Source organism: Nocardia caishijiensis NBRC 108228 (assembly GCF_001612825.1).
GTDB classification, from domain to species: domain Bacteria; phylum Actinomycetota; class Actinomycetes; order Mycobacteriales; family Mycobacteriaceae; genus Nocardia; species Nocardia caishijiensis.
Genome location: NZ_BDBE01000008.1, coordinates 1 through 57671, shown reverse-complemented (window position 1 = coordinate 57671; position 57671 = coordinate 1). Strand labels below are relative to the sequence as shown.

The following is a 57671-nucleotide window of genomic DNA, read 5'->3' as shown; positions in this document are numbered from 1 at the left end:
CCCGTTGCTGCTGGTCGCCCGCAACGATCTGCCGGTGGCCATCCGGGTGAACTTCCGTATCTCCGCACCGGCCGAGACGAACATCACCGATATCGGCGAACAGCTCCTTCCGCCGAACGGAACCCGGTCGTTTCAGATACCGACCGAGGTGAGCGACAGCCGCAAGCTGGTCATTCCCATCGCCCTTACCACCCCCGACGGGATCACGCTAGGGGAGCCGACCTCGGTCTCGGTACGTTCGAACGCCTACGGTCAGGCCTTGGCCATAATTACGGCATGTGCCGCGATACTGCTGTTGCTGTTGGCCGGGCGCCGACTGTGGCGGCGCTTCCGCGGCCGACCCGACCCCGCCGACGAGGGCTTCGCCCCCGAAACGGTGGAACGGGCCGGACGGCTGCGACGCGCCCGGCAACGACTGCGTCGGCAGTGAACACCCACGCCTGACCGGCGCGCGGGGGACCATGACAGGCAAGAACGAGGCGGGATTCGCGGGTTGCGCCGGGTACAGGAGGCATGATGGGCGACGATGATTCCGCTCATCGGCACAACCACGACGAACGCGACGAGCCGACCCACCGCTGGTCACCCGCCGCGCCGTGGGAGCGTGGGATGAGCGACCGCGACACCGACGAGCCGATGCCGCAGAATCCGCCCGCTCGCCCGGTACCGCCGCGCCTCGGCCCCCTCGACCCGGGTGGGACGCACTCCGCCGAGCCCGGGTGGCGCCCGCAGCAGGGTGCGCGGCCCGTCCCGCCACCGCGCACCGAACACGATGTCGGCGCCGTCGGTGGACGACCGGATCCCGGCGGCTCTGGTGAAATCCCGCGGGTCCAGCCCGCTCGCCCGACGGAGCCCGGTCGTTCCGGTGAGCCCGGTCGTATCGGTGAGCCCGGTCGTATCGGTGAGCCGCCTTACCCACCAGCGTCACGGCTCGGTGAATCGCACTTCGGTCCAGCACCAGGCGAACCCGCGCCTTATCCGCGTGATGACGAGCCGCGTCATCGCCCCGGCGCACCTCGTCCCGACGAGTCGAACTACGCCGGGACACCGGGTGCTCCGCGCCAGCCGCACGTACCGCCCGTCGAGTCGAATCGCCGCCCGGGGCCCGCGGACCCGTCGCGACCGGGCTACCCGAACGGCGCCACGGCGGGCGATGCGATGCGCGCACCGGGACGTACCGGCGACAGCAACCGTCGACCCGCCCCGTCCGGCGAATTTCCGATCCAGCAGCGACCGGGCGGCCCTGGTCCGCAACGACCCCAGCCGTATCCAGCGGACGGGCGCTCCGGTGAATTGCCTCGGCAGCAACGACCGGGCGGCCCACAGCCCTACCAAGCGGACGGGCGTTCCGGGGAGTTGCCTCAGCAGCCGCGACCGGGTGTTCCACTGCCTGCTCAGCCCTATCCGGCGGACGGGCGTTCGGGGGAGTTCCCCCGCCAGCCGCGACCGGGTGGTCCCGGTTCGCAGCGATCCGCACCCCCGGATCCGCGATCGGCCGCTCCCTACGGCGAGTCGTCGCAACCACCGCCGGGTGATCCCCGAGTGCCCGGCGCCGGGGCGCCGCGGCGCCCCGAACCCGGCCGCCCCGGTGAATCCCGACCACAGGGACCCGAAGGGCGGCCGGGCGGATTCGGCTCGCCGCCCGGTGGTCAGCGGGGCGAGTTCCCGCCTGCGCCGGGTCAGCGGCCCGGTCCCTCGGGTGTCGAGCCGGGCGATCGGCCTGGTCAGCAGCGAGGCGCGGGGAACCCGGCCGGACCTTCGATCAGGGGTGGTCGCGGTGGCGTCGAGCACCCCGGTGCGGGCGAGCAACTGAGTCGCGATGGTCAGCCTGGGATCGGCCGACTCGGCGGCGGCCAGCCCAGCGCCAGTCAGTTCGACCCCAATCGGCCCGGCGGCGGCCAGCCCAGCGCCAGTCAGTTCGACCCCGGTCAGTCGGGCGGCGGCCAGCCCAGCGCCGGTCAAGTTGACCCCCGTCAGTCCGGCGGCGGCCAGCCTGGCCTCAGTCAGCCTGGCGACGGTCGGACCGGCGGCGACGGACAACTTGGCTTCAGTGGTCGGCCTGGCGTCGACGGTCAGCTTCGCGGCGGACGGCTTGGCGCAGGTGGCCAGCCTGGCGGCGATGGTCATCCCGGCGCCGCCGGACAACGGCACGGCCGTCGAACGGGCGATGATGCGCAGCAGGGGCTTGCGCAGCGGCCGGTCGGTCCTCGACGGCAAGGGCCAGGGTCGGGAGAGTTTCCGCAGCAGCGGGCCGCCGGGGCGTCCGGTGCGATTCCTCGGCAGGTGCGTCCTGAGGTGGATCCTGGGCGGCGCCCGCAGGCCGGGCCGCCGCGTGGAGCCGGGCGGCCGGGGCCTCGCGACAACTTCCCCGGGATGCCCGCGGCATCGAGTCGGCCCGGGGGTGACGCGGTGCGGGCCGCCGAGCAGACGCAGGTGATCGCGCGTCCGGAGCGGGTTCGCACCGAGAAGCCGGTGCCGCGTGACACGAATCCGCAGTCGGCCAACGCGAAACTGCTCAAGGATTCCGGGTCGATCGCCGTGGCGACGCTCGTCAGCCGGATCACCGGATTCGCCAAGCAGCTGCTGCTGCTCACCGTGCTCGGTCCGGCCATCGCCAGTGCGTTCATCTCGGCGAACCTGATTCCGAACATGGTGGCCGAACTCGTGCTCGGCGCGGTGCTCACGGCCATCGTCGTGCCGACCCTGGTGCGCGCCGAACAGGAAGACGACGACAACGGCGCAGCGTTCATCCGAAGATTGGTGACCGCCGCCTTCACCGTGCTGTTCGTGGCCACGGTGCTGACGCTGGCCGCGACGCCGATCCTGGCCAGCCATGTGCTCGTCGATTCCGACGGCAAGGTCGACACCTCGCTGACCACCGCGCTCACCTACCTGCTCGCACCGGCGATCCTGTTCTACGGCATGTCGGCCCTGTTCACGGCCATTCTCAACACCAGGCAGGCATTCAAACCGGGTGCGTGGGCGCCGGTCATGAACAACATCGTCGCGCTGGTGGTGCTGGCGGTGTACGCGCTCACGCCCGGCGAGATCACCCTCGACCCGGTGCGGATGAGCGACCCGAAACTGCTGGTCCTCGGACTCGGCATCACCGCGGGTGTGGCGACGCAGGCGCTGAGCCTGCTGCCCGCCATCCGCAGGCACGGCATCAACCTGCGCCCGCTGTGGGGCATCGACGCGCGCCTCAAGCAGTTCGGCAAGATGGGCGCGGCGATCATCCTGTACGTGCTGATCAGCCAGGTCGGCCTGGTGGTGGCGAACAACATCGCCTCCGCGGCCGACGAAGCGGGCCCGGCGATCTTCGCCAACGCCTGGGCGCTGCTGCAGCTGCCCTACGGCGTCATCGGCGTCACGCTGCTCACCGCGATCATGCCGAGGCTCAGCCGCAACGCCGCCGCCGACGACACGCCCGCCGTGGTCGACGATCTCTCCGCCGCCACCCGGCTCACCATGATCGCGCTGATCCCCATCGTCGCCTTCATGACCCTGGCCGGTCCGGCGATCGGTGAGGCCCTCTACGGCTACGCCCGGTTCTCCGGCGACGCCGCCCGCCTCGGCAGCGCGGTGAGCTGGTCGGCCTTCACGCTGATCCCGTATTCGCTGGTGCTGATCCACCTGCGCGTCTTCTACGCCCGCGAACAGGCGTGGACGCCGACCTGGATCATCCTCGGCATCACCGCCGTCAAGATCGCCTGCTCGGCGCTGGCACCGGTACTCGCGCGCGACAGCGACGATGTCGTCATCATCCTCGGCGTCGCCACCGGGATCAGCTTCACCGTCGGCGCGGTGATCGGCGGGGTGTTGCTGCACCGCAGTCTCGGCGATCTGCGCATGTCCAATGTCGGGCGCACCATCACCCGGGTGGTCCTCGCCTCCATCGCGGGTGGCGCGGTGATGCTCATCGTCGACACCGTGACCGGGCTGGCGAACGTCTCCGGCGGCCTCGCCTCGCTGCTTCGGGTCGCCGTCGACGCGATCGTGCTGTTCACGGTGGCCTTCGGCCTGATGCGCCTGGTCGGCATCCCCGAGGTGGTGGCGATCACCGTCGCCATCTCGCGCAAGCTCGGCATCACCCCGCCCGCGCCGGAACTCGACCTCGACGAGGACGCCTCGGCCGAGGACATCTACGCGACCACCGTGTTGCGCAGGCCCGACACCTACGCCTTCCCGGCGTACGGGCAGTCGATGGACACCCAGACCATGGTGTTGCCGGTGATCCGGCCCGGTGCTGTTGACATCACCGGTCAAGCACAGTTCCCGTACGCTGTTCGGCAGACCGATACGGGAGATCAGGCCGAAGGAGGACCGAGGGTGAGCGATGACGCGGTGGGCGGCGTCCCAGCCGCTGATTCTGCGGCGCGCGCCGCAGGAGGAAGGTCCACCGATGTCCGGCCCGACGGGGCAGACACGGCGGGGCCCGAACACACCGACGCGCCCGACGACAGCACCGATCCGCAGGCGGACGGGCCTTCGGACGAGAAGGCCGAGGACCGTCGTGCGACCGCGCCGCCGCACGATCCGACCCACGACACCGGCATGTTGCCGATCCCCGTCCCGCCGCAGGACGTGGCACGCCCGCAACGCGGACCGAAACTGATCCCCGGCGCGTCGGTCGCCGGTGGCCGCTATCGCCTGCTCGCGAGCCACGGCGGCGCGCGCGGGCTGAAGTTCTGGCAGGCCCTCGACATCAAACTCGACCGCGAGGTCGCGCTGACCTTCGTCGACGCCGACCAGAAGTCGGGCGAGAACGCGGGTCACGACGGCCCGCAGGCGATTCTGTCGCGCACGCTGCGGCTGGGCCGGATCAACTCGCCCGGTTTGGCAAGGGTCCTGGACGTGGTACGCGGTAGTTCCGGCGGCATCGTCGTCGCGGAGTGGACCCCCGGCCGGTCGCTGCGCGAGATGGCCGAGACCGTGCCGTCGCCGATCGGCGCGGCCCGGGCCATCCGAGTGCTCGCCTCGGCGGCCGAACTGGCCCATCGCGGCGGCGGCTCACTCTCGATCGACCACCCCGACCGGATCCGCATCAGCGCCTCCGGCGACGCCGTGCTCGCCTTCCCCGGCACGCTCGGCGATTCCGACGCCCAGTCCGACGTGCGCGGTCTCGGCGCCATGCTGTACGCGCTCATCACCGCGCGCTGGCCGATTCGCGTCGGCGGCGTCACCGGAACGGCCGCGACGATCGGTGGGCTGCGCCTGGCCGACTTCGGGCCCGACGGGACGCCGGTTGAACCCAGGCAGATCCGGCCCGAGGTGCCGTTCGAGATCTCGGCCGTCGCCGTGCGGTCGCTGGAATCGAACAAGGGTGTGCGCACCGCCGCCACCGTGCAGCACGTGCTCGAGCAGGCCTCGGTCGTCGACCAGAAGACCGACTTCATCCCGGTGCTGCGGCTGGGACAGCGGGCGGTCGCGGCCGGACCCGACTCGCTGGCCGACCCGGAACTGCTCGCGGCCGAGCGGGAACGCTCCAAGCGGATGATGTGGATCATGGTCGGCCTCGGCGTGCTCGCCGCGCTGGTTGTCGGCATCTTGATCTGGTGGATGGTGAGTATCTTCGCGCCCGGCGCGTCGGACAAGCCGCTCGATCAGCAGGTCAACATCGGGCTCACGTCGAGTGTGGCGCCGCCGAGCGCGGCGGCCGCGCCGACGGCCGATGTGCCCGCGCAGCCGTCGAGTGTGCCGGTGGCCGTCACCGGGGCGCGGGTGTTCTCCCCGGAGGGCACCCCCGACGGTGCCGCGACGGCGAGCGCGGTGCTCGACCAGAATCCCGAGACGGTGTGGCGCACCGACCAGTACTTCCAGCAGTTCCCCGCCCTCAAGAAGGGCGTGGGACTGCTGGCCACGCTGCCCGCCCCGGCCAAGCTCACCAATGTCTCGATCACCTCGCCCGCCGAGGGCAGCACCGTCGAGATCCGCACCTCGCCCACCGAGACGCCGACGCTCGACCAGACGCAGCTGATCGGCACCGCACGCCTGGGTGACGGGGTCACCGAGGTCCCGGTGCAGACCGATCAGGCTGCTCGCTTCGTGCTCGTCTGGATCACCGGGCTCGCGAATTCGGGCGGTCAATTCCAGACCGCCATCGCCGACGTCCGCTTCGACGCCGCTCCCTAATTTCCGCGCGGTAGTCCTGCCCACCCACTGTTTGTGCAGGTGGATGCCTATTTCGCGCTCGAACATCGCCGTTCATCGAACCGCGGTCCGGTTGGTGCGCAATTGTTATCAGCGATATGATCACCCCGCGCTCTCGGCTGGGAGCTACCCAGGATCTGTCGACGTCGGTCCTGGACGCCGCATTGTAGTCAGGTGATGGATCGGCCTCGTTCGCCGACGTGAAGTCGCCGTAATGAGCGCTGTCCAAGGGGTCAGGTGTTGTCGCCGGAAGTCAACGAGCAGGTACGCGGGGGGACAACGCGCCAATCGACGCTCCGCGATCGCTCGTTCCTGGAGAACGGCAGCGACAAGGAACTCCTCGCCGCCCACGTGCGCGGCGAACCGCACGCCTTCGCCGAACTGCTGCGCAGGCACAAGGATCACCTCTGGCAGACCGCGCTGCGCACGTCCTACAGCCGCGAGGACGCCGCCGACTGCCTGCAGGACGCCCTGTTCTCCGCCCATCGCACCGCCGAGACGTTCCGCGCCGAGTCCGAGGTGCGCAGCTGGCTGCACGCCATCGTCGTCAACGCCTGCCTCGACCGGATCCGGCGCAACAAGACCCGCCGCGCCATCTCCGTGACCCCCGAGACGATGCCCGAGGCGGTCGAACCACGCGACGCCTACGCCGACTACGAGCTGAACCACGTCGTCAGCGAGGCGTTGTTCACCCTCCCTGACGAACAGCGCCTCGCCCTGGTGATGACCGAGATGGAGGGGCGGAGTGTGGCCGAAACCGCGGTGGCGCTCGGCGTGGCGGAAGGCACGATCAAGAGCAGATGCGCCCGAGCGCGCGTACGTTTGCAAGAACGTTTGGAATTTTTCCGGGATCCAGGGAACCGGAGCTAGCCCGGATGCGTCATTAACAGTGACGGACAAACCAGCGATGTACATGCTGCGATCCGAAACTCGACAGAACAGGGGAGGTGCGAGGTGGCTCGATCCGTGCCGCAGCCTCCGTTCCCGTCGGAACTGCTGGCCGATCTGCACGCCGACAATCTCGCACCGGAACTCCGCGAGCAACTGTGGCCCATGGTCCGCACCGACCCGGACGCGCTGCGCTATCTGAACGATCTCGACGAGGTGAACACCCACCTCCGTACGCTGGCCGACGACGACGTGGTCGTGCACCGCATGCCCGACGACGTGGCCGACCGCATGTTCCGCTTCGTCGCCGAACTGGACGCGAGCGAGGGTCCGACCGAACGAGTCGCCCCGGTATCAGCCATCGCCGACGGCCCGACCGAACGAACCACTTCCGTGCCGGCCGACGCCGAACTCGAGTCGGGCGACCGAATCACGTCGGTGCCGACCATCGACGCGGCGCAGCCCGGGCCGATCTCGTTGGCGCAGTACCGGTCCCGGCGCCGAATGGGTTTCTTGGCAGCCGCCGCGGCCACGATCGCCGTCCTCGCGGGCGCGGGCTACGTCGTCAAGTCCCTCGACACCACCGACGGCACACCGACCGCGGCCCCACTCACCGAACCCGCATCCCCCGGCGACGACATCACCACGGCCGCCGCCCTCAGCGCCCTCGGCAAACGCGACGTTCGCGGCCCTCTCGCCGACGAAGCCGCCCTCACCCGCTGCGTGCGGGCCAACGGCATCGACCGCGCCGTCCTCGGTGCGTCGAGCATCACCTTCCGCGGCGACGACGCCGTCCTCGTCCTGCTCACCGGCCCCCAGACCCCGACCATCACCGCCCTGGTCGTCGGCACCGGTTGCACCACCGGCGCCCCGAGCCGATTGGCCCTACGCGACATCGGCTGACCTGCCCCTTCAAAGAGCAAAACCACCTGTTCTCGCGCGCTCCGCACCTCTGACCTGCCCCTTCCAAGGCAAACCCACCAGTTCTCGGCGGGGCCCCACCTCTGACCTGCCCCTTCAAAGACGAACCCCCACCGTTCTCGGCGCGTCCCCGCCTCTGGACTGACCGGAGGGTGCGACGAAGGAGTGCCCGGAGGGAGGGAAGAGGCGGGGTTCAGCGCCGAGAACCGCGGCGCCAGCCGCAAAATAAGCACAGGGAACAACACCGTTTACGCTGTTGTTGACCGACACGTCCCAGCATTGCTTTTCGGAAGGGCACCATGAGCACGCCAGTTCGCGACCTGATCATCGTCGGCTCAGGACCCGCCGGGTACACGGCGGCCGTCTACGCCGCTCGCGCCGAGTTGGCGCCCTTGGTCTTCGAGGGCACCCAGTTCGGTGGTGCCCTGATGACCACCACCGAGGTGGAGAACTTCCCCGGCTTCCGCGAGGGCATCATGGGCCCCGACCTGATGGAGCAGATGCGCGAGCAGGCCAAGCGTTTCGGCGCCGACCTGCGCACCGAGGACGTCGACGCGATCGACCTGTCCGGGCCGGTGAAGAAGGTCACTGTCGGCGACGAGACCTTCGAGGCCTACGCCGTCATCCTCGCCATGGGTTCGGCCGCCCGCTACCTGCACGTCCCCGGTGAGCAGGAACTGCTCGGCCGCGGCGTGAGCGCGTGCGCCACCTGCGACGGCTTCTTCTTCAAGGGCCAGGACATCGTGGTCGTCGGTGGTGGCGACTCGGCGATGGAGGAAGCGACCTTCCTCACCAAGTTCGCCAATTCGGTCACCATCGTGCACCGCCGCGAGGAGTTCCGTGCCTCGCGCATCATGCTCGAGCGCGCCAAGGCCAACGAGAAGATCGCTTTCCGGCTCAATGCCGAGGTCGTGAAGGTCAACGGCGACAACAGCGTCAGCAGCCTGACCCTGCGCGACACCCGCACCGGCGAGGAATCCGAGCTGGCCGCGACCGGCCTGTTCGTCGCGATCGGCCACGACCCGCGCAGCGAGCTGGTCAAGGGCCAGGTCGCGCTCGACGGCGAAGGCTATGTGCGGGTGACCGATCCGGGCACCGCCACCGATGTGGCGGGCGTGTTCGCCGCGGGCGACCTCGTCGACCACACCTACCGCCAGGCGATCACCGCCGCTGGCACCGGTTGCCGCGCCGCGATCGATGCCGAGCGCTGGCTCGCCGAGCAGGGCGATATCACCGCCAACACACTCGACAACGCCGACGGCCCGGCCGCGGTCTCCGCCAACTGATTTCGCGTTCCACCCAGCGAGGAGAACACCCATGGCCGACAGTGCCAACACCATCACCGTGACCGACCAGTCCTTCGCCGACGACGTGCTGCTCAGCGAGAAGCCCGTGCTCGTCGACTTCTGGGCCGATTGGTGCGGCCCCTGCAAGATGGTCGCCCCCGTGCTGGAGGAGATCGCGGGCACTCACGCCGACAAGCTCACCATCGCCAAGCTCGACACCGAGGCCAATCCCGGCGCGGCCCGCGACTACCAGATCCTGTCGTTGCCGACCATGATCCTGTTCCGTGGCGGCAAGCCGGTGAAGCAGATCGTCGGAGCCAAGGGCAAGGCGGCGCTGCTGCGCGAGCTCGACGGGCTGATCTGAGACCCTCCTCGATCCGACAAAGACACCTCCCACCGGCCGACGCGCCGTAGGATGCCTGGACCCGGGATTCCCGTAATACCGCCCGGGTCTGAGACAATCGACGGACGCTCCGGCCGAAGGAAAGGGCTCTTACGCATGCACCGACTTCGTCACGGCGATTCAGGACCAGCCGTCGCAGAGGTTCGGAGCACCCTCGCAAGCCTCGGTTTCCTGCATCGCCAGCACGATTGGCAGGACACCGATGTGGTCTTCGACCGCCCGCTCGACTCGGCGGTCCGCGCGTTCCAGCAGCAGCGCGGCCTGCTCGTCGACGGCGTTGTCGGCCCGGCCACGTATCGCGCGTTGAAGGAAGCCTCCTACCGCCTGGGTGCCCGCACACTGATCTACCAGCTGTCCGCCCCGCTGTACGGCGACGACGTGGCAACCCTGCAGCGCAAACTGCAGGACCTCGGCTTCTACGTGCACCGGGTCGACGGCTACTTCGGCCCGCACACCCACGAGGGGCTCAGCGCTTTCCAGCGCGAGATCGGTCTCTCGGCCGACGGCATCTGCGGTCCCGACACGCTGCGCTCGCTGGATCTGCTCGGCGCGCGCGTCACCGGTGGCAACCCGCATCGCATCGCTGAGGAAGAGGTGGTGCACCGCGCCGGACCGCAGCTCACCGGCAAGCGCATCGTCATCGATCCCGGCTTCGGCGGCCCCGACAAGGGTTTCGCCGTGCCGACGGAGTTCGGTGACGTGTACGAGTCGGAGATCCTGTGGGATCTGGCGTCGCGGCTCGAGGGCCGGATGGCCGCCACCGGCATGGAGACGTTCCTGTCACGACCGTGGGGGGCCAATCCGACCGATGTCGAACGTGCCGAAACCTCCAACGCTTTCGACGCGGATCTGATGATCTCGTTGCGCTGCGCGATGAGTGACAACCCGTCGGCGCAGGGTGTCGCCGGGTTCTACTTCGGCAACTCGCACGGTTCGGTCTCGATGATCGGGCAGGTGCTCGCCGGGTTCATCCAGCGCGAGGTGGTCGCCCGCACGTCGCTGCAGGACTGCCGCACCCACCAGCGCACCTGGGACCTGCTGCGACTCACCAAGATGCCGACGGTGCAGGTGGATCTTGGTTACCTCACCAACGAATACGACGCCTCGGTGCTCACCAATCCGCGTATGCGGGACGTGATCGCCGAAGCGATCCTCATCTCGGTGAAGCGGCTGTACCTGCTCGGCCAGGACGACCAGCCCACCGGCACCTACACCTTCGCCGAACTGCTCGCCGAGGAGTTGGCGGCTCAGGACCGACTGCCCGAGAACTCCGGGCTCGTCCGCCTCCCCGGAGTTTCAGGCCGGACTCAGGTGCGGTGAGGCTCGCGTCGGCGGCGAGCCGACGGAGCGAGTCACGGTAAACACAGGAAAGCGGCCCCGCACAGGCGGGGCCGCTTTCGTTGTGCCGGTCAGCGCACGCCGATGCGGGCGGGCGGCGCCATCTCGGCTGCTGCGAGGAGTTGGTCGAGAGCGCGCTCGACGTCTTCCTTCCAGCCGTGGTCGGAGTCGAGTTCGAGGCGCAGGCGCGGGAAGCGGTGATGCTGCGCCACCACTTCGAAGCCGACGTCCTCGAGGAAATCCGCGTCGATCATGCAGGTTTCCGGAGTGCACTGGGTGGCCGAGGCCGGGTCGCGCAGGGGAGCGGCGATCCGTTCCATGAGCCGCATCGACGAACCCAGTCCGCGATCGGCCACCGAGCTGGACGGTGGGCCGTTGCGGATACCGAACGCCTCGAGCGCCCGCACACCACGACGCACCAGATCGGCCACCACCGCCTGGACCAGCCGGTGGGCCACATCGGACTCGTCATAGGGGAATTCGGCCTGCAGCGTGGTCAGCAGGATGGCATCCGGGCTCACCGGGGAGGTGGGAAACAGCGCCGAGCGCGGCACCGAACTCGGTGGCGAGTACAGCGCGCAACCGGCGATATTGTTGTCGACCTGCGCCACCTGCCCGCACGATCCCCATTCGAGCATGACGGTCGACAGCCATGCCTCCTTCTCGAAGACTGGGTCGCTGAAGGCCTGGGAGTCGGCGGCCACGGCCGGATCGAGCTCCCAGAAAACACACCGCCGGGTATGCGCCGGAAGACGTTCCAGCCCGTCGAGGGTCAATGCCGTGACGCTGGTCGACACTGCTCTGTTCAGCCTCCAGCTATCCGATTCGTCCACGCTCACGCCACATCACTATCCACAGTAATGCCGCCTTCTTTCCGAGATGTAGAAAGACTGGGAAGTCCCTGTCACAGTGACGTTTCAGGGCTGGCTTGCTCCATCAGCGCCACAATGCGCTCGAGATCTTCGACGGAACCGAATTCGACAACGATCTTGCCCTTGCGCTTGCCGAGACTCACCGTCACGCGGGTGTCGTAGGAACCCGACAGGCGCTCGGCCACTTCTTGAAGACCCGGCATGTGAATCGGCTTGCGCTTGGGCGCCGGGGGAGCGACCTCCGACGGATTGCGGTTGGCCAGCGTCACCGCTTCTTCGGTGGAGCGCACCGACAAACCCTCGGCGACAATCCGTTCCGCCAGCGCCTCCTGCGCCTCGGCGCCCGCGTCCAGCCCGAGCAGCGCCCGAGCATGTCCTGCCGAGAGCACACCGGCGGCCACGCGGCGTTGCACGGGAATCGGCAGTTTCAGCAGCCGGATCATATTCGTCACGACCGGACGCGAGCGGCCGATACGCGAGGCCAGTTCCTCGTGGGTGACATCGAACTCTTCGAGCAACTGCTGATACGCCGCCGCCTCTTCGAGCGGGTTCAGCTGCACGCGGTGGATGTTCTCCAGCAGCGCGTCGCGCAGCATCGAACCGTCGGCGGTGTCGCGGATGATCGCCGGGATCGCGGCGAGGCCCGCTTCCTGGCACGCCCGCCACCGGCGCTCGCCCATGACCAACTGGAACTTGTCGACGCCCGGTTCGAGCCGACGCACCACGATCGGCTGCATCAACCCGAACTCACGGATCGAGTGCACCAGCTCCGCCAGCGCCTCTTCCTCGAACACCGAACGCGGCTGCTTCGGGTTCGGTTCGATCTGATCCGCGGGGATCTCGCGGTACACCGCGTCGCCGGGGGAGACCAGCTCCTCCTTCGGCTCCTCGGGTTCGGCATCGGGAACGCGATGCAGGAACGCCTCGGCCGGTTGCGGGCCGATCGGGTTGATGCCGATCACGCTCGCCGCGGAACTGCTGAGCCCCGGCGCCACGGCGGGCCCCGTCGGGATCAACGCGGCCAACCCGCGACCGAGACCGCCCTTCTTCGCCTGACTCATCGGCTACCGATCCCTTCCTCGTTCCAACACACCACCACTAGGACGCGCCCTGAACAACCTGGGCGCGCCCGGCGAGCTCGCGCCCGGCGTCCATGTAGCTCATCGCGCCACGGGAGCCTGGATCATAATCGAGCACGGTCATCCCGTAGCCCGGCGCCTCCGAGACCTTCACGCTGCGCGGGATCATCGACTTGAGCACCACATCGCCGAAGTGATTGCGCACCTCCTCGGCCACCTGGTCGGCCAGCTTGGTGCGGCCGTCGTACATGGTGAGCAGAACCGTCGACACGTGCAGTTCGGGGTTCAGGTGCGACTGCACCAGCCCGATATTGCGCAGCAGCTGGCCGACGCCCTCCAACGCGTAGTACTCGCACTGGATCGGGATCAGCACCTCCTTCGCCGCGACGAGCGCGTTCACGGTGAGCAGTCCGAGCGAGGGCGGGCAGTCGATCAGCACGTAGTCGATGTCGTATCCGGCGACGGCGGCATCGCGGATCGCGGTCTTCAACCGGCCTTCGCGGGCGACCATCGAGACCAACTCGATCTCCGCACCGGCAAGGTCGATCGTGGCGGGAACACACAACAGACGTTCGCTGTGCGGGCTCTGCTGGATGGCGTCGGTCACCGACACCTCGCCGATCAACAGCTCGTAGCTCGACGGCACCCCGGAGTGGTGGGCGACGCCCAGCGCGGTACTCGCATTGCCCTGCGGGTCTAGATCGACGACGAGGACGGTCATCCCCTGATGCGCCAGGGCGGCGGCGAGATTGACCGTCGTGGTCGTCTTGCCGACGCCACCCTTCTGGTTGGCGATGGTGATGATCCGTTGCTCGCGGGGTTTCGGCACAGTGACCTTTCCTGGATGCAGAATCTGGCTGGCGCGTTGCGCTTCCGCCGCGATCGGGGTCTCGGCGGGGGAGATGTGCCCGAAAGGAGTATTCCCGAACGTCTCCGCGTCGAAGTTGCTGGAGTCCAGCATCCCCGGGACCCGCGACGTTGTTTCCCGTGAAACATTCGCCGGACCGCTCGACATAGATTGCTCCTAACCCGAGAACTTCAGATCACGTATCCCCGACGAGCGTCGGCGCCGTGTCATCACAAACAAACTGCGTCGGTGGAGAACTCGAAATTCGAGGAGTTGGACTCACTCGCGCCGACCCTCAATAGCTTGCCAGCACCGCGACCGTTAGGAAAGCTGAATCGCGGCACGCCGCCGAGGACACGCGCATTGCCATCCAGAATTCATTCCACCGACGCTTGTTTCACGGGAAACAACGTCCGGCCCGGTTCCACGTGAAACACGGCAGGATCCAGTCACCGTCGCCGCCACCGGATTCCAGCCCCCGACGGACCCGGCAATAATCCGCCACCAGACTTCACCGGTGTCGCCACCACACTCCAGCCGCCGGACCCCGCACAGCGTCAGCGAAACGAATCACCACGGACGCCGCTGCACCTTCTAGGCACACCTTCGACGACAACCTGCGTCTTGGTTCGACCGTGGAGTAGCTGACCGCCCCCGAGCAGATCTTCGGCACCAAGCGGGGACCATGCCTGCGGCCAACTTCCGCCCCGCTCAAAACAGTCCCGATTGGTCGATACGGAGGCCTACCTCCCGACATTCCAAACACTACGGCGAAAACCAATGAGTAGCCCGTGCATCCAATCACCCTCGACCCATTTCGTCACGGTACGAAACTCGTTGAGCGGTGAACAGATACACCCGACCGGTGAATCAGGAGTGGTTGCGCTTTCTCGTCTTCTTCTCCGCGCCAGCGGCTTTCCGTCCGACGCGGCGGTTCGGACGTTCGGCCCGGGGGAGGAGTTCGGCACTGATCACGAGCGTCGGGATTTCCACGATGCCCGCGCCGCAGCCGACGACCCGAAGATCGGTGGCGCCGTCGCGGATGAGCTCGGCGCCGTCACGCTCGAGTTCCTCGGCGGCGCTGGTGCCCTTGAGGGCGAGCATCCGGCCGTGGTCGCGAAGCAGGGGGAGCGACCAGTGCGCGAGCTTGGCGAGCGGAGCGACCGCGCGCGAGGTGACGACATCCGCGCCGCCCGCTTCCTTGATGACCCCCGACTGCTCGGCGCGTCCGCGCACCACCGTGACCTCGAGCCCGGCCTCCTCGATGAACTCGCTGAGGAACACCGTCCGGCGCAGCAGCGGCTCCACGAGCGTGATGCGGAGATCCGGCCGGGCGATGGCCAAGGGGATACCGGGCAGCCCGGCGCCACTGCCCACATCGACGACCGAGGCGCCTTCGTCGATCAGTTCGCCGACCACCGCACAGTTGAGGATGTGCCGTTCCCAGAGCCGGGGAACCTCGCGTGGTCCGATGAGTCCGCGTTCCACGCCCGCGGTGGCCAGCGCCGCGTAGTAGCGGCGGGCGAGGTCCAGGCGGTCACCGAACAGCCGGGCAGCGGCGGCGGGTGGTTCCAGTTCGGCGGACAGCGCACCCAGTTCTCGTTCCACGTGAAACATCCTTCGCCAGTGGTGGTGATCGGGGCATGAACAAGGCCCCCGGTCCGGGACCGGAGGCCTTGGTACTTCCTGCGTGGTCGCGGCGGTGTGAGCCTACTCCGGCACAACCACCACATGACGATTCGGCTCGACACCTTCGCTCTCGCTCGCCACTCCGTCGATGTCGGCGACGGCGTCGTGCACGATCTTGCGTTCGAACGGCGTCATCGCCGACAGCGCCTCGGGCTTGCCCGACTCGAGCACGCGCTTGGCGGCGGCCACCCCGAGCTCGCTCAGATCGGCGCGACGCTGGGCTCGCCAACCGGCCACGTCGAGCATCAGGCGGCTGCGGACGCCGGTCGCCTGCTGCACGGCCAGGCGGGTGAGCTCCTGGAGCGCGTCGAGAACTTCGCCATTGCGCCCGACGAGCTTGGTCAGGTCGCGACCACCGTCGATGCTCACGACCGCGCGGTCACCTTCCACATCGAGGTCGATGTCGCCGTCGAAGTCGAGCACATCCAGCAGCTGCTCGAGGTAGTCGCCCGCGATCTCGCCCTCTTCGATCAACGCCTCCTCGGCGTCGTTCACGACATCCACAGTCGTCGACACGGTGGCGTCCCCTCCGTCGGTCTGGGTCTCAACAGTCATTGGATTTCCCTCTATCCGGTCGCGTCTCAGCGCTTACGCTTCTGGTTCGCGCGGCCACGGTTACCCGGCCGCTGCTGCCCGCCGGGTCTGCGCTTTCCGCCGCCCTGCTTGGCCGACTGCTTCGGGGTGCCGTTGCTCGCCGCGGTCCCGTTCGCCGAGGACGACTCGTCGGCGGGTGCGTCCTGCTTCTTGCGGACGTCGACCGGCTTGGCACCGGGCTTGGGCGCGTTCTGCGCCCGCAGCTCGAGCTTCTTCTGCTTCTTGGCTTCTTCTTCCTTCTCCATCCGGCCGAACACCAGGTGCTGCTGTCCGTAGGTCCAGATGTTGTTGGCCACCCAGTAGAGCAGGATGCCGATCATCAGGAAGGGGCCACCGACCATCACGCCGAGCGGGAACACCCACAGCGACAGCTTGTTCATGATGGCGGCCTGCGGGTTGGCCGCGGCCTCAGGGGTCTGGCGGGCGACCGACGCGCGCGCGTTGAAGTGGGTCGCCACACCGGCGATCACCATCAGTGGAATCGCGACGAGGGCGATGCTCATCCGGCTCGGCGTACCACCCCAGTCGGCGAACGCCTGCAGCTCACTCACCGGAGCGGTGATGAACGCGGCGATCGGAGCGCCGAAGATACGGGCGCTGAGGAAGGACTGAACGTCGGTGGCGCTGAAGATGTAGTTGCCGATGTTGGCGTTTTCCTCGGCGCTCAAACCGAGCTGGCCCCAGCCGTGACCGGTCCGGTTGAACGAGCGAAGCACATGGAACAGACCGAGGAACACCGGCACCTGAACCAGCACCGGCAGACAGCCCATGAGCGGATTGAAGCCGTGTTCCTTCTGCAGCTTCTGCATCTCCCGCGCCATGGTCTCGCGGTCGTTCTTGTACTTCTTCTGCAGCTCCTTGATCTGGGGCTGCAACTCCTGCATCTGCCGCGTGGTGCGGACCTGCTTCACGAACGGCTTGTACAGCACGAGCCGCAGGGTGAAGACCAGGAACACCACGGCGAGGCTCCAGGTGAGCCCGCTGTCGGGCCCGAACACGAAGCCGAAGGCTTTGTGCCAGAACCAGAGGATGGCGGATACCGGCCAGTAGATGATGTCGAGCACGGCTCTAGGTACTCCCGTCGTTCGTATCGCCGGTCAGCGCGGGCGATGACTTGGTGAAAGCATTCGACCCGCGCTCCGGCACGGGATCCCACCCTCCAGGGTGCCAGGGCGCGCATTTGGCCAGACGAACGACCGTCAGTGCCGATCCGACGACCAGCCCGCGGGTGCGCAGGGCGGTCACCGCGTACTCGCTGCACGTGGGGGTGAAGCGGCAGATCGGCATCCGGGTGGGGGAAACATAGGTGCGATAGAGCTCGATCAGGAAGATCAGCGCGTTCGCGGGTAAGCGGGTGAGCGTGCGCATCACCGTTCACCGACCGGGGTGCGACCGAGCGCGGCCGCCGGGACCCGAAGCAAGCCGAGCTTGCGGAGTCCGGCGCGCAGCTGGCGCAACAACTCGGCGGAGTCGGCGGTGGCCGCACCGGGCAGGGCGCGGATCACCACATCGGTGTCGGCGGGCAGTTCATCGATCACCTGGGCGCACATATGACGCAGGCGGCGGGCCACCCGGTGGCGAACCACCGCGTTACCCACCGCCTTGCTGACAATCAGCCCGAACCGAGGACCGCCTACGCGGACCAGGGAATCGCCGTCGGCGACATCGTCGTACGTGTGCGTGAACGCGTGTACGACGAAATCTCGCCTCCCGATTCGCTGACCGCGGCGCACCGTGCGGGAGAAATCGGCACGGTGGTGCAACCGATACGGCTCAGGCAACACCCGAGCGTCCGACTACGCGCGATCAGGCAGTCAGTTCGGAGCGGCCCTTACGGCGACGCGCCGAAACGATGGCGCGGCCCGCACGGGTCCGCATCCGGAGGCGGAAGCCGTGCACGCGCGCCCGACGACGGTTGTTCGGCTGGAACGTCCGCTTGCCCTTGGCCACGGTCAACACTCCTCGAGTTGGTGGGCACCAGTGAGGTACCCGAAGTTTTCGGTGATTCGGATTCTGCGCTGCGGACCGCGGTCTACGCACAGAGTGCCTTGGCGATCAGCATGCAGCGCACAGCCGCCACCGCGCCAAGGGGTGACTGTATGAGGGTACTGATCGCCTCATACAGGGTCAAATTCGGCCCAGATGGGGCGAATCGTCCGAACCTCGGTCCAGGTTACCGGTCCTTCGCGGTCGGCCGTCGGGCGGCCGACCTGCGGCGACACGCCCGGGCGTCACTGACGCGAAGAGCGACTTTTCGTGAGTTCCTCCACACCTCTGGCGTCGCGGGCGCCTGACCGCTAGCCTCTGTAGCCGGGGGATTGCTGAAGAACCGCAGGTCCAGCTCCTTTCGCTGCCACACGCTGGCAGAATTCCTCTATCCCCAGGTTTGTCCACATCTGTGGATAATTGTGTGGAAAGACGGCCGGAGTGGCATATTCGTAGGGCCGACGGTGCCCTCGCCAAGTCCGATCCCGGGACCGCACGGCGTTCGAACCGGCTTCGGTTGTTCGCTTCGATCACGCCGATCGCACCTGGTCACAGGTGCCGCGCTGGTGTGCTCGGCGGCCGTTGGCCCAACAAACCGGTCCGGGGAGGACGCTGCATGGACGACGAGCAGAACGTGCTGGCCACAGTGTGGCCTGAGGTGGTCGCCGAACTCACCACCGGCTCGGCCGACGGCGCCATTCCCGCGGTGAGCCGCGCCCAGCAGGCGTGGTTGAAGCTGGTGAAACCGCTCACCGTCGCCCAGGGTTTCGCGTTGCTGTCCGTTCCGTCGTCGCTGGCTCAGGAGGCGATCGAGCGTGATCTGCGCGAGCCGATCCTGCGTTCCCTCGGTCGCCGCCTCGGTCCGCAGGTGGAGGGACTCGGCGTCCGCATTGCCGCGCCGAGCCCGGCCGCGGGGGAGCGCACGGGTAGCTCGCCCCGGCACGCCAGGATGACGAGTCGTCCGGAGCGGCCGCGCGAGCAGGTTCGACCGCCCGCCGGGTATCCCGGACCCGATTTCAGCGTGCCCGATTACCCGCAGCGCGGCGACTACGGCAGGCCGCGTTACGGCGCCGACGACTACAACGGCAGCCCCGGCGAGTACGGCAACGACTATCAGCAGGCTTCCGAGTACCAGCAGGCACCCGAGTACCAGCAGGCGCCGGATTACCAGCGCGACGGTGAGTACGGCGGCGGCTTCGGCGGCCGCGAATTCGCCGCCCCGACCGGGGAGTACGGCGAGCGCGCCGAATACGCGGGTGCGCGGGAATACCCGACCGAGCCGGAGTACCAGCCGCAGACCGACTACCAGCAGCAATCGGAGTATCAGCAGCCCGCCGAGTACTCCGGTGACGATTTCCCCGGCGCCGATTTCGAGCCGACCGCCGCCTATCCCGTGCCCGACTTCACCAACGGCGAGTTCGCCGGTCGCCCCGACTTCCGCGGCGCCCGGCCCGAGCAGCGCGCCCCCGAACCGGCCCAGGGCAGGCGCGAGCCGGGCTCGTCGCGGCGCGATCATTCCGGGCAGGAGACACTGTTCGGCACCGATCCGCCCGCGCGCGCCCCGCGTCGGCCGCAACCGCAGGAGGAGCCGGTCGCAGCTCGCGTCGCCGAGGAGGCACCGGCCGATCCCGCGCCCGAGCCGCCGCGTCCGGGAACTCCGGGCGCCCAGCCCGTCGACGATGAGCCGGTGGTCGACGCGCGCAACAACTGGCCGACGTACTTCAGCAAGGCTCCCGAGGCGCCGCCGCAGTCGTCGGGCTCGGCCAGCCTGAACGCGAAGTACACCTTCGAGACGTTCGTGATCGGCGCGTCGAACCGGTTCGCCCATGCCGCCGCGGTGGCCATCGCCGAGGCGCCCGCGCGCGCCTACAATCCGCTGTTCGTCTGGGGCGCTTCGGGTTTGGGCAAGACGCACCTGTTGCACGCGGCCGGGCACTACGCCCAGCGGCTGTTCCCCGGTATGCGGGTGAAGTACGTGTCGACCGAGGAATTCACCAACGACTTCATCAACAGCCTGCGCGACGACCGCAAGGTGGCGTTCAAGCGTCGCTACCGCGAGACCGACATCCTGCTCGTGGACGACATCCAGTTCATCGAGGGCAAGGAAGGCATCCAGGAGGAGTTCTTCCACACCTTCAACACCCTGCACAACGCGAACAAGCAGATCGTGGTGTCCTCGGATCGTCCGCCCAAGCAGCTGGCGACCCTCGAGGAGCGGCTGCGGACCAGGTTCGAGTGGGGCCTGATCACCGATGTGCAGCCGCCCGAGCTCGAGACCCGCATCGCCATCCTGCGCAAGAAGGCACGGATGGATCGGCTCGACGTGCCGCACGACGTGCTCGAACTGATCGCCAGCCGGGTGGAACGCAACATCCGTGAGTTGGAGGGCGCGCTGATCCGGGTGACGGCCTTCGCCTCACTGAACGGGCAGCCGCTCGACCTGTCGCTGGCCGAGGTGGTGCTACGGGACCTGATGCCCGACACCGCCGCGCTCGAGATCAACGCGGCCACGATCATGGCTGTGACCGCCGAGTACTTCAACACCACACTCGAGGAGCTGACGGGTCCGGGCAAGGCGCGTCCGCTGGCGCAGGCCCGCCAGATCGCGATGTATCTGTGCCGTGAGCTGACCGACCTGTCGCTGCCCAAGATCGGTCAGGCGTTCGGCCGCGACCACACGACGGTCATGTACGCGGAGAAGAAGGTGCGCAAGGAGATGACCGAGCGCCGTCGCGTGTACGACCAGGTCCAAGAACTCACAGCCCGAATCAAACAGCGCTCCCGCTGATTTCATCCCCAACCCGAACACCGCCCTGAGCTGGGGCGGTGTTCTTTTTTGCCCTGTGGAATCCCTGTGGAGTCCTCGAGGAATCCACCGGTTGTGCACCGGTTCACCCACAGGCCTGGGGAGGGAACTGGGGAGCATCTACTCACAGGAAGTTGTGCACATCATCCCCAGGTTCGTCTGCCCACAGCCTGTGAGTGCCGCTGACCTGCGGCGGCGGCGAATCCGGCCTGTGGATTCCTCGAGGACTTCTTGTGGACTCCTCGAGGAATCCACCGGTTCGTCACCACCCTCGGTCGAGGTGTGAACAAGTGGGTGAAATCGGTGGAACAACTCGAGGACTACTCGAGGATGGATCTGGGACAACCTCGTGTGTCCACAGACACCGCCGATTCATCCTCGAGTCACTCCACGGCCATCCCCATGCCACCAGGCCCGCTGAGCTGCGGAAACGGGCGAAGTCCACAGATTCCACAGTGCCTACTACTACTTCAGTTCTTCTTCTAGAAGAGATCTCTTGAAAACAGGGTGTGTGGAAACTCGGTCGAACAGGCTCGGCTCGATCGGTGGTTCACTCACAGGCAGGCAAGGACAAGAGGGGACGGGTCGAGGACGCGCGGAACTCCTAGAGGGTCGATGCGGAGATCACGCGTTGTCCGGGTACCGTTTGGTTGTCGGCCGGTTGTGCGAGACTCAGTGCGCGGCCGACGCAGCACCTCAACTCCGCTGAACACACCCGCATACGGATTCGAAACTCGGAGAGGACAAATCGGGCGATGGAGCTTGCGAGCATGAAGTTTCGGGTCGCCCGAGAGGATTTCGCCGAGTCGGTGGCCTGGGTGGCCCGCAGCCTGCCGTCCCGGCCTCCTGTGCCGGTTCTCGGTGGCGTTCTGCTGGTGGCCGACGAGAACGGCCTGACGGTCTCCGGGTTCGACTACGAGGTCTCCGCGCAGATGCGCGTAGCGGCCGAGGTCGCCGGTCCGGGCCAGGTGCTGGTCTCGGGCAGGCTGCTGGCCGATATCACCAAGGCCCTGTCCAACAAGCCGGTCGACGTCTCCGTCGACGGCACCCGCGTACTCATCGCCTGTGGCAGCGCCAAGTTCTCCCTGCCGACCATGCCGGTCGAGGACTATCCCCAGCTGCCCGAGGTGCCCCAGCAGACCGGTGAACTCACCGTCGACGTGTTCGCCGAGGCCGTCGGTCAGGTGGCCGTCGCCGCGGGCCGTGACGACACCCTGCCCATGCTCACCGGTATCCGGGTGGAGATCGAGGGCAACGACGTGGTGCTCGCCGCCACCGACCGCTTCCGTCTCGCGGTGCGGCACCTGCAGTGGCAGCCGACCCGGCCCGACATCGAGACCGCGGTGCTCATCCCCGCGCGCACGCTGTCGGAAGCCGCCAAGACCCTCGGTGCCGCCTCGGCGCCCGTGCAGCTCTCGCTCGGCAACGGCAGCGGTGCCGACGGCCTGCTCGGCATCGTCAACGCGGGCAGGCGGACCACCACGCGCCTGCTCGACGCGGAATTCCCCAAGTTCCGCCAGTTGCTCCCCAAGGAGCACACCTCCATCGCCACGCTGCCGGTGTCGGCGCTGTCGGAGGCGATCAAGCGTGTGGCCCTGGTGGCCGAGCGCGGCGCCCAGGTGCGGCTCGAGTTCTCCACAGACGGTGTGCTGCTGTCGGCGGGTGGGGACGACGCGGGCCGCGCCGAGGAATGGCTCGAGGCCGACTTCCGTGGTGAGCCGCTGACCATCGCGTTCAACCCCGGATACCTCACCGAGGGGTTGTCGGCGCTGCACGCGGATCGGGTCACCTTCGGGTTCACCACGCCGAGTCGTCCCGCCGTGCTGCTGCCCGCCTCCGACGAGGAGCCCAAGGTGCTCGAGTCCGGTGCGTTCGCGGCGCTGGAGAGCCAGTACATCTACCTGTTGATGCCGGTCCGGCTGCCCGGCTGAGCGGGGCCGCGCCGCACATGTTCATCCGTGCGCTGTCGGTTCGTGATTTCCGCTCGTGGGAACGCGCCGAGCTGGAGTTGTCCCCAGGCCGTACCGTCCTGTTGGGGGCGAACGGCAACGGGAAGACCAATCTGCTCGAGGCGGTCGGCTATCTCGCGACGCTCGGTTCGCATCGGGTCTCCGCCGACGCGCCGCTGATCCGGATGGGTGCCACCCAGGCCGCGATCGGGGCGACCGTGGTGAACGCGGGCCGCGAGTTGCGGGTGGATGTCGAGCTCAAGCAGGGCGCGGCCAATCGCGCCCAGATCAATCGGTCGCCGGTGCGCCGCTCCCGCGAAATCCTCGGCATTCTGCAGACGGTGTTGTTCGCGCCCGAGGATCTCGCCCTCGTCCGTGGCGACCCGGGGGAGCGGCGCCGGTTCCTCGACGAGTTGTGCACAGCCCGCCTGCCCAGGTTGGCCGGGGTGCGCGCCGACTACGACAAGGTGTTGCGCCAGCGCTCGGCGCTGTTGAAAACCGCTGGGCGCCAGGTGCGTTCGCGCTCCGACCTGAGCACCCTCGATGTGTGGGACGGGCACCTGGCCGAGCACGCCTCGGTGCTGCTCGCGCAGCGCCTGCGCCTGGTGCACGATCTGTATCCCTATCTGGCACAGGCCTATCGGTCGATCGCGCCCGAATCACGCCCGGCCGCAATCGCTTACCGCTCCGGGTATCTGCCGCCGGACCTGCTCGACCCCGCCCGCGCCCCCGAACCCGACGACGTGGACCAGCTGCGCGAGATCGTGTTGCGCGAACTGGCCGCCGCGCGCGGCCGCGAACTCGATCGAGGGGTGTGCCTGGTCGGTCCCCATCGTGACGATCTCGAGCTGCTGCTCGGCAGCGCCCCCGCGAAGGGGTTCGCCAGCCACGGCGAGTCGTGGTCGTTCGCGCTGGCGTTGCGGCTGGCCTCGTTCGAGTTGCTGCGCAACACCGGCGCCGAACCGGTGCTACTGCTCGACGATGTGTTCGCCGAACTGGACCGGCGCAGGCGGACCGCCCTCGCGGAGGTGGCGGCAGGGGCCGAGCAGGTGCTCATCACCGCTGCCGTGGCCGAGGACGTGCCCGCCGAACTGGCCGCCGCGCCCCTGCGGGTGCGGACCGAGGGCGAGGCGGACCGACGGACCTCACAGATCGTGGCCGAAGATATGCACAGCCAGCCATAGTTATCAACAGGCCCTGTGGAAAACCGTGCACATGCTGGCCCGATGCCGGATCGGTGCGCAGCGGCGCAGTCGGGCATCCGGCGTAGACTCCCGAAACGACCGACAAGCCTCGAGACCGGAAGGTGGGACCGCGTGCAGGACGAGCCGGAAGCGGAACTGCGCGGGATCGATCTGGCCCGCCGCGCCCTCGAGGAAGCCCGGGCGGCGGCCAAGGCCAGTGGCAAGTCGGTCGGGCAGGGGCGGGCGTCGCCGGTGCGCAAGCTGCGCGCGGGTGGACGGCGCCGCAGCGGCTGGTCCGGTGCGGGCCCCGACGCGCGCGATCCCCAGCTGTTGTCCGCGCTCGCGGGCTCGATCGCGAAGAGTCGTGGCTGGTCAGGCAAGGTTTCCGAGGGCATGGTCTTCGGTCGCTGGTCGAGCGTGGTCGGTGAGGACATCGCCGCGCACGCCACTCCGGTGACGCTGGAGAACGGTGTACTCAAGATCGCGGCGGAGTCGACGGCCTGGGCCACGCAGCTACGAATGTTGCAGAGCCAGATCCTCGCCAAGATCAACGCGGCGGTCGGGCAGGGTGTGGTCACCTCCCTGCGCATCACCGGTCCAGCGGCGCCGAGCTGGCGCAAGGGCGAACGCCACATCAAGGGCCGGGGTCCACGCGACACCTACGGATAGCCGGTCGGTCACCGGCGTGAGTTCCGTTGCGGCGCGGTCGGTTCGATCCCCAGATTCGCAGGCTGTGGACAAAACCTGTGGACAACTTCGGGGGAGGTGTGCGGCCCCCGGAAAAACCGGTTCCGGCGCGCCCCGCGCGGAGACGAACCCTAGCGGCCCCTACGACCGGCAAAACACGCGGCGAGGCGGAAGCCACTCGCGCTTCCTCGAGTTCTCGCATTCACGGCGAAGCCAGGGGTGTCGTAGGTGCACTGTAAGTTGGCCTTACCAGTAGGATGGTGACGTAACCAGCGGCGAACCCTCGACGCGCGTGTTGTGCAGCCGCTTGCGAGCTGTCCGCGCCAGGGATCAGCAAGTAAGGAGAGCTACCGACAAGTGGCTGCCAACGACTCCAACGCATCGGGCAACAATCAGGGCTACGGTGCCTCTTCCATCACGGTCCTCGAGGGTCTCGAGGCGGTGCGCAAGCGCCCTGGCATGTACATCGGTTCCACCGGTGAACGCGGTCTGCACCACCTGATCTGGGAGGTTGTGGACAACTCTGTCGACGAGGCGATGGCAGGCCACGCGACCCGGGTCGACGTGACGCTGCTCGCCGACGGTGGCGTCGAGGTCGTCGACGACGGTCGTGGTATCCCCACCGCCATGCACGCGCAGGGCATTCCGACCGTCGAGGTCGTCATGACCCAGCTGCACGCGGGCGGCAAGTTCGACTCCGACGCCTACGCGGTGTCCGGTGGTCTGCACGGCGTCGGTATCTCGGTGGTCAACGCGCTGTCGAGCAAGCTGGAAGCCGAGATCGACAACGACGGCTACCACTGGACCCAGGTCTACAAGGACTCCAAGCCCGGCAAGCTGGTCCAGGGCGAGCCGACCAGCCGCACCGGTACCACCATCCGGTTCTGGGCGGATCCGGAGATCTTCGAGACCACCACCTACAACTTCGAGACGGTCGCGCGACGGCTGCAGGAGATGGCGTTCCTCAACAAGGGCCTGACCATCACCCTGACCGACGAGCGGGTCACCGAGTCCGAGGTCACCGACGAGGTGGTCAGCGAGACGGCCGAGGCGCCCAAGCACGCCGAGGACGCCGACGCGCCGGTCGAGCACAAGGTGAAGACCCGCACCTACCACTACCCGGGTGGTCTCGTGGATTTCGTGCGCCACATCAACCGCACCAAGTCGGCCATCCACAACTCGGTCGTCGGGTTCACCGGCAAGGGCACCGGCCACGAGCTCGAGGTCGCGATGCAGTGGAACTCGGGCTACTCCGAGTCCGTGCACACCTTCGCCAACACCATCAACACCCATGAGGGCGGCACCCACGAGGAGGGTTTCCGCGCGGCGCTCACCACGGTGGTCAACAAGTACGCCAAGGAGAAGAAGCTCCTCAAGGAGAAGGACGGCAACCTCACCGGCGACGACATCCGCGAGGGCCTGGCCGCCATCGTCAGCGTGAAGGTCGGCGAGCCGCAGTTCGAGGGCCAGACCAAGACCAAGCTCGGCAACACCGAGGTGAAGTCGTTCGTGCAGCGTGCCTGCAACGAGCACCTCACGCACTGGTTCGAGGCCAACCCGGCCGACGCGAAGACCATCGTGCAGAAGGCCGTGTCGTCGGCGCAGGCCCGGATGGCCGCGCGCAAGGCGCGTGAGCTGGTGCGCCGCAAGTCGGCGACCGACCTGGGCGGACTGCCGGGCAAGCTGGCCGACTGCCGTTCCAAGGACCCGGGCAAGTGCGAGATCTACATCGTCGAGGGTGACTCCGCCGGTGGTTCGGCCAAGTCGGGCCGCGACTCGATGTACCAGGCGATCCTCCCGCTGCGCGGCAAGATCATCAATGTCGAGAAGGCCCGCATCGACCGCGTCCTCAAGAACAACGAGGTCCAGTCGATCATCACGGCGTTCGGCACCGGTATCCACGACGAGTTCGATATCGCCAAGCTGCGCTACAACAAGATCATCCTGATGGCCGACGCCGACGTCGACGGCCAGCACATCGCCACGCTGCTGCTCACGCTGCTGTTCCGCTTCATGCGTCCGCTGGTGGAGCAGGGGCACGTGTTCCTGGCCCAGCCGCCGCTGTACAAGCTCAAATGGATCCGGACCGATCCCGAGTTCGCCTACTCCGATCGCGAGCGCGACGCGCTGCTCGAGGCGGGTCTCGCCGCGGGCAAGAAGATCAACAAGGACGACGGCGTCCAGCGCTACAAGGGTCTCGGTGAGATGAACGCCAAGGAGCTGTGGGAAACCACGATGGACCCCGCGGTGCGGGTGCTTCGTCAGGTGACGCTCGACGACGCGGCCGCGGCCGACGAGCTGTTCTCCGTGCTGATGGGCGAAGACGTGGAGGCACGTCGCAGTTTCATCACCCGCAACGCCAAGGACGTCCGCTTCCTCGACGTGTGAGCGGTGCTGCGCCCTGCGCCCGCGAATACGTCAGCCCTCTAAGGAGATTCGATGACTGAGACCACGCTGCCACCGTCCGGCGGTGCGGGCGACCGGATCGAACCGGTCGACATCCAGAACGAAATGCAGTCCAGCTACATCGATTACGCGATGAGCGTGATCGTCGGCCGCGCGCTGCCCGATGTGCGCGACGGCCTCAAGCCGGTGCATCGGCGCGTGCTCTACGCCATGTACGACAACGGCTACCGGCCCGATCGCGGTTACGTGAAGTCCGCGCGCCCGGTCGCCGAGACCATGGGTAACTACCACCCGCACGGCGACTCGTCGATCTACGACACCCTCGTGCGCATGGCCCAGCCGTGGTCGCTGCGGTACCCGCTGGTCGACGGCCAGGGCAACTTCGGTTCCCGGGGCAACGACGGCGCGGCCGCCATGCGTTACACCGAGTGCCGTCTCACGCCGTTGGCGATGGAGATGCTGCGCGACATCGACAGCGAGACCGTCGATTTCGTGCCCAACTACGACGGTCGCTCGATGGAGCCGACCGTGCTGCCCGCGCGCGTGCCCGCCCTGCTGATGAACGGCAGCAACGGCATCGCCGTCGGCATGGCGACCAACATCCCGCCGCACAACCTGGGTGAGCTGGCCGAGGCCATCTACTGGTCGCTGGACAACTACGACGCCGACGAGGAGTCCACCCTCGCCGCGTGCATGGAACGGGTCAAGGGCCCCGACTTCCCGACCCACGGCCTGATCGTCGGTAACCAGGGCATCCACGACGCCTACACCACCGGTCGCGGTTCCATCCGCATGCGCGGTGTGGTCGAGATCGAGGAAGACGCGCGTGGCCGCACCACGATCGTCATCACCGAGCTGCCCTACCAGGTGAACACCGACAACTTCGTCAACTCGATCGCCGAGCAGGTCAAGGACGGCAAGATCGCGGGTATCTCCGATATCCACGACGAGTCGTCGGACCGTGTCGGCATGCGCATCGTGGTGACGGTCAAGCGCGACGCGGTCGCCAAGGTCGTGCTGAACAACCTGTACAAGCACACCCAGCTGCAGACCAGCTTCGGCGCGAACATGCTCTCGATCGTCGATGGTGTGCCGCGCACGCTTCGCCTGGATCAGATGATCCGGCACTACGTGAACCACCAGCTCGAGGTCATCGTCCGGCGCACCCGCTACCTGCTGCGCAAGGCCGAGGAACGCGCCCACATCCTGCGCGGCCTGGTCAAGGCGCTCGACATGCTCGACGAGGTCATCGCGCTGATCCGTGGCTCGGCCAACACCGAGACCGCGCGCACCGGCCTGATGCAGCTGCTCGACATCGACGAGATCCAGTCGACCGCGATCCTGGACATGCAGCTGCGTCGCCTCTCGGCGCTGGAGCGGCAGAAGATCATCGACGATCTGGCCAAGATCGAGCTCGAGATCGCCGACTACAAGGACATTCTCGAAAAGCCGGAACGCCAGCGCGCGATCGTGCGTGACGAGCTGGCCGAGATCGTCGAGAAGTACGGCGACGACCGCCGGACCAGGATCATCGCCGCCGACGGCGACGTGGCCGACGAGGATCTGATCGCCCGCGAGGACGTGGTCGTCACGATCACCGAGACCGGGTACGCCAAGCGAACCAAGACCGATCTGTACCGGTCGCAGAAGCGCGGCGGCAAGGGCGTGATGGGTGCGGGCCTCAAACAGGACGACATCGTCAAGCACTTCTTCATCTCCTCCACCCACGACTGGCTGCTGTTCTTCACCAACAAGGGCCGGGTGTACCGGGCCAAGGCCTACGAGCTGCCCGAGGCCAACCGCACCGCGCGCGGTCAGCACGTGGCCAACCTGCTGGCCTTCCAGCCGGACGAGAAGATCGCCCAGATCATCCAGCTCAAGACCTACGAGGACGCCCCGTACCTGGTACTGGCGACCCGTGCGGGCCTGGTGAAGAAGTCCAAGCTCACCGATTTCGACTCCAACCGTTCCGGTGGCATCGTCGCGGTGAACCTGCGCGACGACGACGAACTGGTCGGCGCGGTGCTGTGCTCGGCCGACGACGACCTGCTGCTGGTCTCGGCGCACGGGCAGTCGATCCGCTTCGCGGCGACCGACGAGGCGCTACGCCCGATGGGCCGCGCCACCTCCGGTGTGCAGGGCATGCGGTTCAACACCGACGACGAACTGCTCTCGCTCAATGTGGTCCGTCAGGACACCTATTTGTTGGTCGCGACCGCCGGTGGGTATGCCAAACGTACGGCGATCGAGGAGTACACCGCGCAGGGTCGCGGCGGAAAAGGCGTATTGACAATCCAATACGATCCGAAGCGTGGCAGCCTGGTCGGTGCGCTCATCGTCGACGACGAGGACGAGTTGTACGCGATCACTTCCAGTGGTGGCGTCATCCGCACCGCGGCCAAGCAGGTCCGCAAAGCCGGACGCCAGACCAAGGGCGTGCGATTGATGAACCTCGCGGATGGCGATACCTTGCTAGCGATCGCGCGCAACGCCGACGAGCCCGATCCCGATCAGCTCATCGGCGACGCGGCCTCGGAGCAATAACCCAACCAGCGGCGGCAACGAACGGATCTGAGGATTCCATTGACCACACCGAATCAGTCGAACGACGATCGGAACCAGACCAACGGCGTCACCGAGCGGGTCGCCTCGTCTCCGATCCAGCCGCGGCCGATCCCACGTCAGGGTGCGGCCGAGGGCGCCAAAGCACCGGAATCCGGTGGCGCCGGGGACGAATCGTTCGACCAGGCCACCGTGCGGATGGGTACCGAGTCGAACGGGCCTGCCAACGGCTCGGGCAACGGCAAGGGTAAATCGCCCTACCAGGACGGCTGGGCGCAGCTGCCGCAGCGGGAGCCGCAGTCCAACCTGTACCGGCCTGGTGAGGCGCCGAGCCAGGGGCGCCCGACCTCGGGCGGTCAGGGTGGCGGCGGCCTCAAGGGCAGCGGGCCGTCCAACGCGCGCACCACCGCCGACCTGGCGGCCAAGGCGGCACGCAAGGAAGCCGCGATGGTGAAGTCCGTCGGCATCGACGGGCCGACCCGAAGCATCGCGCGTCCCGAGCTGGTCAAGGACATGCCCGACCTATCGGATGTGCGTCATCCGGCCTCGGACCTGCCGATGGCCAACACCGGGCTGCCGATGGCGCCGCCGCAGCCGCAGAGCGGTCCGTCCGCGCGGGCCGCGGCCGCCTCGGGTCAGGTGTCGCCCGCCGCTCCGGTGGCCATCGCGGCCGCCGCGTCGGGGGAGCCGCTGCGCGCGACGGTGCAGATCCGCCGCATCGACCCGTGGTCGACGCTGAAGATCACGCTGGTGATCAGCGTGGCGCTGTTCTTCGTGTGGATGGTCGCCGTTGGCCTGCTCTACATCGTGCTCGCGGGCATGGGTGTGTGGGACAACCTGGACAACTCGCTCGGCGAGATGTTCAACCAGGAGGGCACCTCGGGTGGCGGCCTGATCGACGCGGGCACGATCTTCGGGTACGCCGGTGTCATCGGGCTCATCAACGTGGTGCTGTTCACCGCGCTGGCAACGGTCGGTGTGTTCATCTACAACCAGTGCTGCGATCTGGTCGGTGGCATCCAGGTGACCCTGGCCGATCCGGACTAGAAACAGGCGTTTTCCGGCACGGCCGGTCGGACCAGGAAACTGGCTCTGACCGGCCGTTTTGGTTATCGGTGGGCGGGTAAGGTAACCTCGTGTCTCGTTGCGGTTCACTGCTCCGGCAGGGGATCGGAAACGAGTACGGGCCTATAGCTCAGGCGGTTAGAGCGCTTCGCTGATAACGAAGAGGTCGGAGGTTCAAGTCCTCCTAGGCCCACTCCCGAACATCACAGTAGGGTGGGAATCATGAAGATTGTCCTCACGGTCGGTGTTGTGATCGCGGTTCTCATCGGTATCACCAAATTCCGCAAGCGCGACGAAGCCGATCTCTGGCGTGAGGTCACCACCCGCTGATTCGGGTTGCCAGCCGGTACACCACCGGTAAGGGGCCTTAGCTCAATTGGCAGAGCACTGCCTTTGCAAGGCAGGGGTTAGGGGTTCGATTCCCCTAGGCTCCACTTCTGTGAATTCCTCGGTTTTCGATTTCCTTCTCACCGCCGTCCCCGGCGACGCCGATTCGGCGGATTTCGCGGCGGACTGGGCTCGTCACCGCGCTCGCTGCGCGGGTTTCACCGATTCCGTCGACCGGGCCGCTGTGGCCGGATTCGACAGTGTCGCATTGGGTCCCGCGTTTCTCGGCGGATATCAGGAAGCGTTGCACGCCTTGGTGCCCGCGCTCGCTCCCGACGAACTGAGTTCGATGTGCGCGTCCGAGGCCGGGGGAGCGCGGCCGTCGGCGATGACGACCAGCGTCACCGATGAGGGGGCGGTGACCGGCACCAAATCGTTCGCCACCCTCGGCGCCTTCGCCACCCGGTTCATCGTGATCGCCCGTGCCGGTTCGCGATCCGACGGCAAGCCGAGGCTGCGCGCCGTGCTCGTCGCGGCCGGTCCCCTGGCGACGGTGACCCCGCTGCCGCCGTTGCCGTTCGCGCCGGAGATCCCGCACGCCACCGTCACTTTCGCCGATGCGCCCGGTGCGGCGCTGCCCGGTGACGGGTACGCCGACTACCTGAAACCGTTCCGCACTGTCGAGGATCTGCATGTGCTCGCCGCTGTGCTCGGTCAGCTCGTGCGGGTAGGCAGACAGGCACAGTGGCCCGCTGACGCGCTCACGGCCCTGCTGGCGTTGTTTGCGGCCGTGCGTGGGCTCGGGGCCGAACCGGCTGGGTCGGCGGGGGTGCACATCGCGCTCGGCGGTGTCTTCGACCGCTGCGCCGCGCTGCTCACCGAACTCGAACCGCAGTGGGATCGGGTGCCGAGCGAGATCAGGCAGCGCTGGGAGCGGGATGTGCCGTTGCTCGGGGTGGCCGGGAAGGTTCGCGCGGCCCGGCTGGCTACCGCCTGGCGCACGGTGGCGGAAGAGGCCGTCGGGGCACCCGAGGGCCACGAGGATCGCTGACCGCTCTAGTGCCGTCTCGCGTCGGCCGGAACCCGGCTGCTGGGGGATGGAACTGCACCCTTGCCGGAAAATGGGGAGCGGGCCTCGGCGAAGGGGGGGAGTTAGCCGAGGCCCGCGTAGGGTCGGCCCGGGGGGGAGGGGCCGACGTGAACGATCCTACGCGATCCGCGCGGAAATCGTGTACGCGCAACGGATCAGTTTCCGAGAATTTTTCGTGTCGCGGCCCGTCGGGTGGTCTTCGGTCGAAGCCGCAGGGTGGGTGCTGCGGTGTTGTGACACATCACAAACCTCAGATGAGCAGCCGAAGCCGCTGGTACGCAAGGTTTTACGCCCCGGCTGCGCGGAACGTGTGCTGATCGGCGGCGATGTCGGTTCCATCGGATTCCCGGCCCGTCGGCTCGCGGATCGCCGAAAATCAGTCCGATTCGTCGCGTGTCGCGTGCACTCGGCATGTCGAACAGATTTGTACATCCGCCATCGCGAACCACCCGAAATGGGGATGCGACTTGTCGGTGGGTGGGGCAATACTTGGGCCAAGCAAGGGTTCGCGAACTACGACATCAGGAGAATCATGCCCGACGCAATCGTCGCCGAGGGTCTGGTCAAACGGTACGGACAGCTCACCGCACTGGACGGGCTGGATCTCTCCGTCCCCGAAGGCACCGTCACCGCACTTCTCGGCCCGAACGGCGCGGGAAAGACCACGACTGTCCGTGTACTCACCACACTGCTCGTCCCCGACGAAGGCCGGGCCACCGTGGCCGGGGTCGACGTCATCAACAATCCCCAGGCGCTGCGCTCACGCATCGGCGCGTCGGGCCAGTACGCCGCCGTCGACGAGTACCTGACCGGTTTCGAGAACCTCGAAATGGTCGGCAGGCTCTATCACCTCGGCACCCAGCGCAGCAAGGAACGGGCCCGTGAGCTGCTGGAACGCTTCCGGCTCACCGATGCGGCCGATCGCCCGGTGAAGGGCTATTCCGGCGGTATGCGCAGGCGCCTCGACCTCGCGGGCGCGCTGGTCGCCAACCCGCCCGTGCTGTTCCTCGACGAACCGACCACCGGTCTCGACCCACGCGCGCGTCTTGACCTGTGGGACGTGATCGAGGAACTCGTCTCCGGCGGCACCACCCTGCTGCTCACCACGCAGTACATGGAAGAGGCCGACCGCCTGGCCGATTCCATCGCGGTGATCGACCGAGGCACCGTCATCGCACGCGGCACCGCCGACGAACTCAAGGCGCTCGTCGGCGGCGACCGGATCGAACTCACCGTCGCCACCGCCGACCAGCTCACCGACGCCAAACAGGTGCTCAGCGGTCTTGCCGACGGCGAAATCCATATCGAGCCCGGTCTGCGCAAGATCACCGTGCCGGTGGCCGACGGTTCCCAGGACCTCGTCACCGCCATCGGCAGGCTCACCGAGCACAAGGTCCAGATCAACGACGTGGCCCTGCGCAGGCCCTCGCTGGACGACGTATTCCTCACCCTCACCGGGCACGAGGCCGAAGAACTCGTCGCCGGGGATGCCGAGAAGGCGGGCGTCAAGGAAGGACAGAGCCGATGAGCGTCACGATGGACAAGACGCCGGTGACCGAGCCGGGGCTGAGCGAACGGCTGTCGATGGTGGTCAGCGACAGTCTCACGATCGCCAAGCGCAATGTCATCAAGATCAAGCGCGTACCCGACGTGCTGATCTTCACGACCATGTCGCCGATCATGTTCGTGCTGATGTTCGCCTATGTCTTCGGCTCGGCGATCAAAGTGCCGGGGCTGGAGGGCGGATACCGCGAGTTCCTGATCGCGGGCATCTTCGTCCAGACCGTGGTGTTCGGTGCGTCGTTCACCGGTGCCGGTTTGGCCGAGGACATGCAGAAGGGCATCATCGACCGGTTCCGTTCGCTGCCGATGGCGCCCTCGGCGGTGCTGTTCGGGCGCACGATCAGCGATGTGGTGATCAACCTGGTCAGCCTCGTCGTGATGTCGCTGACCGGGTTGATCGTCGGCTGGCGTATTCGCGGGTCGTTTCTCGACGCGGTGCTCGCCTACCTGCTGATGCTGCTGTTCGCCTACGCGCTGTCGTGGATGATGGCCGTGGTCGGGCTGCTCGTGCGGGCGCCTGAGGTGTTCAACAACGCCAGCTTCATGGTGATCTTCCCGCTGACGTTCCTGTCCAACGCCTTCGTCCCGATCAACGATCTGCCCGGCCCGCTGAAGGTGTTCGCCGAGTGGAATCCGATGTCGGCGGTCACGGAGTCGGTGCGTCAGCTGTTCGGCAACACCAGCCCGTTGGCCCCGCCCTCGGACGCCTGGTCGATGCAGCACCCGGTGGCCACGTCGCTCATCTGGATCGTGCTGATCCTGCTGATCTTCGTGCCGCTGGCTCAGGTGCAGTACAAGAAGTCCGTGAGCCGCTGACGGCTCAGTTCGCGCCGGTCTCCGCGACGGGGGCCGGTGCGGAGCCGTTGCGGGAGTAGCCGAGGCGCGGCGGTTCGGCAGCGGGTTCGGGCAGCTGGGGGCGCTTGCTGCGGGCGATCCAGGCCAGCGCGCCCGCACCGGCGATCGCGAGGGAGGCGATGAGCGGGTTACGAAGCTTCATGCGACCACTGTGGCACAGAACGGCCGCGGCGGCACAAACACGAAAACCACGCTCCACCAGGTGCCCGGCGGCGCGGGGGTCGCGTGGCACGATTGCTGCGTGACCTCACCCCATCAGACGGCCGTGGCGACGCTGCACACCAACCACGGCGATATCAAGATCGCGCTTTTCGGTAACCACGCGCCCAAGACGGTGCGCAATTTCGTCGGCCTCGCCGACGGCAGCGCGCCGTACACCACCCCGAACGCGGGTGGCTCGGAAGCTGGCCCGTTCTACGACGGCGCCGTCTTCCACCGGGTGATCCCGGGTTTCATGATCCAGGGTGGCGACCCGACCGGTACCGGCCGCGGCGGGCCGGGCTACGAATTCGGCGACGAGTTCCATCCCGAGCTGCGTTTCGATCGTGGGTACCTGCTGGCCATGGCCAATGCGGGGCCGGGAACCAACGGATCGCAGTTCTTCATCACCGTGGGCGCGCAACCTCACCTGAACCGCAAGCACACGATTTTCGGCGAGGTGATCGAGCCGGATTCGCGCAAGGTGGTCGACGCGATCGCGGCGGTGAAAACCGACCGCAACGACCGTCCCACCGAACCGGTGATCATCTCCTCGGTCACCATCGGCTGACCATCGGCTCGAAACCAGAACTCCCCACCGCGACCATCGCGGTGGGGAGTTCTTTGCTTCACGTGAAACAACGTCAGTCGGTGGCGACCTTCGCGAAGCCGTTCACCACGAGAGCGTCGAAGACGTCGGCGGGGTTGGCGCCGAGATCCCAGCGGCCGAAGATCAGCAGGCGTTCGGCCTCGCCGTGGCGGACGTCGACCTCGAGCATGGTGCTCTTGCGGCCGATGCGCCGGTAGGAGGTCACCCGGATCCGGTCGATCCGGTCGAGCGGGTATTCGTCGCGGCCGGTGAGCGTGCCGACGATCAGGCGCGGTGGGGAACCGGGGACCATGGTGAGCCGGGGGCGCTGACGCAGAGCCAGCACAGCCATGGCGAGCACCGCGACGGCGGCGACGCCGAGGAACAGCCGCGACGGCCCGTCCTGCGCCAATATGGCCGCTACGGCCAGCAGGAGACCACCGCCGCTCACCGCGATCAGGGCGGCGGTCGGCGTGGTCCAGGACTTGCTGTCGGCGGGTCGACCTGCGTTCACGCGGCTTGTTCCCCCATTGATCCTCGAGTTGTCCACAGCTTCATCCACAGGTGTGCATGAATGACACCGGTGTAATCCGCTCGGTTGAGCATCAGCTCGATGTCTCAGCGCCACCGCATGGTCATGATGAGGCCGATGACCATGAGGCCGAAACCGATCAGGAAGTTCCAGGCGTTGAGGTCGTTCATCCAGCTGATCTTCTCGGCAGCCAGGTAGTACACGAGCAGCCAGACCAGCCCGGCCAGCATGAAGCCGAGCATGATCGCGACGTACCAGACAGGCGACGGACCCGCTTTGACCTTCACCGGGGTACGGCTGGCAGGGCTCGGGGTGTAATCGGCCTTCTTACGGACCTTGGACTTGGGCATGACGTCCTCGTATTCTCCGGTACTGGTCGGTTCCCAGGCTATCCCACCAGGTAATGGATGCGACGACCTACCGGCCGGGCACGTACCCTCGTTGCATGCGTGTTCTGGTCGTCGACAACTACGACAGCTTCGTGTTCAACCTGGTGCAATACCTCGGCCAGCTGGGTGCCGACGCCGTCGTGTGGCGCAACGACGACCCACGCCTGGCCGACCTCGACACCCTGCTCACCCGCGGCGACGAGGGCGGCGCGTTCGACGGTGTCCTCGTGAGCCCCGGACCGGGCAGTCCCGACCGGGCCGGTGCCAGTATTCCGCTGGTGCACGCGGCGGCCAAGTACGAGAAGCCGCTGCTCGGCGTGTGTCTGGGACATCAGGCCATCGGTGAGGCGTTCGGCGGCACCGTCGACCGGGCGCCGGAACTGCTGCACGGCAAGACCAGTTCGGTGTACCACCTCGGCTCGGGCGTGTTGGCCGGTCTGCCCGACCCGTTCACCGCCACCCGCTACCACTCGCTCACCGTGCTCCCGGAGACCATGCCCGAGGAGCTGGAAGTGGTCGGGCACACCGAGAGCGGCATCGTGATGGCCATGCGGCATCGCAGCCTGCCGATCCACGGTGTGCAGTTCCACCCGGAGTCGGTGCTCACCCAGGGCGGGCACCGGATGCTGGCCAACTGGCTCGAGGTCTGCGGCGAACGCCCGGCCGAAGCGCTGGTGTCGGCGCTCGAGGCGGAGGTCGCCGCGCTGGTGACCCGGTGAGCGACGGGCCCGGAGCACCGAGCGACGGCCATCCACGCCGCGGCGTGGAGACGTCCCCAGTCGACCGATCGACTGAGTCGATGGGCGGAGCGGCCGAGGAGGTAGGTGGTGCGGCCGAGTCTGTCCGTGCCGCCGAAACAACCGCAAGTGACGGCCCCAGCGCTGTCGCGCCGAGTCGGCCGTGGGTGCTGCTGTCCGTGGCGACCAGTCTGGACGGCTACATCGATGACGCGAGCGCCCAGCGTCTACTGCTGTCCAACAGCGCCGACTTCGACGAGGTCGATCGGCTGCGCGCCGAGGCCGACGCGATCCTGATCGGCGCGGGCACTCTGCGCGTCGACAATCCCCGGTTGTTGGTGAACAGTGCCGAGCGGCGGGCGACCCGCGTGGCGTCGGGTCGCCCGGAGTATCCGGTGAAGATCACCGTCACCGCGTCGGGTGAGTTGGACCCGGCGTTGCGCTTCTGGCACACCGGTGGCGCAAAACTCGTCTACACCACCACGGCGGGCGCGGTCCGCCTCGGTGACCGGCTGGGTGACACCGCCGAGGTCGTCTGCCTCGGCGACACCCTCGACCTGACCGCCCTGCTCGACGACCTCGCCGCCCGAGATATCCACAGGCTGATGGTCGAAGGCGGCACCGGCATGCACACCGGTTTCCTCGCCGCCGACCTGGTGGACGAGATCCGCCTCGCGATCGCACCGATTCTGGTGGGCGACGCGGCCGCGCCCCGCTTCGTCGGTCCTGCCCTGTTCCCCGGCGGCCCCCAGCGTCGACTCCGCTTGACAGATGTGGAACAACTTGGGGATGTCGCTGTGCTGAACTACCTGGTCGGCGCGCCGACGGACCTCGTTCACCAACCGCCCCTGTGATCGAATTCCAGCTCCCGACCTGGGGAAATACCGCTGTTCACAGTTCATCCACCGGCGTACTGCACAACCTGAACATGACCGAATCCACATCTGTCACAGGCTGTGGATAACTTTCGAAGCCAGGGGAAAACGTGCACACAGACAGCCTCGACCACCGCTTTATGCACAGGGCCATCGAGCTGGCCCGGCAGTGTCCGCCCAGTTCCACGGCCTATTCGGTGGGCGCGGTCATCGTCGTCGACGGTGTGGAGATCTCCACCGGCTACTCACGCGAGACCGACGAGAAGGTGCACGCCGAGGAATCGGCACTGAACAAGCTCGACCCCCACGACCCACGGCTGGCCCGGGCAACGATCTACAGCACCCTCGAGCCGTGCTCCACGCGCGCGACCGCGACCCGGCAGCCCTGCACCGACCGCATCCTGGCCGCCGGTATCCCCAGGGTGGTCATCGCCTGGCGCGAGCCGAGCCTGTTCGTCGCCGCCTGCGAGGGTGTGGACAAACTCCGCACGAACGGCGTGGAAGTCGTGGAACTCACCGACCTGGCCGAGGCGGCCAGGTCGATGAACGAACACCTCGACCTGAGCTGACGGGCGTCAGGGCCGCCCGTAGATGGCGGTGACGAACTCGCCGAGCTGATTGTCGTCCAGGTGACGGGCCAGATCGGCCTCGCTGATCATGCCGACCAGCCGCTTGTTCTCGATCACCGGCATCCGCTTGACCCGATGGTCTTCCATCTGGTCGAGCACGTCTTCCACATCGGCGTCGGCGCTGATCCAGCGCGGCGTCGCCTCACACAGTTCGGCCGCGGTCGTCAGCTCCGGTGACAGGCCGCGCGCGATGCACTTCACGACGATGTCGCGGTCGGTGATGATGCCGCACATACGTTCGTTGTCGTCGGCGACGACGAGCGAGCCGACACCGAGATCGGCCATCGCCGCGGCGGCGGTCGCCACCGTGTCGTCGCGGGTGATCCACTGGGCGCCGGGCTTCATGATGTCCCTGGCAGTGGTCATGGGCTACCTCCTCGTTCAGCAGTGCTGGGTGGGATGGAGCTAGCTCGAGTCTAGGCCCGCGGGCCTCACCGGGGAATGGGTGAGGCCCCGACCTGCAGAATCACATTTCCGCTCATCGTCACCGAGGAGCCAGCCGGGGGGTTCTGCCCGACGACCTTGCCCGAGGCACTGCCGTCGAGGGTGATGACCGTGGTCTGGCTGAGCTGACCGGTCCAGCCCTGCGCCCGCAACTTCTCCTGCGCCTGAGTAGGGGTGAGCCCGGTCAGGTCGGGGACGGTGATGCGGTCGCCGAGGGACACCTGCACGGTGATGGTCGAGCCCTTCTCCGCGTTGCTGCCACCCGCCGGGCTGGTGGAGAGCACCTGCCCCTTCGGCTGGGGCGAGAGCACCTCTTTGACCTCGACCTTGAATCCGGCGCTCACGGTGAGATTCGGTTCGGCGACGGAGATGTCCTGGCCGACCACATCGGGCACCCGGACCTGTTCGGGCCCACTGCCGATGACGACGACAATCGGCTGTTCGATGTCGACGCGCACGCCCGCGGTCGGTTCCTGCCCGATCACCCGGTCGGTGTCGGCGACACTGGAGGCGCGCCGCTGCACGTTCGGATCCATCTGCAGCCCGGTCGAATTCAGCGCCTGCTCGGCCTCGGCCTGGGTCATCCCGAGGATGCGCGGCACCGCGACCTGCGCGGGTCCGGTCGACACCTGCAGGGTGACAGTGCTGCCCTCGTCGATGCGCGACCCACCGAGCGGCTGGGTGGCGATCACATTGCCCGGCGCCACCTTGCCGTCCGGTTTCTGCTGCACGGCCACGCTGAAACCGGCCTTCACGAGCTCGGATTCGGCCTGCTGCTCGGTCTTGCCGGAAAGATCCGGCACGGCGACCTGGTCGGGCTTGCTGCCCGGGCCGATCAGCACCCAGAACATCCCGAACGCGACGGCCAGCGCCGCGGCGACACCGAGCGCGATCAATCCGGTGCGGTTGCCCTGCTCGGCGGGCGGCCCGACAGCGGCCTGCTCGGACGTGTCGTCGCGATCGACGAAGCGGCGCGGCGGGGGCTCGTCGTAGCCGGTGTAGTCGTCGTCGTTCATCACCATCGGCGCGCTCGGCTTCTGCCCGCCGAGCACCCGGATCAGGTCGGCACGCATCTCCGCGGCCGTCTGGTATCGGTTGGCCGGATTCTTGGCCATCGCCTTGAGGATCACCGAATCGAGCTCGCGCGGGACCGCCGGATTCACCGACGACGGTAACGGCGGATCTTCCTTCACATGCTGATAGGCGACCGCCACCGGCGAGTCACCGGTGAACGGTGGCTGACCGGTGAGGATTTCGAACAGCACGCAGCCGACCGAGTACACGTCCGAGCGGGCGTCGACGGTCTCGCCGCGCGCCTGCTCCGGCGAAAGGTATTGCGCCGTACCGATCACGGCGGCGGTCTGGGTCATCGGGTTGGAGCTGTCGGCGATCGCGCGCGCGATGCCGAAGTCCATCACCTTCACCGCGCCTGCGCGGTTGATCATGATGTTGGCGGGCTTCATGTCCCGGTGGACGATGCCCGCCTTGTGACTGAAATCGAGTGCGGCGCAGACATCGGCGACGATCTCCATCGCCTTGCGCGGCGCCAGCGGACCCTTGCCGCGCACGATGTCGCGCAGGGTGTCGCCCTCGACGTACTCCATGACGATGTAGGGCAGCGGCCCGTCGTCGACGGTGGCCTCGCCGGTGTCGTACACCGCGACGATGGCCGGATGATTCAGCGCGGCCGCGTTCTGCGCCTCGCGCTTGAAGCGCAGGTAGAACGTGGGGTCGCGGGCCAGGTCGGCACGCAGCACTTTGATCGCGACATCGCGCGAGAGGCGCACGTCGCGCGCCTTGTGCACCTCGGACATGCCACCGAACCCGATGATCTCGCCAAGCTCGTATCGCGAGGAGAGATTCTTCGGGGTGGTCATTGCTGTCCTATGTTCGGGCCTACGGCGTTGTTGTCCTCATTCGGAAATGGTAGATCGAAGGTGGGGATGCGCGGCTTGTCCCGCGTGGTCGTCGCCGCCGCCGGTTTCGTGGTGGTCGGCTCGGGTTTGGTCGTCTTGGGGACGGTGGTCGTCGGGTCCGGTTTGGTCGTGGTCGGTTCCGGCGTCGTGGTCGGCGGTTCCGTGGTCGTCGTCGGTTCCGGCGTGGTCGTCGTCGGGCGCGCGGGTTGCGTCGGCGCGGGCTCGTCGGAGGTGACCGGCGGCGGTACCGGCCGGGTGGTCGTCACCGGCGGCGGCAGCGGCGCGGTGGTCTGCACGGTGGTGGTGGTCGGGCCGGTGTCGCGGTTGGGCTCACCGCCGAACAGCAGCCAGATCACGCCGCCGCCGAGCAGCAGCGCGCCGACACCGAGCGCGATCAGCCATTTCTGGTTGTTCTTGGTGTCGTTGGTCGCGGCGACGGCGGCGGGCGCGGCGGCCTGCGTGGCCGGGCCGGTGTACCCGGTGGTCGGACCGGCGGGCTGATGGCCGAAGCGCATGGTGGCGCCGTCGTAGTCGGCGGCCGGGATCACCGTCGTCGGGCCGGGCGGCAGGACCCGGGTGGCGCCGGTCATCGACGCACCCGCACCGCCGGGCAGCGGCGGCATGTGCCCGGCGCGCACGGCGGCGACGGCGTCGGCGAACTCGCCGCCGCTGTGGTAACGCTGCGCCGGGTCCTTGGCCATGGTGATCGCGATCAGCTCGTGCACGTTGGCGGGCAGATCGGCGGGCAGCGGCGGCGGCGCGTCGCGCACGTGCTTCATGGCGACGGTGATCGCGCCCTCACCGGTGAACGGGCGGACACCGGCGAGGGCCTCGTACCCGACCACACCGAGCGAGTACACGTCCGAGGCGGCGGTGGCGTCTTCGCCGACAGCCTGTTCGGGGGCGATGTACTGGGCGGTGCCCATCACCATGCCGGTCTTGGTCACCGGGGAGGCATCGACGGCCTTGGCGATACCGAAGTCGGTGATCTTCACCTGACCGGTCGGCGTCACGAGGATGTTGCCCGGCTTCACGTCGCGGTGCACCACACCGGCCGCGTGGGCCACCTCGAGCGCGCGACCGGTCTGCTCGAGCATGTCGAGACCCTGGATCACCGAGAGCCTGCCCATGCGATTGAGCACGGCGTTGAGGGGTTCGCCCTGCACCAGCTCCATCACCAGGTAGGCGGTCTCGCCGCCGGACGGGTCGGTGGTCTCGCCGTAGTCGTAGATGCCCGCGATACCCGGCGCGTTGAGCTGCGCGGTGGTGCGTGCCTCGACCCGGAAACGCTGACGGAAGGTCGGGTCGGCGGAGAACTCGGTCTTGAGGACCTTGACCGCCACCCGACGGTCGAGCCGGGTGTCCATCGCTTCCCACACCTGACCCATACCGCCGGTGGCGATGAGTCGCTGCAGGCGGTAGCGGTCGGCGATCATGGCGCCGTTGTTCAGCATCGGGGCCCCCGTGTTGTCACTCGCACACTCATTTCGTTCAGCCCCCTGCCAGGCCCGCGTCCAGTACCGACCTGGCGATCGGAGCGGCCACCGAGCCGCCGGTCGCCGCGAGCGCCCGATCTCCGCCGTTCTCGACGATCACCGCGATGGCGATCTTCGGGTTCTGCGCGGGCGCGAAGGCCATATACCAGGCATGGGGTGGGGTGTTACGGGGATTGCTGCCGTGTTCGGCCGTGCCGGTCTTGGACGCGATCTGATAGGGCGACCGGCCGCCGCCCGCGGTGTTGGCTTCGGAGGCGATCATCAGGTTCACCAGGCTCGACGCTACCTGCGGACTCACGGCCTGGCCCACCGAGAAGGGCTCGGTCACACTCAGCTCCGACAGGTCGGGGGCCTGGGTCTGGTCCACCAGGTACGGCTGCATGCGGGAGCCGCCGTTGGCGATGGTCGCGGCGATCACGGCGACGTCGAGCGGGGTCACCGCCACGTCGCGCTGACCGATGCTGCTCTGGCCGAGCGCGGCGTTGTCAGGGATCGGCCCGACCGTCGACTCGGCCACCGGGATCGGGACACCCCGGTGCGGGCCGATCCCGAAGGCCGCGGCCTGGTCCTCGAGTTCGGCGGCGCCGACCTTCATCCCCAGCTCCACGAACGCGGTGTTGCAGGACCGCCGGAAGGCCTCGGTGAGCGAGGCGGTCGGCTGGTCGCCGCAGGTGGCGCCGTTGTAGTTCTCCAGTGTGGTCCTGGTACCGGGCAGGGTGATGTTCGGGGCGGCGGTGAACTGGTCGTCCACGCTCACGCCGTTGGCCAGCGCGGCGGCGGTGACCACGGCCTTGAACGTGGAACCGGGCGGGTAGGTCTGCGAGACAGCGCGATTGAGCATCGGCTGGGATGGGTCGTTCTTCAGCCGGTCCCAGGCCGCACGGCCCGCCGCACCATCGTGACCCGACAGTTCGTTGGGGTCGTAGCTCGGGGTGGAGACCATGGTCAGGATCTTGCCGGTGCTCGGCTCGATCGCCACCACCGAACCGGTGTAGCCCTTGGCGGTCATCTCGTCGTAGGCCACCTGCTGCATCACCGGGTTCAAGGTGGTGAGCACGTTGGCGCCGCGCGGGTCACGGCCGGAGAACATGTCGACGAGCCTGCGCCCGAACAGGCTCGAGTCGTTGCCCGAGAGCAGCGGGTCCTCGGCCAGCTCGATGCCGGTCTTGCCGTACTGCATCGAATAGAACCCAGTGACCGGGGCGTAAGCCGGTGGGCTGCTCGGGTATTGGCGCAGGTACTTGTACCGGTCGTCGGTGGCGACCGAACCGGCGAGCACGGTGCCACCCGCGGAGATCTGGCCGCGCTGCCGCGAGTACTCGTCGAGCAGCACGCGCACGTTGCGCGGGTCGGCCCGCAGATCGTCGGCCTTGACCACCTGCAGATAGGTGGCGTTCACCAGCAGCGCGACGACCATCACCATCACGGCGACGGCGACCCGGCGTAGTGGAGTGTTCATTCGCTCGCCCTGCCTTCCGGCCTCCGCAACAACTCGGTCGACGCCTCCGCGATCGGCGGCGCCGCACGCTTGCGCGCGGGCGCGGGCGCACGGGCGGCGTCGGAGATCTTGATCAGCAATCCGAGCAGCGCGTAGTTGGCCAGCAGCGACGAACCACCGTAGGAGATGAACGGTGTGGTAAGACCGGTCAGCGGGATCAGCTTGGTGACACCGCCGACCACGACGAAGATCTGGACGGCGATGGTGAACGACAGGCCCGCCGCGAGCAGCTTGCCGAAACTGTCACGCACGGCGAGCGCGGTGCGCAGCCCACGCACGATGAAGATCAGGAACAGCATCAGCACCGCGGTCAGGCCGATCAGGCCGAGTTCCTCACCGATGGTGGTGACGATGAAATCGGTCTTGGCGAACGGCACCTGCTGCGGTCGCCCACTGCCCAGGCCCGTGCCCGCGAGGCCACCGGTGGCGAAACCGAACAGCGACTGCGAGATCTGGTAGCCGGTGTTGTGGTAGTCGTCGAACGGATGCAGCCAGGTGTCGACGCGCACCCGTACATGCCCGAAAAGCTGATAGGCGAAGACGAATCCGAGCGCGAGCAGGCCGCCGCCGATGAGCAACCAGCCCACCCGTTCGGTCGCGATGTAGAGCATCACCAGCACCGTGCCGAAGATCAGCAGCGAGGTGCCGAGGTCCTTTTCGAGCACGAGCACGCCGATGCACACGACCCACACGATCAGCACCGGACCGAGGTCGCGCGGACGCGGGAACTCCATGCCGAGGAAATGCTTGCCCGCGGCGGTGAACAGGTCACGCTGGGCGACGAGCACCCCGGCGAAGAAGACGATGAGCAGGATCTTGGCGAATTCGCCCGGCTGCACACTGAATCCGGGGAGTTTGATCCAGATCTTGGCGCCGTTGACTTCGGAGAACCGGCTCGGCAGCAGGGCCGGAATCGCCAGCGCGATCAGCCCGACCAGGCCTAGTGTGTAGGTGTAGCGCGCCAGCGTGCGGTAGTCACGCAAGACGATGAGCAAGCTGATGAACACGACGATGCCGAGGCCGGTCCACATGATCTGCTGGTTGGCATCCGGGGACGGGATGGGACTCGACTCGTAGGCCGCCTGCTGCGCGTCGGCGAGATCGAGGCGGTGGATCAGGACGAGACCCAAACCGTTGAGCAGCGCCACGATCGGTAGCAGTAGTGGGTCGGCGAACGGCGCGAACCGGCGAACCGCCAGGTGCGCCACCCCGAACAGCGCGAGGAACGCCAACCCGTACTTGGCGATGTCCCAGGTGATCGACTGCTCCTGGCTCGCCTCGACGATGAACAACGACACCGTCGTGATACCCGCCGCGCCCGCCAGCAGCAACAGCTCCTGATTCCGCCGCGTCGATGGCGGCGGTGCGGGCGCGAATCCGCCTGGGGGACTGGGGAACGCCCCCGCCGACGGCGGTGCCGGTGCGGACATCAGTCCGTCACCCGGCAGTTCTCCCCTGAGATCTGCGGGGAAGGTGTCGGTGCGGGTGTGGTGGTTGGCGGTGCGGGCGTCGGGGTCGCCGTGGCGGGCTGGTCACCGGGCCCGGGCGCCGGAGTGGCGGGCGGTGCCTCGGTGGGCAGCACACCCGGCTGCGGCACCGATTCCTTCTTGGCGCACGGATCGAGCACCTCACCGGTCAGCAGTCGCATGCTCTCGCGCGCCTGGGCGAGCGAATCCGGCGGCAGGCTGCGTTCCACCTGGTCGCGGCCGGTCTGCTTGAGATCGCTCACCATCAGCTTCTTGCAGCCGTTCGGTGCGGTGGCGCCGACCTCGAGCAGGGTGATCTCGTTCTTGCTGTTGACGCAGGCGGTGAGCTCCACATCGTGGATGGCGTAGCCGAGGATCGAACCGGGCAGCCCGCGCATCACGACCACCTGGTCGTTGTCGGCGCCCACGTAGTAGTTGCTGCGAATCATCTTGTAGCCCACTACGAGTCCCACCGCGACGGCCACGATCAGCGCCACCGACAGCAGCAGCCAGCGCAGCTTGTGCGACTTGGTCTCCGGCGGCGGGGGAGCGGCCGCGGCCCGGCGCGGCTGGGCGCGCGGCGGGCGCATGGCGGCGGCGCGGCCCGCGGCGGTGTTGGGCGGCGGCGCGTCTTCCTCCTCCTCGGTGGAGGCGGCGCCCGCGACGATCGGATGACTCTGCCCGTAGTCGAGGTCGATCACATCGGCGACCACGACGGTGACATTGTCGGGCCCGCCTGAGCGCAAAGCCAATTCGATGAGCCGGTCGGCGCACTCGTCGGTGTTGCCCTCGCGCATGGTGTTGCCGATGGTCTCGTCGCTCACCACGTCCGAGAGTCCGTCGGAGCACAGCAGATAACGGTCACCGGCGCGGGCTTCGCGCATGATGAGCGTCGGCTCGATCTCGTTGCCGGTGAGGGCACGCATGATGAGTGACCGCTGCGGGTGGGTGTGCGCCTGCTCGGGCGTGATGCGGCCCTCGTCGACCAGCGACTGCACGAAGGTGTCGTCGCGGGTGATCTGGGTGAGTTCGCCGTCGCGCAGCATGTAGGCACGCGAGTCGCCGATGTGCACCATGCCGAGCTTGCGCCCGGCGAACAGGACGGCGGTGAGCGTGGTGCCCATGCCGTCGAGTTCGGGTTCGGCCTCGACGTGGTCGGCGATGGCGGCATTGCCGGAGCGGGTGGCGCGGTCGAGCTTGCCGAGGATGTCCTCGCCGGGCTCGTCGTCGTCGAGATGCGCCAGCGCGGCGATCATCAGCTGGGAGGCGACTTCACCGGCGGCATGGCCGCCCATGCCGTCGGCGAGGGCCAGCAGGCGTGCGCCCGCGTAGACCGAATCCTCGTTGTTGCCCCGGACGAGTCCGCGGTCGCTTCGCGCGGTGTAGCGCAGCACAAGTGTCACGATCGCAGCTCGATCACTGTTTTGCCGACCCGGACAGGAGTGCCGAGCGGAACACGGACGGCGGTGGTGACTTTCGCGCGGTCGAGATACGTGCCGTTGGTGGAACCGAGGTCTTCCACGTACCAGTCGTCACCACGCTGAGACAGTCGCGCGTGCCTGGTCGAGGCGTAGTCGTCGGTGAGTACCAGCGTCGAATCGTCGGCGCGGCCGATGAGGACCGGCTGCGTGCCGAGTGTGATCCGAGTGCCGGCTAGTGAACCATGAGTCACCACTAGATACTTGGCGCCCTTCTGGCCTCGGCTCAGGGATGGCAGACCGATGGAACCACGCGCTCCGCGTGCGGGCCTCGGCTGTATCCGGATGCCGGATGCCGCGTAGATATCGCTGCGCAAGGTCCGCAGAACGGCCCAGACGAACAACCAGAGCAGCAGCAGGAACCCCGCGCGGGTCAATTGCAGGATCAGTCCCTGCACGGCGTTCCACCTCCTGTTCGCCCGGGTACGTCGGTACGGCAGGGGACGAAGTGACCCCCACCAGCGTGCTGGCTTGCGGGCCCCGAGGTCGGGGCCGTGCGTGTGATGGCAGCATCATAGGGCCGACGGCGTCGACACGTGACCTGCACCGCGCAGCTTACGGGATCAGACGATCCTGATCAGGATCTCGGAATGTCCGGCCCGGATGACGTCGCCGTCGGCGAGCTGCCAGTCCTGTACCGGCGAGCCGTTGACCAGCGTCCCGTTGGTGGAACCCAGGTCGGAGAGCATCGCGGTCTGACCGTCCCAGCGCACCTCGATGTGGCGCCGCGACACACCGGTGTCGGGCAGCCGGAAGTGCGCGTCCTGGCCGCGACCGATGATGTTGGAACCCTCACGCAGCTGGTAGGTGCGGCCGCTGCCGTCGTCGAGCTGCAGGGTGGCCGAGTAGCTGGATTGGGCCGGGGCACCGTAACCGCCCGCGGCCTGGCCGTAGCCGGGTTGCGGCTGGGCGTACCCGCCCTGCTGGCCGTAGCCCGCGGGCTCCTCGTAGGCGGGCTCGGCGTAACCGGCAGCCTGGGCGCCGTAACCGGAGGACTGACCGTAGCCGGGCTCGGCGTAACCGTTCTGGCCGTACCCACCTTGCTGGTCGTAGCCGGGCTCGGCGTAGCCCTGCTGGCCGTATCCACCCTGCTGCCCGTAGCCCTGCTGTGGGTCGGCGTAGCCCTGCTGGCCGTACCCACCCTGTTGGTCGTAGCCGGGGTCGGCGTAACCGGACTGCCCGTACCCGCCCTGCTGGCTGTAGGCCTGCTGGCCGTAGCCGCCCTGCTGGTCGTAGCCCTGGTCGGCGTAGCCCTGCTGGCCGTACCCGGGCTGGCCGTACCCGCCCTGCTGCGGGGCCTGGTCGTACCCGTTGTGGTACTCGCCGCCCTGCTGGCCGTAGGCGGCGTCGTAGCCGGGCTGGCCCTCGGGCGCGCCGTAGCCGCCGCCCGCGCGGCCGTAGTCGTCGGGATAGGGAGCCCCAGGCGCGGCGGGCGGCGGTGCGTACCCGCGGTTGCGTGGATCGGACTCCGCGGGCTCTCGGCTTGGCTCGTAGCCTGAGTTGTGCGTCATGGGGCCAGCTCCTGGTTGCGGGTGTGCGGGTCGTTGTGGCGGTCCGGGGCGAGGTGGGACGGTCCCGCGACCGGCATCGGGGTCGACGCGGCCGCTCGCTCTGAACATTCCGGTGTGCAGCGTAGGTGATGCCTCGAACGCCACGTGCACTTCGCCGTAGGTCTGCCAGCCCTGCTCGCGGATGTAATCCTGCAGATGTTTGGCGAACGCCTTGGTCGTCAGGTCGTGATCTGCGTCGAGTTTCCCGAAATCTGATTCGTTGATCGTGATCACGTAACTGTTGGGCGCGAGCTGATGCCCGCCCTCCAGATCCTGGATCCGATCTGCGGCTTCGCGCTGCAGCGCGGCCTCTACCTCCTGGGGAACGACGCTGCCGCCGAACACCCTCGCGAACACGTCACCGACAGCGCTCTGCAAGCGCCGTTCGAATCTCGACACGATGCCCATCAAGCCCTCCCTTCGGTGCGCGTGTCCGTCCAGTCGGAGTGCCCTTTACGGCGTGTCCGAACCCGACCACGTTCCTTGCATGATATCCACGATCCTCCTACCAGGTAACTCCCGGCGCGGCGCCCCGGTTCCCGAGCCGGAAGGCGTCGCATCACCGCAGGTCAGCGGCCCGATTTTATTTTCACCCGGAGGGCATGTTAGATTTTTCCAGTCGCTCGGGCGAGTGGCGGAATGGCAGACGCGCTGGCTTCAGGTGCCAGTGTCCGTAAGGACGTGGGGGTTCAAGTCCCCCTTCGCCCACTCGAGACAAGAGGCTCGATCCCACGGGATCGGGCCTCTTGTCGTTTCCGGGGACGCTCACTCCTTGCGTGCCACGAGCAGATGGAAGGGGAACGGCGGCCCGGGGAGGGTACGCTGTTCGACGGTGAAGCCCGCTCCCGACAGGGCTCCGACCACCTCGGCGACCGGACGCAGCCTGAATCCATAAGGGGTGAAGGGCATTCGGGCCATCCCGTCGGGATCGCCGACGCCGATCACGGCGGTGCCGCCCGGCCGGAGCACACGGTCGAGTTCGGTGCACGCGGCAGGCAGATCGTCGAGGAAGTAGATGGTGTTCACCGTGATCGCCGCGTCCAGGCTCGCATCGGGCAACGGCAAGGCGGTGAGGGTGCCCTCGGTGAGCATCAGCCGATCCTCGGCCACCTCCATGGCATAGGTGCCGCGGGCGCGCGCGATCATGTCGGGCGACGGTTCGATGCCGTGGACCACACCGTCGGCGCCCACCCGCTCGAGCAACAGCGCCAGACCGGCGCCGCCCCCGAACCCGATATCGGCCACCTCCGCGCCCGCGGCCGCGGCGGTGCCGTCGACGGCACCGGCGATGGCGCGTTTGTTCCCCCGGTTGAGCGCGAAGGCAACCACCTTGCCGAGTGGTCCGTGCGGATTGCCGAGCTGGTCGGCGACGACGCTGAGCAAACGGTCCTTGACCCCGGTCATCTCGTCATCGTAGGGGTTCACCCTCGCGGGCCGATGAGGCGAAGATCACAGCGCGGAAATCGAGCCGTCTTCCAGCTGTTTCACTGCCCGTCTCGCGCCGTTCGGCGGGCTCTGCGCAACTTGTCAGCCGCGCAGTAAGTTGCTGTATGGCAGGTGATTCGACCTGATTGCTAGTTGTCGATCATGTTTGCAGCCTTGTAAACAAACTTAAGGTTTCTTTTAAAGCGTCGAGAATCGCGCAAACCGAAATTCGGTTGTCATTGTCGCAGGTGATCGACTATGTCGCGGATCTGTTCGGGCATCCGGGCAACCCGCGGCAACTGTCCTGCCGAACGCATGGGACTGACGGTCCCAGGTTTGCCGAAGGTGAATTCCCGGTGCGCGTGACGGCTGTCCTCGCGAAGCGCCAGGAGTTAGCTGTACTTGTGGAGACCGCGCACTTCACACGCCTTCGCGGAGCCGCATTCGATACCCCTAACCTGCGCGTTGGGGGTTGCATGGGCATAACGATTGTGTACAGTTAACGGCAACGCTGGCCGCAGCTCGAGCTCGACTCGCTGCGGCCAGCGGAACTCAAATCGGGGGAGTTCACCAACTCGTAACCTTGCGTAGCTGTCGATTGCCCAGTGGGCTCACAGCCGAGGTGTGCTCGGAGTTGCCTGCCGCACAAATGCACGTACAGATGCGTGATCACACCCGTGCGGGGGCATTCGGCAGCCATCGCAGAGCCGGATCCGGCATCGCCTCGGGCAGCGCCGCGGCGGCGTCCTGCTCCTCGGCGACCCGGCGTCCGACCACGAACACGTAGGCGAGGAACAATCCCTCGGCCAGGAATCCCAGGGCGATGCGCATCGGCGCGGGCAGGCCGCTCGGCGTCACGAAGCCCTCGAGCAGCCCACACACCAGCAGCACCACGACCAGACCGAGCGCGACCGTGGCAGTGGCCCGGCCCTGCCGTGCCATCGCGGCGGCCCGGCTGCGCCGCCCGGGATCGACCAGCGTCCAGCCGAGCTTCAGGCCGACACCCCCCGCCACGAACAGTGCGGTGAGTTCGAGCGTGCCGTGGGGAAGGATGAAACCGAAGAACGAGTCGAGCCGACCGGCGTCGGCCATCAATCCACCGGTTATCCCCAGATTCAGCGCGTTCATGAACAGGGCATACACAGCCGGGAGGATCAGCACCCCGGTGAACAGGGCGATCGCCGACACCCAGGAATTGTGGGTCCACACCTTGGCCGCGAAGGCGTCGTTGGGGTGTTCGGAGTAGTAGGTTTCGAACGAACCCCCAGGTCCGGTGATGATCGAGAGGTCGCCCTCGGGAATCCCCAGGGCCTCGCGGGCGCTCGCGGAGTTGTCCACAAGCACCGCGATCACCGTGCTGACGAGCAGGAAGATCGCGGTTGTCCCCAACCACCACGGCCACGCTCTGTACACAGCCGCCGGAAAGCCCCTGGTGAAGAACCGGCCGATCTCGCGCCACGGCTGGGAACGGGCCGCGAGCACGCGACCCCGCGCGCGAGCGAGCAGGGCGCTGAGTCCGGCGAGCACCTCCGGGTCGGCGCGATGGCCCTGCAGTTTGGCCAACTGCTGCGACGCCGAGCGGTACAGGGCGATCAGTTCGTCGGCCTCGGCCCCGGTGAGCCTGCGCTGACGGACCAGTTGATCCAGCCGATACCACGACCGTTGACGCGCCCAGCTGTAGGCATCGGTGTCCATATCGGGAATGCTAGCCACATGGCCGAATTCACCACCGGCGAAGCCGTGGCGCTCGAACTTCCCATCGCGCGTATCCCCAGCCGTGCGGGCGCCTTCCTGCTCGACGTGATGCTGCAACTGACGCTGGCCATCTGCCTGTTCTATGCCGGAATGCTCGTCCTGTTCTCGGCCTCCGCCGACGAGGCGTGGTTCTCGGTGCTCGGGGTGGTCACCGTCGTGACCGTGCTGGTCGGCTATCCGGTGTGCAGCGAAACTCTCACGCGGGGAAGGTCGTTGGGGAAGATGGCGTTCGGGCTGCGGGTCGTCCGCACCGATGCCGGTCCGACCGACTTCCGGCACGCGCTCACCCGTGGTCTGGCCGGGGCGATCGTCGACTTCTGGATGCTCGGTGGCTTCGGCGCGGTCGCGGTGATCACCTCGCTGTGCTCCCGCGAGGGCAGGCGCGTGGGCGACGTGCTCGCGGGCACGGTGGTTGTGCACACCCGTCAGCAGCTTCCCCGGCCCGCGCTGGCGGCCGCTCCACCGTGGCTCACCGGCTGGGCGGCGCAGCTCGACCCGACCGGCCTGTCCGACGACCTCGCGACGGCCGCACGCCAGTACCTCACCAGGCTGCGCACCCTCACCCCGGCCGCCCAGCACCACCTGGGGACGAAACTGGCCGAGTCGATGTGCGCGGCGGTCCGCACCCAGGTGCCCGCCGGTTATCCCCCGTACCACGTGATCGGCGCGATTCTGGCTCGGCGCCAGCAGCTTTCGCTGCGCTGAAGAAGTTCTCCACAGGCTCGCCCTGTGGACAACCTGTTGGTGAATCGGTGCATGAACTGTGAGTGCCGGTGGAAACTCCGGCTGTCCACAACTCAGAGCGAGCCGGACCGCTTGAGCTCGAGGTACTCGTCGGCCAGCGCCTCCGGCAGCTGATCCGGCGCCGCGGTGACCACCGCGACCCCGCGCCTGCGCAGGGATTCCCGTACCACCGCACGCTCGGCAAGCACGGTCTCGGCGGCGGCCGAGGTGTAGACGGCATCGGCGGTTTCCCGGTCGCGAGCGGCGGCGGCGATGTCGGGGTCGGTCACCGAGACGACCAGCACCCGGTGCCGTCGGGTGAGTGTCGGCAGTGCGGGCAGCAGGTGTTCGCTGACCGTCGGTCCGTCCAGACTGGTGAACCACACGATCAGCGCCCGCCTGCGCACCCGGGCCAGCACGGTGCGAACCAGGCCGTCGGTGTCGGTATCCACAAGCCGCGGGGTGACCCCGGCGAGGGTGTGCATGAGTTTCATCGGCAGTCCCGCGCCACCGGCTCCGGTCACCTCCGCACGCACCGAGCGGTCGTAGGCCAGCAGGTCGACGGTGTCGCCCGCCGCGCCTGCCAGCCCGCCGAGCAGCAGGGCGGCTTCGATCGCACAGTCCAGCCGGGTGCCATCACCCACTCGCCCCGCGCTGACCCGGCCGGTGTCGAGCACCATGAGCATGTGCCGGTTGCGTTCGGGCCGCCAGGTGCGCACGAGCACATCGGTGGCGCGTGCGGTGGCCCGCCAGTCGATGCTGCGTACGTCGTCGCCGGTCACGTACTCCCGGAACGAATCGAATTCGGTGCCCTGACCACGGGTGTTGGCGACATTGCGCCCCTCGAGGTGGTGCAGTCGCTTCACCTTCGACCGCAGCAGACGTTCGCTGCGGAAGGCGGGCAGCGCGCGCACGCGCGCGGGTGCCTCGACGCGGGCCTGCCGTCCGGCCATGCCGAGCGGTCCGAGCAGTCGCAGGGTCACCGGACCGGCCACCCGGTCACCGCGATACACCGGATTCAGCCTGGTACGGAATCGGATTCGGGTATTCGGTGCCAAAGTCACCCGGCGAGTGCGGTATTCGGCGCGCGCGCTCTCGGGCCACGCGTCCCACAGCAGACCGCGAGCTGTCGTCGAGCCCGTATTGGTCACGGCCAGTTCGACTTCCGCCTCCCGGCCGAGCCGGACGACGGTCAACGGTTCGCGCGTCACCGTCAGCTCGCCGGGGCGGGCGGCCAGTGCCACATCGATCAGCAGCACCACGAGCAGCAGCGCGCTCGCGCCGAGCACGCCACCGAACGACGGGACGCCGAACATCACCAGCGCACCCGCCGCAGCGGCGAGCAGCGCGAACCGACCTGTGACGACCACCGCTACACCGGAACCGGCACCGAGCCGAGCAACGACGCGAGCACTCCCTCGGCGCTCACCCCGTCCAGCTCGGCCTCCGGGCGCAACTGCAAACGGTGCCGAAGCACCGGAACCGCGACGGTTTTCACATCATCGGGGGTCACGTATCCGCGTCCGTTCAGCCAGGCGAAGGCGCGAGCCGCGGCGAGCAGCGCGGTGGCGCCACGGGTCGAGGCACCGTGGGCGACGGCGGGCGAGGAGCGGGTGGCCCGGCACAGGTCGACGATGTAGGCGAGCACCTCAGGACTCACCGTCACCTGGCCGACGGCGGCGCGCGCGGCGGCGATGTGCGCGGGCCCGGCGACCGGGCGCAACCCGGCCGCGCCGAGGTCGCGCGGGTCGAAGCCGTTCGCATGGCGTTGCAGGATGCGGAACTCGTCGTCGCGTTCGGGTAGCCGGATGTCGACCTTGAACAGGAACCGGTCGAGCTGCGCCTCGGGCAGGGGATAGGTGCCCTCCTGCTCGATCGGGTTCTGGGTGGCGATCACGACGAACGGGTCGGGCAGCGGCCGCGGCTGACCGTCCACCGAAACCTGGCGCTCCTCCATCGACTCCAACAGTGAGGACTGGGTTTTCGGTGGGGTGCGGTTGATCTCGTCGGCCAGCAGCAGGTTGGTGAACACCGGGCCCTGCCGGAAGGTGAACTCGGCCGAATGCGGGTCGTAGATCTGCGACCCGGTGACATCACCCGGCATCAGGTCGGGGGTGAACTGCACGCGGGCGTGCTCGAGGTCGAGCGAGGTGGCCAGCGCGCGCACCAGCAGCGTCTTCGCCACCCCCGGCACACCCTCCAACAGCACGTGCCCACGGCACAGCAGCGCGAGCACCAGATACAGCACGGCCTGATCGTTCCCGACCACCGCCTTACCGATCTCGGTACGCAAGGCGGCCAGCGCCGCCCCGGCCTCAGCCGCGGTCGGCGTCTTCTGCAGGACAGTGTTGTCGGTCATCACTAGTTCGGCGCGGGTACCCGCTCTTCTAGGTCGGGAGGAAGCGCCATCCCCCTTTCTTTACAGATGTGCACAGTATTGTGTGAGAGATGGGGAAGGTGGTGAAGCGGGCGTACAAGTTTCGCTGCTACCCCTCGCACGAGCAGGCTGCGGAGCTGTCGCGCACGTTCGGGTGCGTGCGTGTGGTGTGGAACAAAGCTCTCGATGCACGCCAGCGGCGGTATGCCACCGAGTCGAAGTCCACAACGTATGTGCAGGCTTCCGCCGAACTGACCGGATGGAAGAGGTCCGAGGATCTCGCGTTCCTGAACGAAGTGTCGTCGGTGCCGTTGCGGCATCAGCAGGCGGCATTCGCGGCGTTCTTCGCCAAGCGTGCCCACTACCCCAGGTTCAAGTCGCGCAAGCGGTCGCGAGCCTCGGCCGAGTACACCCGATCCGGGTTCCGCTGGCGCGAGGGACAACTCACCCTGGCGAAGATGACCGAGCCACTCGACATTCGTTGGTCGCGAGTATTGCCCGAGGGTGCGGCGCCATCGACCGTGACGGTCTCTCGTGACAGTGCGGGCCGGTGGTTCGTGTCCCTGCTCGTCGAAGAAAAGATCACCGCGCTGCCGGTCTCGGCGAATACCGTCGGCGTGGACCTCGGTCTCAATTCCCTGGCCGCGCTGTCCACGGGCGAGACGATCACCAATCCGCGCCACGAGCGCTCCGACCGGCGAATCGACTTCCTGCGCAAACTGTCCACGAGGCTGATCCGCGACAACCAAGCGGTTGCGATCGAGGACTTGACGGTACGGAACATGGTCGCTAATCACACTCTCGCTCGGGCGATCTCGGACGCGAGTTGGCGTCAATTTCGCACCATGCTCGAGTACAAGGCCGACTGGTACGGCCGAGAGGTACTTGTGGTGGATCGCTGGTATCCGTCGACCCGAGTGTGTTCGCACTGCGGCGCTCTGGGGGAGAAGCTGCTGTTGAGCGTGCGGGAGTGGACGTGCCGACGTTGCGGTGTGGTCCATGACCGCGATGTGAACGCCGCTCGCAATATCCTCGCTGCCGGGCTGGCAGAGAGATGAAACGCCTGTGGAGTCGGTGTAAGTCCGCATAGGAGTTCTCCTTTCTGGCAGCTGATGATGAAGCAGGAATCCGCGTCCGTCAGGACGAGGAGATGTCAACCGAGCTCCGTCTCGATCCATTCGAGGTGTGCGGCAACGTGGTACAGGGTGGTTTCGTCGGGCACCGGGCCGAACAGTACGGTGCCGATTCGGGATGGCGGCGTGTTGAGGCGGGTGGCGATGGTCGCGACGAGTTGGTCGTCGGACTGTTCGCCGAGGCGCGGGCGGATTCGGCGCAGGGTCGCCGAGCGCAGGATGTGGGCCACATAGGCCACGTCGCCGGAGCGGCGGTACAGCCCGGCCTGCCCGGCGAGCAGCTCGTTGGCGGCCACTTCCACCGGGCGCGGTTCGCCGACCAGCGCGCCGCGCCTGCGGGCCCGCCACCACACCACGACGGCGAAGGCGATGAGCAGTTGCAGTCCGCCGTAGGTCAGCCAGCCCGGCATGGTGCTGAAAATCGAATCGCTGCCGACGGGATCGGGGAGGTCGTCGGGGCGATCGGGTGGGCTGTCGATGTCAGGTGGCGCGTCGGGCGGAGTGGGTGCGTTCGGGGCGCCGCAGGACTGCAGGCCCGCGTACAGCAGCACACCGAGGAACAGGATGCCCGCGAGAACGGCCCAGAAGCGGGGATTGCGCAGGATCGCGGGCAGCGACGGAAGTTGCCTGCGCGGTGCGGGTTCGGTGTCGACGATCTCGATGTCGACCGGTTCGTCGACCGGCGGCGGCGCGTGCTGGGAGTATCGGTCGGCGTATTCGAGATGCCGGTATTCGTCCTCGGTGGCGCGGCGGCCACCGTAGACGACCTCGTCGAAAGTGCTCGCCGCCGGATGCAATTCGGCGGACCGCTCCGGTGGGAGCGCGAGGGTCGCGTCGGCGGCGGTTTCCCGCGCGGTGCGCGACCGGCGGACCGGCAGGCTGCCGTTCTGCTCCAGACCACGCAGCACCGCGCGGAACCGTTCCCGCACGGCCCGGTCGAAATCGCGGCGCCCCGCGGCGTTCTCGGCCTCGGCGCGATGGTCGGCGGCCGGGCCGAGACGGGGCGGCGGCGGGGGACCGAAGTGGTTGTCGTTCATCGGCTCTCACCCGGAATGTGGATGTCGAGTCCCTCGCGGACACAGCGGCGGTCGACATAGCAGAGCACCCGGCTGGTCGCCTCGACGATCTCGGCGACCGTCACCACCAGCAGCACACCGCCAACCACCAACGTGATGAACGCCCACCGGTGGGTGCCGGAGAAGTCGGACAGGAAGAAGGGGATACCGAACGCGGGCACAGCGAGCACGCCGAACAGCAGCCGCTGGGTGAGCCACAGGCCACCGATGGTCCAAGCGGCGCCCTCGACCAGGTCTTTCGAGCGGGCAACCGCCGCCCGGTAACCGGTGTGCTCGGCGATGATCGTCGGCTCGACGACGAACCGGCGCGCGCGCAGATTCGACAACCAGATCAGCGCGAGGGGATAGGTGATGATCAGCAGGCTGCCGACCGTGAGCACACCGATGCCGATGAGCGAGAACATGATCTGCGCGATCACCAGCGGTCCGCCGTGGTGCGCTGCCGTGCGGATCCCGGACCTGAGGTCGGTGGGTGTTCCGGACAAGTCGGCCACCGACACGGCGATGCTCACCCCACGCAACACCAACCGGGACAGCCAACCGAACGCGGCCGTCGCCAGCACCACCGCCCACCCGGTGCCCGCGTCGGAGCCGTCGGTGAGGTGGGAGACCAGGCCCGTCGTGCCGAGCACACCGAGGACGGCCAGGACGAGCGTCGCGCCTGCGAGCGCGGACAGGGGGCGGATGTTGGCCTGGATCAGGGCGAATGGCTCGTCGAGCAGTTCGCGGAAACGCAGGGGGCGGAGGGGGATCGTCGGCGGTCGTGCCGGATCTATACCCGCCCCGACGCCGCCGACCCGTGGGGCAGGACGCACGGGGCGAGTCTAGCTGTGTTTTT

Annotated in this window: 51 protein-coding genes and 3 tRNA genes (1 of these 54 running past the window's edge); 27 read left to right on the top strand and 27 right to left on the bottom strand. The window is 67.7% G+C overall.

Annotation, left to right across the window (positions count from 1 at the left end):
- Window positions 1-430, top strand: the 3' end of a protein-coding gene (locus tag NC7_RS02150) for a DUF6049 family protein (protein WP_067978082.1). Its footprint begins 2018 nt before the window's first position; only the last 430 of its 2448 coding nucleotides appear in the window; its start codon lies off the left edge, out of view; it ends in the stop codon at window positions 428-430.
- 494 nt (window positions 431-924) lie between these two features.
- Here the strand turns inward: NC7_RS02150 and NC7_RS02145 are convergent, their stop codons facing one another.
- The gene (locus NC7_RS02145) at window positions 925-2217 is read right to left on the bottom strand and encodes a pentapeptide repeat-containing protein (RefSeq protein WP_157101803.1); all 1293 of its coding nucleotides are present in this window, start codon (window positions 2215-2217) and stop codon (window positions 925-927) included.
- Between the two features lie 156 nt (window positions 2218-2373).
- Between NC7_RS02145 and NC7_RS02140 the strand changes: the two genes are divergently transcribed.
- The 6 genes from NC7_RS02140 (at window position 2374) to NC7_RS02115 (ending at window position 10968) form a co-directional block, all read left to right on the top strand.
- On the top strand, window positions 2374-6132 hold the full coding sequence (locus NC7_RS02140; protein WP_084457816.1) for a lipid II flippase MurJ: 3759 nt from the start codon (window positions 2374-2376) through the stop codon (window positions 6130-6132).
- A 330-nt stretch (window positions 6133-6462) separates the two neighbouring features.
- The gene (gene sigM, locus NC7_RS02135; RefSeq protein ID WP_067978089.1) at window positions 6463-7020 is read left to right on the top strand and encodes an RNA polymerase sigma factor SigM; all 558 of its coding nucleotides are present in this window, start codon (window positions 6463-6465) and stop codon (window positions 7018-7020) included.
- A 96-nt stretch (window positions 7021-7116) separates the two neighbouring features.
- A complete protein-coding gene (locus tag NC7_RS02130; RefSeq protein ID WP_067978079.1) occupies window positions 7117-7941 on the top strand; it encodes an RsmA family anti-sigma factor in 825 nt (274 codons plus the stop codon).
- Between the two features lie 317 nt (window positions 7942-8258).
- Window positions 8259-9245 (top strand): thioredoxin-disulfide reductase, encoded by a 987-nt coding sequence (gene trxB, locus NC7_RS02125; RefSeq protein ID WP_067978078.1) that lies wholly within the window; start codon window positions 8259-8261, stop codon window positions 9243-9245.
- A gap of 31 nt (window positions 9246-9276) precedes the next feature.
- Window positions 9277-9609 carry a thioredoxin gene (gene trxA / locus NC7_RS02120; RefSeq protein WP_067978076.1) on the top strand — a complete coding sequence of 111 codons (333 nt, stop codon included), beginning with the start codon at window positions 9277-9279 and terminating at the stop codon, window positions 9607-9609.
- Between the two features lie 135 nt (window positions 9610-9744).
- Window positions 9745-10968 carry an N-acetylmuramoyl-L-alanine amidase gene (locus tag NC7_RS02115; RefSeq protein WP_067978074.1) on the top strand — a complete coding sequence of 408 codons (1224 nt, stop codon included), beginning with the start codon at window positions 9745-9747 and terminating at the stop codon, window positions 10966-10968.
- Window positions 10969-11057: 89 nt separating this feature from the next.
- On the opposite strand, the gene NC7_RS02110 is transcribed toward NC7_RS02115, so the two are convergent.
- The 9 genes from NC7_RS02110 to rpmH all read right to left on the bottom strand — a co-directional run bounded on the left by NC7_RS02110 (window position 11058) and on the right by rpmH (window position 18017).
- Window positions 11058-11783, bottom strand: coding sequence for a hypothetical protein (locus tag NC7_RS02110; protein WP_067978073.1), 726 nt, complete (start codon window positions 11781-11783; stop codon window positions 11058-11060).
- A gap of 107 nt (window positions 11784-11890) precedes the next feature.
- The gene (locus tag NC7_RS02105) at window positions 11891-12919 is read right to left on the bottom strand and encodes a ParB/RepB/Spo0J family partition protein (RefSeq protein ID WP_067978071.1); all 1029 of its coding nucleotides are present in this window, start codon (window positions 12917-12919) and stop codon (window positions 11891-11893) included.
- 37 nt (window positions 12920-12956) lie between these two features.
- Window positions 12957-13898, bottom strand: coding sequence for a ParA family protein (locus NC7_RS02100; RefSeq protein ID WP_236573174.1), 942 nt, complete (start codon window positions 13896-13898; stop codon window positions 12957-12959).
- Window positions 13899-14654: 756 nt separating this feature from the next.
- Complete coding sequence (gene rsmG, locus NC7_RS02095) at window positions 14655-15401, bottom strand: 16S rRNA (guanine(527)-N(7))-methyltransferase RsmG (RefSeq protein WP_067978068.1); 747 nt, start codon at window positions 15399-15401, stop codon at window positions 14655-14657.
- 93 nt (window positions 15402-15494) lie between these two features.
- Window positions 15495-16028, bottom strand: a complete 534-nt coding sequence (locus NC7_RS02090) for a Jag family protein (RefSeq protein WP_067978066.1) — start codon at window positions 16026-16028, stop codon at window positions 15495-15497.
- Window positions 16029-16054: 26 nt separating this feature from the next.
- The gene (gene yidC, locus NC7_RS02085) at window positions 16055-17131 is read right to left on the bottom strand and encodes a membrane protein insertase YidC (protein ID WP_067978064.1); all 1077 of its coding nucleotides are present in this window, start codon (window positions 17129-17131) and stop codon (window positions 16055-16057) included.
- A 4-nt stretch (window positions 17132-17135) separates the two neighbouring features.
- A complete protein-coding gene (gene yidD, locus NC7_RS02080; RefSeq protein ID WP_067978062.1) occupies window positions 17136-17435 on the bottom strand; it encodes a membrane protein insertion efficiency factor YidD in 300 nt (99 codons plus the stop codon).
- Window positions 17435-17851, bottom strand: coding sequence for a ribonuclease P protein component (gene rnpA, locus NC7_RS02075; RefSeq protein ID WP_067978060.1), 417 nt, complete (start codon window positions 17849-17851; stop codon window positions 17435-17437). Before rnpA ends, yidD begins: the two co-directional genes overlap by 1 nt.
- Before the next feature lie 22 nt (window positions 17852-17873).
- Window positions 17874-18017 (bottom strand): 50S ribosomal protein L34, encoded by a 144-nt coding sequence (gene rpmH, locus NC7_RS28280; protein WP_071932098.1) that lies wholly within the window; start codon window positions 18015-18017, stop codon window positions 17874-17876.
- Window positions 18018-18669: 652 nt separating this feature from the next.
- Between rpmH and dnaA the strand changes: the two genes are divergently transcribed.
- From dnaA to NC7_RS02015, 13 genes are all read left to right on the top strand, one after another.
- Window positions 18670-20841, top strand: coding sequence for a chromosomal replication initiator protein DnaA (dnaA, locus tag NC7_RS02070; protein WP_067978059.1), 2172 nt, complete (start codon window positions 18670-18672; stop codon window positions 20839-20841).
- Window positions 20842-21614: 773 nt separating this feature from the next.
- Window positions 21615-22790 (top strand): DNA polymerase III subunit beta, encoded by a 1176-nt coding sequence (gene dnaN, locus NC7_RS02065; RefSeq protein ID WP_067978057.1) that lies wholly within the window; start codon window positions 21615-21617, stop codon window positions 22788-22790.
- A 17-nt stretch (window positions 22791-22807) separates the two neighbouring features.
- Window positions 22808-23992 carry a DNA replication/repair protein RecF gene (recF, locus tag NC7_RS02060; RefSeq protein ID WP_067978056.1) on the top strand — a complete coding sequence of 395 codons (1185 nt, stop codon included), beginning with the start codon at window positions 22808-22810 and terminating at the stop codon, window positions 23990-23992.
- A 132-nt stretch (window positions 23993-24124) separates the two neighbouring features.
- Entirely contained in the window at window positions 24125-24661 is a 537-nt protein-coding gene (locus tag NC7_RS02055; protein ID WP_067978054.1) for a DUF721 family protein, read from the top strand.
- A gap of 375 nt (window positions 24662-25036) precedes the next feature.
- Window positions 25037-27067, top strand: coding sequence for a DNA topoisomerase (ATP-hydrolyzing) subunit B (gyrB, locus tag NC7_RS02050; RefSeq protein ID WP_067978053.1), 2031 nt, complete (start codon window positions 25037-25039; stop codon window positions 27065-27067).
- Window positions 27068-27118: 51 nt separating this feature from the next.
- Window positions 27119-29629 (top strand): DNA gyrase subunit A, encoded by a 2511-nt coding sequence (gene gyrA, locus NC7_RS02045; protein ID WP_067978051.1) that lies wholly within the window; start codon window positions 27119-27121, stop codon window positions 29627-29629.
- A gap of 39 nt (window positions 29630-29668) precedes the next feature.
- Window positions 29669-30694 (top strand): DUF3566 domain-containing protein, encoded by a 1026-nt coding sequence (locus tag NC7_RS02040; RefSeq protein WP_067978049.1) that lies wholly within the window; start codon window positions 29669-29671, stop codon window positions 30692-30694.
- 137 nt (window positions 30695-30831) lie between these two features.
- A tRNA-Ile gene (locus tag NC7_RS02035) sits at window positions 30832-30905 on the top strand.
- A 29-nt stretch (window positions 30906-30934) separates the two neighbouring features.
- Entirely contained in the window at window positions 30935-31042 is a 108-nt protein-coding gene (locus NC7_RS29770; protein WP_210740150.1) for a DLW-39 family protein, read from the top strand.
- A gap of 31 nt (window positions 31043-31073) precedes the next feature.
- Window positions 31074-31146 (top strand) — tRNA-Ala (locus NC7_RS02030).
- A gap of 5 nt (window positions 31147-31151) precedes the next feature.
- Window positions 31152-32090, top strand: coding sequence for an acyl-CoA dehydrogenase middle domain-containing protein (locus tag NC7_RS02025; protein WP_067978047.1), 939 nt, complete (start codon window positions 31152-31154; stop codon window positions 32088-32090).
- A gap of 571 nt (window positions 32091-32661) precedes the next feature.
- On the top strand, window positions 32662-33657 hold the full coding sequence (locus NC7_RS02020) for an ATP-binding cassette domain-containing protein (RefSeq protein WP_067978046.1): 996 nt from the start codon (window positions 32662-32664) through the stop codon (window positions 33655-33657).
- 8 nt (window positions 33658-33665) lie between these two features.
- A complete protein-coding gene (locus NC7_RS02015; RefSeq protein WP_067978044.1) occupies window positions 33666-34508 on the top strand; it encodes an ABC transporter permease in 843 nt (280 codons plus the stop codon).
- A gap of 4 nt (window positions 34509-34512) precedes the next feature.
- On the opposite strand, the gene NC7_RS29455 is transcribed toward NC7_RS02015, so the two are convergent.
- Window positions 34513-34689: a hypothetical protein gene (locus NC7_RS29455; protein WP_167352396.1), complete on the bottom strand. Its 177-nt coding sequence runs from the start codon at window positions 34687-34689 to the stop codon at window positions 34513-34515.
- 99 nt (window positions 34690-34788) lie between these two features.
- On the opposite strand from NC7_RS29455, the gene NC7_RS02010 reads away from it, so the two are divergent.
- A complete protein-coding gene (locus NC7_RS02010; RefSeq protein ID WP_067978087.1) occupies window positions 34789-35316 on the top strand; it encodes a peptidylprolyl isomerase in 528 nt (175 codons plus the stop codon).
- Between the two features lie 73 nt (window positions 35317-35389).
- On the opposite strand, the gene NC7_RS02005 is transcribed toward NC7_RS02010, so the two are convergent.
- Both NC7_RS02005 and crgA read right to left on the bottom strand, forming a co-directional pair.
- Complete coding sequence (locus NC7_RS02005) at window positions 35390-35848, bottom strand: PH domain-containing protein (RefSeq protein ID WP_067978042.1); 459 nt, start codon at window positions 35846-35848, stop codon at window positions 35390-35392.
- Window positions 35849-35952: 104 nt separating this feature from the next.
- Entirely contained in the window at window positions 35953-36216 is a 264-nt protein-coding gene (crgA, locus tag NC7_RS02000; protein ID WP_067978038.1) for a cell division protein CrgA, read from the bottom strand.
- Window positions 36217-36311: 95 nt separating this feature from the next.
- Between crgA and NC7_RS01995 the strand changes: the two genes are divergently transcribed.
- The 3 genes from NC7_RS01995 (at window position 36312) to NC7_RS01985 (ending at window position 38436) form a co-directional block, all read left to right on the top strand.
- Window positions 36312-36974 carry an aminodeoxychorismate/anthranilate synthase component II gene (locus NC7_RS01995; RefSeq protein WP_067978037.1) on the top strand — a complete coding sequence of 221 codons (663 nt, stop codon included), beginning with the start codon at window positions 36312-36314 and terminating at the stop codon, window positions 36972-36974.
- Between the two features lie 197 nt (window positions 36975-37171).
- Window positions 37172-37846, top strand: a complete 675-nt coding sequence (locus NC7_RS01990) for a RibD family protein (RefSeq protein WP_236573175.1) — start codon at window positions 37172-37174, stop codon at window positions 37844-37846.
- A 131-nt stretch (window positions 37847-37977) separates the two neighbouring features.
- Window positions 37978-38436 (top strand): deaminase, encoded by a 459-nt coding sequence (locus NC7_RS01985; protein WP_255285034.1) that lies wholly within the window; start codon window positions 37978-37980, stop codon window positions 38434-38436.
- 6 nt (window positions 38437-38442) lie between these two features.
- Here NC7_RS01985 and NC7_RS01980 read toward each other — a convergent pair whose 3' ends face one another.
- The 8 genes from NC7_RS01980 to NC7_RS01945 form a co-directional block, all read right to left on the bottom strand.
- Window positions 38443-38862 (bottom strand): CBS domain-containing protein, encoded by a 420-nt coding sequence (locus tag NC7_RS01980; RefSeq protein WP_067495164.1) that lies wholly within the window; start codon window positions 38860-38862, stop codon window positions 38443-38445.
- 65 nt (window positions 38863-38927) lie between these two features.
- Complete coding sequence (gene pknB, locus NC7_RS01975; protein ID WP_067978033.1) at window positions 38928-40817, bottom strand: Stk1 family PASTA domain-containing Ser/Thr kinase; 1890 nt, start codon at window positions 40815-40817, stop codon at window positions 38928-38930.
- Entirely contained in the window at window positions 40814-42310 is a 1497-nt protein-coding gene (locus NC7_RS01970; protein WP_067978031.1) for a protein kinase domain-containing protein, read from the bottom strand. Before NC7_RS01970 ends, pknB begins: the two co-directional genes overlap by 4 nt.
- Before the next feature lie 37 nt (window positions 42311-42347).
- Window positions 42348-43811, bottom strand: a complete 1464-nt coding sequence (locus NC7_RS01965) for a peptidoglycan D,D-transpeptidase FtsI family protein (RefSeq protein WP_067978030.1) — start codon at window positions 43809-43811, stop codon at window positions 42348-42350.
- Entirely contained in the window at window positions 43808-45280 is a 1473-nt protein-coding gene (locus NC7_RS01960) for an FtsW/RodA/SpoVE family cell cycle protein (RefSeq protein WP_067978028.1), read from the bottom strand. Before NC7_RS01960 ends, NC7_RS01965 begins: the two co-directional genes overlap by 4 nt.
- A complete protein-coding gene (locus tag NC7_RS01955) occupies window positions 45280-46719 on the bottom strand; it encodes a PP2C family protein-serine/threonine phosphatase (protein WP_067978026.1) in 1440 nt (479 codons plus the stop codon). Before NC7_RS01955 ends, NC7_RS01960 begins: the two co-directional genes overlap by 1 nt.
- A complete protein-coding gene (locus tag NC7_RS01950; protein ID WP_067978025.1) occupies window positions 46716-47192 on the bottom strand; it encodes an FHA domain-containing protein FhaB/FipA in 477 nt (158 codons plus the stop codon). The genes NC7_RS01955 and NC7_RS01950 overlap by 4 nt, the downstream gene beginning before the upstream one ends.
- 165 nt (window positions 47193-47357) lie before the next feature.
- Window positions 47358-48752 (bottom strand): FHA domain-containing protein, encoded by a 1395-nt coding sequence (locus NC7_RS01945; protein ID WP_067978023.1) that lies wholly within the window; start codon window positions 48750-48752, stop codon window positions 47358-47360.
- A 217-nt stretch (window positions 48753-48969) separates the two neighbouring features.
- Between NC7_RS01945 and NC7_RS01940 the strand changes: the two genes are divergently transcribed.
- Window positions 48970-49052, top strand: a tRNA-Leu gene (locus NC7_RS01940).
- A 57-nt stretch (window positions 49053-49109) separates the two neighbouring features.
- Here the strand turns inward: NC7_RS01940 and NC7_RS01935 are convergent.
- Both NC7_RS01935 and NC7_RS01930 read right to left on the bottom strand, forming a co-directional pair.
- Window positions 49110-49748: a class I SAM-dependent methyltransferase gene (locus NC7_RS01935; RefSeq protein WP_067978084.1), complete on the bottom strand. Its 639-nt coding sequence runs from the start codon at window positions 49746-49748 to the stop codon at window positions 49110-49112.
- A gap of 690 nt (window positions 49749-50438) precedes the next feature.
- Window positions 50439-51464, bottom strand: coding sequence for a stage II sporulation protein M (locus tag NC7_RS01930; protein WP_067978021.1), 1026 nt, complete (start codon window positions 51462-51464; stop codon window positions 50439-50441).
- Window positions 51465-51482: 18 nt separating this feature from the next.
- Here NC7_RS01930 and NC7_RS01925 point away from each other — a divergent pair, with 18 nt between their 5' ends.
- Window positions 51483-52229 carry an RDD family protein gene (locus NC7_RS01925; protein WP_067978019.1) on the top strand — a complete coding sequence of 249 codons (747 nt, stop codon included), beginning with the start codon at window positions 51483-51485 and terminating at the stop codon, window positions 52227-52229.
- A 92-nt stretch (window positions 52230-52321) separates the two neighbouring features.
- Here NC7_RS01925 and NC7_RS01920 read toward each other — a convergent pair whose 3' ends face one another.
- Together NC7_RS01920 and NC7_RS01915 are read right to left on the bottom strand one after the other, a co-directional pair.
- On the bottom strand, window positions 52322-53617 hold the full coding sequence (locus tag NC7_RS01920) for a DUF58 domain-containing protein (protein WP_067978017.1): 1296 nt from the start codon (window positions 53615-53617) through the stop codon (window positions 52322-52324).
- A 2-nt stretch (window positions 53618-53619) separates the two neighbouring features.
- Window positions 53620-54606 carry an AAA family ATPase gene (locus NC7_RS01915; RefSeq protein WP_067644085.1) on the bottom strand — a complete coding sequence of 329 codons (987 nt, stop codon included), beginning with the start codon at window positions 54604-54606 and terminating at the stop codon, window positions 53620-53622.
- Window positions 54607-54695: 89 nt separating this feature from the next.
- Between NC7_RS01915 and NC7_RS01910 the strand changes: the two genes are divergently transcribed.
- Window positions 54696-55682 (top strand): RNA-guided endonuclease InsQ/TnpB family protein, encoded by a 987-nt coding sequence (locus NC7_RS01910; RefSeq protein WP_067978016.1) that lies wholly within the window; start codon window positions 54696-54698, stop codon window positions 55680-55682.
- Window positions 55683-55777: 95 nt separating this feature from the next.
- Here the strand turns inward: NC7_RS01910 and NC7_RS01905 are convergent, their stop codons facing one another.
- A complete protein-coding gene (locus tag NC7_RS01905) occupies window positions 55778-56794 on the bottom strand; it encodes a DUF4129 domain-containing protein (protein WP_067978014.1) in 1017 nt (338 codons plus the stop codon).
- Window positions 56791-57648 carry a hypothetical protein gene (locus NC7_RS01900; protein WP_067978011.1) on the bottom strand — a complete coding sequence of 286 codons (858 nt, stop codon included), beginning with the start codon at window positions 57646-57648 and terminating at the stop codon, window positions 56791-56793. The genes NC7_RS01905 and NC7_RS01900 overlap by 4 nt, the downstream gene beginning before the upstream one ends.
- Window positions 57649-57671: the final 23 nt, after the last annotated feature.

Bases quoted from the DNA above. Each gene is read 5' to 3' on its own strand.
- trxB (WP_067978078.1), top strand. From the start codon at position 8,259: ATGAGCACGCCAGTTCGCGACCTGATCATCGTCGGCTCAGGACCCGCC.
- trxA (WP_067978076.1), top strand. From the start codon at position 9,277: ATGGCCGACAGTGCCAACACCATCACCGTGACCGACCAGTCCTTCGCC.
- NC7_RS01915 (WP_067644085.1), bottom strand. From the start codon at position 54,606: ATGACCGACAACACTGTCCTGCAGAAGACGCCGACCGCGGCTGAGGCC.
- NC7_RS02115 (WP_067978074.1), top strand. From the start codon at position 9,745: ATGCACCGACTTCGTCACGGCGATTCAGGACCAGCCGTCGCAGAGGTT.
- dnaA (WP_067978059.1), top strand. From the start codon at position 18,670: ATGGACGACGAGCAGAACGTGCTGGCCACAGTGTGGCCTGAGGTGGTC.
- NC7_RS01970 (WP_067978031.1), bottom strand. From the start codon at position 42,310: ATGCTGAACAACGGCGCCATGATCGCCGACCGCTACCGCCTGCAGCGA.
- pknB (WP_067978033.1), bottom strand. From the start codon at position 40,817: ATGACCACCCCGAAGAATCTCTCCTCGCGATACGAGCTTGGCGAGATC.
- NC7_RS02100 (WP_236573174.1), bottom strand. From the start codon at position 13,898: ATGCTGGACTCCAGCAACTTCGACGCGGAGACGTTCGGGAATACTCCT.
- NC7_RS01980 (WP_067495164.1), bottom strand. From the start codon at position 38,862: ATGACCACTGCCAGGGACATCATGAAGCCCGGCGCCCAGTGGATCACC.
- crgA (WP_067978038.1), bottom strand. From the start codon at position 36,216: ATGCCCAAGTCCAAGGTCCGTAAGAAGGCCGATTACACCCCGAGCCCT.
- NC7_RS01925 (WP_067978019.1), top strand. From the start codon at position 51,483: ATGGCCGAATTCACCACCGGCGAAGCCGTGGCGCTCGAACTTCCCATC.
- NC7_RS29455 (WP_167352396.1), bottom strand. From the start codon at position 34,689: ATGAAGCTTCGTAACCCGCTCATCGCCTCCCTCGCGATCGCCGGTGCG.
- NC7_RS01930 (WP_067978021.1), bottom strand. From the start codon at position 51,464: ATGGACACCGATGCCTACAGCTGGGCGCGTCAACGGTCGTGGTATCGG.
- rsmG (WP_067978068.1), bottom strand. From the start codon at position 15,401: ATGTTTCACGTGGAACGAGAACTGGGTGCGCTGTCCGCCGAACTGGAA.
- NC7_RS02020 (WP_067978046.1), top strand. From the start codon at position 32,662: ATGCCCGACGCAATCGTCGCCGAGGGTCTGGTCAAACGGTACGGACAG.
- recF (WP_067978056.1), top strand. From the start codon at position 22,808: ATGTTCATCCGTGCGCTGTCGGTTCGTGATTTCCGCTCGTGGGAACGC.
- NC7_RS02140 (WP_084457816.1), top strand. From the start codon at position 2,374: ATGCCCGCGGCATCGAGTCGGCCCGGGGGTGACGCGGTGCGGGCCGCC.
- NC7_RS01995 (WP_067978037.1), top strand. From the start codon at position 36,312: ATGCGTGTTCTGGTCGTCGACAACTACGACAGCTTCGTGTTCAACCTG.
- NC7_RS02090 (WP_067978066.1), bottom strand. From the start codon at position 16,028: ATGACTGTTGAGACCCAGACCGACGGAGGGGACGCCACCGTGTCGACG.
- yidD (WP_067978062.1), bottom strand. From the start codon at position 17,435: ATGCGCACGCTCACCCGCTTACCCGCGAACGCGCTGATCTTCCTGATC.
- NC7_RS02015 (WP_067978044.1), top strand. From the start codon at position 33,666: ATGGACAAGACGCCGGTGACCGAGCCGGGGCTGAGCGAACGGCTGTCG.
- NC7_RS29770 (WP_210740150.1), top strand. From the start codon at position 30,935: ATGAAGATTGTCCTCACGGTCGGTGTTGTGATCGCGGTTCTCATCGGT.
- NC7_RS01910 (WP_067978016.1), top strand. From the start codon at position 54,696: ATGGGGAAGGTGGTGAAGCGGGCGTACAAGTTTCGCTGCTACCCCTCG.
- dnaN (WP_067978057.1), top strand. From the start codon at position 21,615: ATGGAGCTTGCGAGCATGAAGTTTCGGGTCGCCCGAGAGGATTTCGCC.
- NC7_RS01945 (WP_067978023.1), bottom strand. From the start codon at position 48,752: ATGGGCATCGTGTCGAGATTCGAACGGCGCTTGCAGAGCGCTGTCGGT.
- NC7_RS01935 (WP_067978084.1), bottom strand. From the start codon at position 49,748: ATGACCGGGGTCAAGGACCGTTTGCTCAGCGTCGTCGCCGACCAGCTC.
- NC7_RS01905 (WP_067978014.1), bottom strand. From the start codon at position 56,794: ATGAACGACAACCACTTCGGTCCCCCGCCGCCGCCCCGTCTCGGCCCG.
- NC7_RS01960 (WP_067978028.1), bottom strand. From the start codon at position 45,280: ATGTCCGCACCGGCACCGCCGTCGGCGGGGGCGTTCCCCAGTCCCCCA.
- NC7_RS01965 (WP_067978030.1), bottom strand. From the start codon at position 43,811: ATGAACACTCCACTACGCCGGGTCGCCGTCGCCGTGATGGTGATGGTC.
- gyrA (WP_067978051.1), top strand. From the start codon at position 27,119: ATGACTGAGACCACGCTGCCACCGTCCGGCGGTGCGGGCGACCGGATC.
- NC7_RS02105 (WP_067978071.1), bottom strand. From the start codon at position 12,919: ATGAGTCAGGCGAAGAAGGGCGGTCTCGGTCGCGGGTTGGCCGCGTTG.